The sequence below is a fragment of the Streptosporangium sp. NPDC000095 genome (assembly GCF_042899335.1).
In the GTDB taxonomy this organism is placed as follows: domain Bacteria; phylum Actinomycetota; class Actinomycetes; order Streptosporangiales; family Streptosporangiaceae; genus Streptosporangium.
The window spans coordinates 510,258-567,684 of record NZ_JBIAZS010000002.1 but is presented as its reverse complement, the minus strand read 5'-3'; the positions used below and the strand labels follow the sequence as shown (position 1 = coordinate 567,684).

Annotated in this window: 49 protein-coding genes (1 of these 49 running past the window's edge); 26 read left to right on the top strand and 23 right to left on the bottom strand. The window is 69.5% G+C overall.

Features of this window, described 5'->3' with window-relative positions; all coding sequences use genetic code 11:
* Positions 1-251 carry the 3' portion of a multicopper oxidase domain-containing protein gene (locus ACFY3V_RS07950; protein WP_389771103.1) on the top strand. The gene continues 97 nt to the left of window position 1, outside the view, so the window shows 251 of its 348 coding nt (coding positions 98-348); its start codon lies off the left edge, out of view; its stop codon occupies positions 249-251.
* A gap of 10 nt (positions 252-261) precedes the next feature.
* Positions 262-1,554, top strand: a complete 1,293-nt coding sequence (locus ACFY3V_RS07945) for a mannosyltransferase family protein (protein ID WP_389771100.1) — start codon at positions 262-264, stop codon at positions 1,552-1,554.
* A 224-nt stretch (positions 1,555-1,778) separates the two neighbouring features.
* Here ACFY3V_RS07945 and ACFY3V_RS07940 read toward each other — a convergent pair whose 3' ends face one another.
* Complete coding sequence (locus tag ACFY3V_RS07940) at positions 1,779-2,396, bottom strand: signal protein (RefSeq protein WP_362903475.1); 618 nt, start codon at positions 2,394-2,396, stop codon at positions 1,779-1,781.
* A 109-nt stretch (positions 2,397-2,505) separates the two neighbouring features.
* Positions 2,506-3,276: a phosphotransferase gene (locus ACFY3V_RS07935; RefSeq protein WP_389771095.1), complete on the bottom strand. Its 771-nt coding sequence runs from the start codon at positions 3,274-3,276 to the stop codon at positions 2,506-2,508.
* 224 nt (positions 3,277-3,500) lie between these two features.
* Here ACFY3V_RS07935 and ACFY3V_RS07930 point away from each other — a divergent pair, with 224 nt between their 5' ends.
* Complete coding sequence (locus ACFY3V_RS07930) at positions 3,501-4,067, top strand: NADAR family protein (RefSeq protein WP_389771092.1); 567 nt, start codon at positions 3,501-3,503, stop codon at positions 4,065-4,067.
* Positions 4,068-4,127: 60 nt separating this feature from the next.
* On the opposite strand, the gene ACFY3V_RS07925 is transcribed toward ACFY3V_RS07930, so the two are convergent.
* Entirely contained in the window at positions 4,128-4,691 is a 564-nt protein-coding gene (locus ACFY3V_RS07925; RefSeq protein ID WP_389771089.1) for a hypothetical protein, read from the bottom strand.
* A gap of 326 nt (positions 4,692-5,017) precedes the next feature.
* Between ACFY3V_RS07925 and ACFY3V_RS07920 the strand changes: the two genes are divergently transcribed.
* The gene (locus tag ACFY3V_RS07920; protein WP_389771086.1) at positions 5,018-6,562 is read left to right on the top strand and encodes an MDR family MFS transporter; all 1,545 of its coding nucleotides are present in this window, start codon (positions 5,018-5,020) and stop codon (positions 6,560-6,562) included.
* 45 nt (positions 6,563-6,607) lie between these two features.
* Here the strand turns inward: ACFY3V_RS07920 and abc-f are convergent, their stop codons facing one another.
* On the bottom strand, positions 6,608-8,242 hold the full coding sequence (gene abc-f, locus ACFY3V_RS07915; protein WP_389771083.1) for a ribosomal protection-like ABC-F family protein: 1,635 nt from the start codon (positions 8,240-8,242) through the stop codon (positions 6,608-6,610).
* A 485-nt stretch (positions 8,243-8,727) separates the two neighbouring features.
* On the opposite strand from abc-f, the gene ACFY3V_RS07910 reads away from it, so the two are divergent.
* A complete protein-coding gene (locus ACFY3V_RS07910; protein ID WP_350942265.1) occupies positions 8,728-9,522 on the top strand; it encodes an IclR family transcriptional regulator C-terminal domain-containing protein in 795 nt (264 codons plus the stop codon).
* Positions 9,523-9,757: 235 nt separating this feature from the next.
* On the opposite strand, the gene ACFY3V_RS07905 is transcribed toward ACFY3V_RS07910, so the two are convergent.
* From ACFY3V_RS07905 to ACFY3V_RS07885, 5 genes are all read right to left on the bottom strand, one after another.
* A complete protein-coding gene (locus ACFY3V_RS07905) occupies positions 9,758-10,711 on the bottom strand; it encodes a zinc-binding alcohol dehydrogenase family protein (protein WP_389771080.1) in 954 nt (317 codons plus the stop codon).
* A gap of 4 nt (positions 10,712-10,715) precedes the next feature.
* Positions 10,716-11,078: a hypothetical protein gene (locus ACFY3V_RS07900; protein ID WP_350942267.1), complete on the bottom strand. Its 363-nt coding sequence runs from the start codon at positions 11,076-11,078 to the stop codon at positions 10,716-10,718.
* Positions 11,075-11,938 carry an extradiol ring-cleavage dioxygenase gene (locus ACFY3V_RS07895; RefSeq protein WP_350942268.1) on the bottom strand — a complete coding sequence of 288 codons (864 nt, stop codon included), beginning with the start codon at positions 11,936-11,938 and terminating at the stop codon, positions 11,075-11,077. The genes ACFY3V_RS07900 and ACFY3V_RS07895 overlap by 4 nt, the downstream gene beginning before the upstream one ends.
* Positions 11,939-11,969: 31 nt before the next feature.
* On the bottom strand, positions 11,970-12,794 hold the full coding sequence (locus ACFY3V_RS07890; RefSeq protein ID WP_389771076.1) for a citryl-CoA lyase: 825 nt from the start codon (positions 12,792-12,794) through the stop codon (positions 11,970-11,972).
* A gap of 102 nt (positions 12,795-12,896) precedes the next feature.
* Entirely contained in the window at positions 12,897-14,108 is a 1,212-nt protein-coding gene (locus ACFY3V_RS07885) for a CaiB/BaiF CoA transferase family protein (RefSeq protein ID WP_389771073.1), read from the bottom strand.
* A 213-nt stretch (positions 14,109-14,321) separates the two neighbouring features.
* On the opposite strand from ACFY3V_RS07885, the gene ACFY3V_RS07880 reads away from it, so the two are divergent.
* Positions 14,322-15,782 carry an amidohydrolase family protein gene (locus ACFY3V_RS07880; RefSeq protein WP_389771070.1) on the top strand — a complete coding sequence of 487 codons (1,461 nt, stop codon included), beginning with the start codon at positions 14,322-14,324 and terminating at the stop codon, positions 15,780-15,782.
* Positions 15,783-15,951: 169 nt separating this feature from the next.
* Here ACFY3V_RS07880 and ACFY3V_RS07875 read toward each other — a convergent pair whose 3' ends face one another.
* On the bottom strand, positions 15,952-16,530 hold the full coding sequence (locus ACFY3V_RS07875; protein ID WP_362903494.1) for a YdeI/OmpD-associated family protein: 579 nt from the start codon (positions 16,528-16,530) through the stop codon (positions 15,952-15,954).
* Between the two features lie 80 nt (positions 16,531-16,610).
* Here ACFY3V_RS07875 and ACFY3V_RS07870 point away from each other — a divergent pair, with 80 nt between their 5' ends.
* Positions 16,611-17,492: a TIGR01777 family oxidoreductase gene (locus tag ACFY3V_RS07870; protein ID WP_362903496.1), complete on the top strand. Its 882-nt coding sequence runs from the start codon at positions 16,611-16,613 to the stop codon at positions 17,490-17,492.
* A gap of 149 nt (positions 17,493-17,641) precedes the next feature.
* On the opposite strand, the gene ACFY3V_RS07865 is transcribed toward ACFY3V_RS07870, so the two are convergent.
* Entirely contained in the window at positions 17,642-18,169 is a 528-nt protein-coding gene (locus ACFY3V_RS07865) for a pyridoxamine 5'-phosphate oxidase family protein (RefSeq protein ID WP_350942276.1), read from the bottom strand.
* Positions 18,170-18,591: 422 nt separating this feature from the next.
* Here ACFY3V_RS07865 and ACFY3V_RS07860 point away from each other — a divergent pair, with 422 nt between their 5' ends.
* Positions 18,592-20,487 carry an NAD(P)-binding domain-containing protein gene (locus ACFY3V_RS07860; RefSeq protein ID WP_389771064.1) on the top strand — a complete coding sequence of 632 codons (1,896 nt, stop codon included), beginning with the start codon at positions 18,592-18,594 and terminating at the stop codon, positions 20,485-20,487.
* On the top strand, positions 20,484-21,074 hold the full coding sequence (locus tag ACFY3V_RS07855) for a YdeI family protein (protein WP_389771061.1): 591 nt from the start codon (positions 20,484-20,486) through the stop codon (positions 21,072-21,074). Before ACFY3V_RS07860 ends, ACFY3V_RS07855 begins: the two co-directional genes overlap by 4 nt.
* 121 nt (positions 21,075-21,195) lie before the next feature.
* Here the strand turns inward: ACFY3V_RS07855 and ACFY3V_RS07850 are convergent, their stop codons facing one another.
* Both ACFY3V_RS07850 and ACFY3V_RS07845 read right to left on the bottom strand, forming a co-directional pair.
* Complete coding sequence (locus ACFY3V_RS07850; RefSeq protein ID WP_389771058.1) at positions 21,196-21,741, bottom strand: AAA family ATPase; 546 nt, start codon at positions 21,739-21,741, stop codon at positions 21,196-21,198.
* A gap of 73 nt (positions 21,742-21,814) precedes the next feature.
* Complete coding sequence (locus ACFY3V_RS07845; protein ID WP_350942283.1) at positions 21,815-22,012, bottom strand: DUF397 domain-containing protein; 198 nt, start codon at positions 22,010-22,012, stop codon at positions 21,815-21,817.
* 413 nt (positions 22,013-22,425) lie between these two features.
* Between ACFY3V_RS07845 and ACFY3V_RS07840 the strand changes: the two genes are divergently transcribed.
* From ACFY3V_RS07840 to ACFY3V_RS07830, 3 genes are all read left to right on the top strand, one after another.
* Positions 22,426-22,914, top strand: a complete 489-nt coding sequence (locus tag ACFY3V_RS07840) for a SigE family RNA polymerase sigma factor (RefSeq protein ID WP_389771054.1) — start codon at positions 22,426-22,428, stop codon at positions 22,912-22,914.
* Positions 22,911-23,960, top strand: a complete 1,050-nt coding sequence (locus tag ACFY3V_RS07835) for a hypothetical protein (protein WP_389771052.1) — start codon at positions 22,911-22,913, stop codon at positions 23,958-23,960. Before ACFY3V_RS07840 ends, ACFY3V_RS07835 begins: the two co-directional genes overlap by 4 nt.
* A 315-nt stretch (positions 23,961-24,275) precedes the next feature.
* Positions 24,276-25,439, top strand: coding sequence for an acyltransferase (locus ACFY3V_RS07830; RefSeq protein WP_362903949.1), 1,164 nt, complete (start codon positions 24,276-24,278; stop codon positions 25,437-25,439).
* A 1-nt stretch (position 25,440) separates the two neighbouring features.
* On the opposite strand, the gene ACFY3V_RS07825 is transcribed toward ACFY3V_RS07830, so the two are convergent.
* Entirely contained in the window at positions 25,441-25,857 is a 417-nt protein-coding gene (locus ACFY3V_RS07825) for a VOC family protein (RefSeq protein ID WP_362903947.1), read from the bottom strand.
* 80 nt (positions 25,858-25,937) lie between these two features.
* Between ACFY3V_RS07825 and ACFY3V_RS07820 the strand changes: the two genes are divergently transcribed.
* Positions 25,938-26,522: a TetR/AcrR family transcriptional regulator gene (locus ACFY3V_RS07820; protein ID WP_362903945.1), complete on the top strand. Its 585-nt coding sequence runs from the start codon at positions 25,938-25,940 to the stop codon at positions 26,520-26,522.
* Between the two features lie 196 nt (positions 26,523-26,718).
* On the opposite strand, the gene ACFY3V_RS07815 is transcribed toward ACFY3V_RS07820, so the two are convergent.
* The 4 genes from ACFY3V_RS07815 to ACFY3V_RS07800 all read right to left on the bottom strand — a co-directional run bounded on the left by ACFY3V_RS07815 (position 26,719) and on the right by ACFY3V_RS07800 (position 37,202).
* A complete protein-coding gene (locus ACFY3V_RS07815) occupies positions 26,719-29,448 on the bottom strand; it encodes a beta-L-arabinofuranosidase domain-containing protein (protein ID WP_389771046.1) in 2,730 nt (909 codons plus the stop codon).
* Positions 29,449-29,860: 412 nt separating this feature from the next.
* Positions 29,861-32,110: a DEAD/DEAH box helicase gene (locus ACFY3V_RS07810; protein WP_389771043.1), complete on the bottom strand. Its 2,250-nt coding sequence runs from the start codon at positions 32,108-32,110 to the stop codon at positions 29,861-29,863.
* Positions 32,111-32,303: 193 nt separating this feature from the next.
* The gene (locus ACFY3V_RS07805) at positions 32,304-35,684 is read right to left on the bottom strand and encodes a BTAD domain-containing putative transcriptional regulator (RefSeq protein WP_389771040.1); all 3,381 of its coding nucleotides are present in this window, start codon (positions 35,682-35,684) and stop codon (positions 32,304-32,306) included.
* A gap of 63 nt (positions 35,685-35,747) precedes the next feature.
* Complete coding sequence (locus tag ACFY3V_RS07800; RefSeq protein ID WP_389771037.1) at positions 35,748-37,202, bottom strand: MFS transporter; 1,455 nt, start codon at positions 37,200-37,202, stop codon at positions 35,748-35,750.
* An 82-nt stretch (positions 37,203-37,284) separates the two neighbouring features.
* Here ACFY3V_RS07800 and ACFY3V_RS07795 point away from each other — a divergent pair, with 82 nt between their 5' ends.
* The 3 genes from ACFY3V_RS07795 to ACFY3V_RS07785 all read left to right on the top strand — a co-directional run bounded on the left by ACFY3V_RS07795 (position 37,285) and on the right by ACFY3V_RS07785 (position 43,189).
* On the top strand, positions 37,285-37,974 hold the full coding sequence (locus ACFY3V_RS07795; RefSeq protein WP_389771034.1) for a winged helix-turn-helix transcriptional regulator: 690 nt from the start codon (positions 37,285-37,287) through the stop codon (positions 37,972-37,974).
* Between the two features lie 247 nt (positions 37,975-38,221).
* Positions 38,222-38,746 (top strand): hypothetical protein, encoded by a 525-nt coding sequence (locus ACFY3V_RS07790; RefSeq protein ID WP_362903933.1) that lies wholly within the window; start codon positions 38,222-38,224, stop codon positions 38,744-38,746.
* Between the two features lie 693 nt (positions 38,747-39,439).
* Positions 39,440-43,189, top strand: a complete 3,750-nt coding sequence (locus tag ACFY3V_RS07785) for a hypothetical protein (protein WP_389771030.1) — start codon at positions 39,440-39,442, stop codon at positions 43,187-43,189.
* A 164-nt stretch (positions 43,190-43,353) separates the two neighbouring features.
* On the opposite strand, the gene ACFY3V_RS07780 is transcribed toward ACFY3V_RS07785, so the two are convergent.
* The 4 genes from ACFY3V_RS07780 to ACFY3V_RS07765 form a co-directional block, all read right to left on the bottom strand.
* The gene (locus tag ACFY3V_RS07780; protein ID WP_389771027.1) at positions 43,354-45,765 is read right to left on the bottom strand and encodes a GH1 family beta-glucosidase; all 2,412 of its coding nucleotides are present in this window, start codon (positions 45,763-45,765) and stop codon (positions 43,354-43,356) included.
* 355 nt (positions 45,766-46,120) lie between these two features.
* Entirely contained in the window at positions 46,121-46,924 is an 804-nt protein-coding gene (locus ACFY3V_RS07775; RefSeq protein ID WP_362903927.1) for a hypothetical protein, read from the bottom strand.
* Positions 46,925-46,928: 4 nt separating this feature from the next.
* The gene (locus tag ACFY3V_RS07770) at positions 46,929-47,570 is read right to left on the bottom strand and encodes a response regulator transcription factor (protein ID WP_350942321.1); all 642 of its coding nucleotides are present in this window, start codon (positions 47,568-47,570) and stop codon (positions 46,929-46,931) included.
* On the bottom strand, positions 47,561-48,799 hold the full coding sequence (locus ACFY3V_RS07765; RefSeq protein ID WP_362903924.1) for a histidine kinase: 1,239 nt from the start codon (positions 48,797-48,799) through the stop codon (positions 47,561-47,563). The genes ACFY3V_RS07770 and ACFY3V_RS07765 overlap by 10 nt, the downstream gene beginning before the upstream one ends.
* Before the next feature lie 390 nt (positions 48,800-49,189).
* On the opposite strand from ACFY3V_RS07765, the gene ACFY3V_RS07760 reads away from it, so the two are divergent.
* The gene (locus ACFY3V_RS07760) at positions 49,190-50,152 is read left to right on the top strand and encodes an asparaginase (RefSeq protein ID WP_389771286.1); all 963 of its coding nucleotides are present in this window, start codon (positions 49,190-49,192) and stop codon (positions 50,150-50,152) included.
* 159 nt (positions 50,153-50,311) lie between these two features.
* Here ACFY3V_RS07760 and ACFY3V_RS07755 read toward each other — a convergent pair whose 3' ends face one another.
* Positions 50,312-50,821 (bottom strand): VOC family protein, encoded by a 510-nt coding sequence (locus ACFY3V_RS07755; protein WP_350942325.1) that lies wholly within the window; start codon positions 50,819-50,821, stop codon positions 50,312-50,314.
* 72 nt (positions 50,822-50,893) lie between these two features.
* Here ACFY3V_RS07755 and ACFY3V_RS07750 point away from each other — a divergent pair, with 72 nt between their 5' ends.
* The 9 genes from ACFY3V_RS07750 to ACFY3V_RS07710 all read left to right on the top strand — a co-directional run bounded on the left by ACFY3V_RS07750 (position 50,894) and on the right by ACFY3V_RS07710 (position 57,219).
* Positions 50,894-51,346, top strand: coding sequence for a MarR family winged helix-turn-helix transcriptional regulator (locus ACFY3V_RS07750; RefSeq protein ID WP_389771022.1), 453 nt, complete (start codon positions 50,894-50,896; stop codon positions 51,344-51,346).
* 237 nt (positions 51,347-51,583) lie between these two features.
* On the top strand, positions 51,584-51,778 hold the full coding sequence (locus tag ACFY3V_RS07745) for a DUF5999 family protein (RefSeq protein ID WP_350942327.1): 195 nt from the start codon (positions 51,584-51,586) through the stop codon (positions 51,776-51,778).
* A complete protein-coding gene (locus tag ACFY3V_RS07740; RefSeq protein ID WP_362903919.1) occupies positions 51,762-52,325 on the top strand; it encodes an ATP-binding protein in 564 nt (187 codons plus the stop codon). Before ACFY3V_RS07745 ends, ACFY3V_RS07740 begins: the two co-directional genes overlap by 17 nt.
* A 339-nt stretch (positions 52,326-52,664) precedes the next feature.
* A complete protein-coding gene (locus ACFY3V_RS07735) occupies positions 52,665-52,895 on the top strand; it encodes a hypothetical protein (RefSeq protein ID WP_362903917.1) in 231 nt (76 codons plus the stop codon).
* Positions 52,892-53,314, top strand: coding sequence for a PIN domain-containing protein (locus tag ACFY3V_RS07730; RefSeq protein WP_362903915.1), 423 nt, complete (start codon positions 52,892-52,894; stop codon positions 53,312-53,314). Before ACFY3V_RS07735 ends, ACFY3V_RS07730 begins: the two co-directional genes overlap by 4 nt.
* Positions 53,315-53,761: 447 nt before the next feature.
* On the top strand, positions 53,762-54,265 hold the full coding sequence (locus tag ACFY3V_RS07725; protein ID WP_389771015.1) for a MerR family transcriptional regulator: 504 nt from the start codon (positions 53,762-53,764) through the stop codon (positions 54,263-54,265).
* Between the two features lie 847 nt (positions 54,266-55,112).
* Positions 55,113-55,580 carry a hypothetical protein gene (locus ACFY3V_RS07720; protein WP_350942330.1) on the top strand — a complete coding sequence of 156 codons (468 nt, stop codon included), beginning with the start codon at positions 55,113-55,115 and terminating at the stop codon, positions 55,578-55,580.
* Between the two features lie 626 nt (positions 55,581-56,206).
* Positions 56,207-56,662: an excisionase family DNA-binding protein gene (locus tag ACFY3V_RS07715; RefSeq protein WP_362519972.1), complete on the top strand. Its 456-nt coding sequence runs from the start codon at positions 56,207-56,209 to the stop codon at positions 56,660-56,662.
* A 2-nt stretch (positions 56,663-56,664) separates the two neighbouring features.
* The gene (locus tag ACFY3V_RS07710) at positions 56,665-57,219 is read left to right on the top strand and encodes a PIN domain-containing protein (RefSeq protein WP_362903909.1); all 555 of its coding nucleotides are present in this window, start codon (positions 56,665-56,667) and stop codon (positions 57,217-57,219) included.
* The last annotated feature ends 208 nt before the right edge of the window (positions 57,220-57,427 follow it).

Genomic DNA, 57,427 nt, shown 5'->3' with positions numbered 1-57,427 from the left:
GCGTGTGGATGAGCCACTGCCACAACCTCGCGCACGCCGGCCAGAGGATGGCCCTGCATCTGCGGTACGAGGGCGTGACATCCCCCTTCCACGGCGGGCACGGCGGCCGGCACCGCGTGGAAGTTTCACGGCGGGGCGGAGCGTCCCGCCACCGGGCGGAAGTGGGTCTTCGCAGGAGACGAGCGGGGATGGGCCGGAACGGAAGGATCATGCCGTGGGCAACTGGTTGCCCGGATTTTGCGGCTATATAAGGATTCTCGCGTGACTGATCGCGCGCCCGCCGGACCGGTGGAGATCACGGAGCCGGAACCGGCCGATGCGGAACCCGGCGCGGGTCCCGGCGAGACGACCGCCGAGACTTCCAGCGAGACGACCGGCGAAACTTCTGGTGAGACGACCGCCGAGACGACCGGCGAGTCAACCGACGAGGTGGCCGGGCGGCGGTGGGTGCCCAGGTTCCTGACCGACCCCGGTGACCGACTGGCCCTGCTCCTCTGGGCGCTGTCGCACGTCGGTGTGCTGATCTACGCCTACCTGGCCGGCCCCGGCCGGACCACCGACCCCTTCCTCAACCGGTTCACCCGCTGGGACGCCGAGAACTTCATCGCCATCGCCCAGTTCGGCTACGACGGCCCTCCGGGCATGCAGGACGCCGAGAAGCTGCCGGCGTTCTTCCCCGGCATGGCGATACTGATCAGGATGATGCGGCCGGTCGTCGAGGACGGCCGGCTGGCCACGATGATCATCTCGCTGGTGGCCAGCGCGGTGCTCGCGGTGATGCTGTCGCGGCTCGCCGAGACGTACGCGGCAGGAAGCGGCCGGTACACGGTGGCGGCGCTGTTCCTCAGCCCGTTCGCCGTGTTCCTGTACTCCGGCTACTCGGAGGCGCTGTTCCTCGCCCTGGCCGTCTCGGCGTGGCTGTTCGCCAGGAACGGCCGCTGGGAGGACGCCGCGCTGTTGGCCACCGGAGCGGCCACGGTGCGCATCTCCGGCCTGTTCCTGGCCTTCGGGCTGCTCGTCATGTTCCTGGTGGCGGAGAACGGCCGCAAACGCCCGGGCGGGTGGCGCCTGCTGCCCTGGCTCGCGCTCCCCGGTGTGCCGCTCGCGCTGTACAGCTTTTACCAGTGGACCCGCACCGGCGACTGGCTGGCCTACAACTCGGTGCAGGACCGGTTCTGGGGCCGGCACGCCGTCTGGCCGTGGGAGGCGCTCGCCAACACCTGGAGCATGTCCGACGACGTCGCCTCGCTCACCACGTCCTACTACGAGGAGATCATCTCAGCCGCGGTGCTGCTGGTGCTGGCCATCTGCCTCGCGGTACGGCGCAGGTGGCCGGAGCTCGCGTACATCGCCCCCCAGGTGCTGTCCTTCCTCACCCTGTCGTCGTTCTACATGTCGATCGGCCGGGGCTCGCTGACCTGGTTTCCCCTGTGGATCGCCATCGGCGTCGCGGGGGTGCGAAGACCCTGGGTGTGGCTGGTGAGCATGGCCATCATGATCCCGGTCATGGCGATCAACACCGGGAACTTCACCACCGGCGCGTGGATCGGCTGACACCGCCCTCCGGGCCGGGGCTTTTTCAAGTGCCGGCCACCATCGGAGAGCTGATCCGCATCTTGCGGCGCGGGTAGTGAGAACGCATCCCCTCCGTCGGCGGCCTCATCCAAGAATTCGGCATCGCCCTCCAGCCCGCACAATGCGGGCCGCGTTTCCCCGGTCGCAGACGAGATGACGGTCGCTGGGCTTCATCGACCATTCGTTGAAATCTCAGACTGCGCTCATGCTCGTGGCTCGGCCTCGACGACGAGTGTGTAATCAACGCCTGTGTGGAAGTCGCCGGAGGATCCGCGAATGGTCAGTGTGTGACGGCCGGGCCGCAGCGGCTGGAGCCGCGCCCAGAGGCCGGAAGCGTAGGATCTGGTCCTTCCCTCCTCGCCCGTCAGAGGGTTGCCCGCCACACCGGTCACGACAACGTCGTCGTCTTCCATCCGTTCAAGCGTGACCGGCTCGCCGTCGAGGGTGGCTCTGCCTTCCGCGATGGCCAGGAACTCCTTGCATTCCGCCTCGGAGCAGAGCTGATTCACCAGTGGGAACACTATCGGTCGCCCCGCGGGCACCCTGCATGTCCGCTGCGAGGTACCGCCGAAGGTTCCGGCGAGGAACCATACGTCCTCTGGCTGGTTTCGGTCGCAGAATTCCCCGGTCGTATCCATCACGGGGTTCGTGCTCTCGCCTTCCGAGGCCGCCCAGGTCCACCAACGCCCCTGGATCGTTTCCGCCGACGAGGTCACCGGTTTCGGAGAGGCAATTCTGCCCGCGCTGTTCTCTTGAACCACCCCACAGCCGACGAGAAGACCAGCGGCCAGAAGAAACGGCAGGACGGCTCTAAAAGACACCCGGGAATCATAGCCCTGAAGCCTTCATGCGGATCAGGCGGGCAGGTGCTGCAGAGCCGTCCCAGGGTTCGTAGGAACCGATGGTGTTCGGGTAGGGCATACGGCACCGTCACTCGTCGTCGAAGGCACCGAGCAGGGTGTCGCGGTTCACGTCGAGATAGCGGATGTCGGCCTCGTACAGGTCGGCGTGGCCGTCTTCGATGTGGGACCGGAACGCCTCGTGGCCTTGTTCCGCCTGGTCATGCATGAGGTCGATGAGAGCGCGCAACCGGTCGGCGACGGCATCGAGGAGTGTCGTGTCGGCGGGAATGCCGTAGACGCGGCAGAAGCGGGCGGCGCGACGCCCCTGCTCCATGGGGCCGCCGTAGCCGTCGGGGTTGCCCGGTGCGTGCAGGGGGGCGAACCGGTAGACCGCGTACGCCACGTCCCAGAGGCGCGGGCCCGGGTGCGCGGCGTCGAAGTCGATGAGGCCCACGGCCAGGCCGTCGCGCACCACGCAGTTGTAGGGTGCGACGTCGCCGTGGCAGACGACCTCGACGGGAGAGCGGGCGGGAAGCCACCACCGGTCGCCGGGAGCGGTCGCGAACGTGGCGCCGGCGTCGTGATAGCGGCGCAGCAGCGTGGCCGCCGAGTCGAGGAGTTCGAGGGTACGCAGTTCGGGCGGGAGCGCCTCGTGTACCTCCCCGTGCAGGAAGGTCAGCGTCTCCGCGCCGTCGGCGTCGAAGCCCAGCGGCTGGGGGGCGCCGTCGAAGCCCTGCGCGCGTACGTGCCGCAGCAGCCGGTGGATCGTCGGTGATGCCGTCGAGGCCGGTCGGTGGACGACATCGCCGTGCCGGCGCACCACGTTCACGCCGCCGCGCAACTCTTTTCTCTCGGTCATCTCGCACGACCTATGACGAACACGTGGCCTTCCCGGCGCGTCCGGAGGCTGCCGCTCGACGTTTCAACGCCGGGTACGCAGACATTTGGGCAGGCTAGCACTCGTTATCACTTCCCATGGGCCGCGTCGGATCAGGGCGGCGCGCATCCCTGCCGCGGTCACCGGAGGGCTTCACCTTGGAAAGTGGTTGGCGCGGGGCACGGGGGGTTTGGGAGGGTGCGTGCATGGCGAAGGCGGTGGAGGCGCGTGATGTGGCGGGGTTGGCCGAGGCGGCCCGGGGCGGTGAGCGGATCAAGTATCTGATGTTCTGGGGGCATCGGCCGCCGCGTTCCGGAGGGGTAGGGGCCGGGTGCCTGTCGCAGTGGTGGCCGGCGGACTTCGTGGTGGACGGCGTGGTCTACCGTACGGCGGAGCACTTCATGATGGCGGGCAAGGCCCGGCTGTTCGGTGACGAGGAGAGCGCGGCGGCGATCGTGGCGGCCGATCACCCCGGGCAGGTCAAGGATCTCGGGCGGAGGGTGCGGGGCTTCGACGAGGAGAAGTGGACGGCGGCCCGCTTCGACCTGGTGGTCCGCGGCAACTTCGCGAAGTTCGGCCGGCATGCCGATCTGCGGGAGTTCCTGCTGGGCACCGGTGAGCGGGTGCTGGTGGAGGCGAGCCCCGTCGATCGTGTCTGGGGGATCGGACTGGCGGCCGATGACGAACGAGCCGAGAAGCCGGAGCTGTGGCCGGGGCTGAACCTGCTGGGGTTCGCCCTGATGGAGGTGAGGCACGCCCTTCGGCGATCGTGACGGTGGTGACGTGATCGATGCCTACGGTGTCGCTCATGCGGTGGGGAGCGCCGGCCGCCCTCACATGTTCGAAGGAGCCATCCTGGCGGCTCGTTTCGCCATGGAAGGTTGCACCTTCAACACGAGCCGGTAGATGCCTCGCATTCGAGGCGGGTGCTCCTGCCAGTACGTGAGGGCCCGATGGAGCATCTCTTTTCCACAGACCGCCGCCACCCTGCGGTCCAGTGCGTAGATCTGCTGTCTCATTATGATCGGCATTCCGATCATGATGAGACATATCAGCACCGTCACGGTGGCGGGGATGGGCGAGCTGGACGGGGGGATCGACTGGGATGTAACGAGGCCGGCCGCGACGCCGAAGCCGAGCAAGGCCGTAGTCGAGACCCCTTCCTTACGGACGCGCGTGCGGTCGGATGCCGCGACGGCCCACGCGAGATCTGCGTCCTGTACCTGCCTGGGCAGAGTGTCGAAGCTGGCTCCGATGACGATCAGGGAGTTCTTGCCGCGTCTTTTCAGGATGCAGTCCGCTCCTTGGGGCGGTTCGCCGTGGACCACGTCAGGTGGGTTGATCCCGAACCGCTGGGACAACTCCTCAACGCGAAGACGCAGTTCATCCATGCTCACGGGGCCAGCTTCGCGTAAGGAGATCACATCTCAGTTGCGATCGACACGTCATCTGCGGGGCGTTGTTCGCCGACGAAAATCGGATGACATGTCGCACTGTTCGCGGGAATGCTGGGGGCGACCGATGAGTTTTGTCGGTGGTGTGCGTCAAACTCTGCATGACCGCAACGTCTTGCGAGACCTGAGGCTGGGACGCCAGCCATGACCGCGTCGTGTTCGACGCCACCGATCTCATCTTCGACAACCCCGATTGAGGAGCCGTGTCCAGCCTCCAGCTCGATTCACCAGCCAAGTCCGCGACCGCTGGTTCAGGTCGCACCCCGCCCGTGATCCGGCTGTTGGTGCTCGCCACGTTCGTGGTCATCCTCAACGAAACGATCATGATTAACGCGATCCCGCAGTTGATGGACGCGTTGCACATCAACGAGCAGACCGCGCAGTGGCTCTCGACCGCCTTCATGCTGACCATGGCCGCGGTCATCCCGATCACCGGGTGGTTCCTGCAGCGGGTGTCCACCCGCAGCGCCTACACCGTCGCGATGGGCCTGTTCCTGCTCGGTACGGCGTTGGCCGCCGTCGCGCCGTCGTTCGAGGTGCTGCTGGGCGCCCGCATCGTCCAGGCGTCGGGGACGGCCGTGATGATGCCGCTGCTGATGACCACGTTGATGCAGGTGGTGCCCAGGTCGGAGCGGGGCCGGGTGATGGGCAACGTCAGCCTCGCCATCTCGGTCGCGCCGGCCATGGGTCCGGCGGTCTCGGGAGTGATCCTCAATTTCGGGTCCTGGCGGCTGCTGTTCGCCGTGGTGCTCCCCATCGCCGCCTTGATCACGTGGGGTGGCCTGAGGCAGCTCAAGAACGTCGGGGAGCCCGAGGTCAGCACCATCGACTGGTTGAGCGTGGTGACCGCGGCCGCCGGTTTCGGCGGCCTGGTCTACGGGCTCAGCAGGTTCGAGGGCGGTGACGTCGCCGTCGCCGTCACGACCGTGGCGGCGGGTCTGCTCGCCATTCTCGTCTTCGTCCTCCGCCAGGTGTCGCTGCAGAAGCGCGACATACCGCTGCTGGACCTGCGCACCCTGCGATACCGCACCTATACGGTCGCGCTGATCCTGATGTCGGTGTCCTTCATGGCGATGCTCGGCTCGATGATCCTGCTGCCGCTGTACCTCCAGAACGTCCGTGGGCTCAGCGCCCTGCAGACCGGGCTCCTCGTGATGCCGGGTGGTCTCGCGATGGGTCTGCTCGGTCCGGTCGTCGGCCGTCTGTTCGACCGGTTCGGCGGTCGGGTGCTGGTCGTCCCCGGCGCGATCGGGATCACGCTCGCGCTCACCGGCTTCACCCAGATCACGATGACGATGCCGTTCTGGCAGCTCCTCGGTCTGCACGCGCTGCTGATGGTGAGTCTGGCCCTGGCCTTCACGCCGGTGTTCACCCTCGGGCTCGGGGCCGTTCCGCCGCCGCTCTACTCCCACGCCAGCTCGATTCTGAGCACGTTGCAGCAGGTCGCCGCTGCGATGGGTACCGCGCTTGTGATCACCGTGATGAGCGCGCGAGCCGGTGCCCTGAGATCCGAGGGAGCCACGGAGGTGCTCGCCACCCTCGGCGGTATGCGGTTGGCCTTCATCATCGGTGCGGCGCTGTCCGTGATCGTGATCATCACCGCCCTGCTCCTGCCCGCCCGAGCGGACGGCCCCGCTCACGCGGACGACCACGCGGACGGTCCTGCTCACGCGGACGGTCCCGCTCAGGAGGGCACCTCCGCCGATGGGAACGGCTCCGCACAGGAGGACGTTCCCGCCGGGGTGGGCGGCGCCGCCCGAGCGGGCGGCACCGCCGACGAGGTCGAGAAGGTCCGGTCGACGGAGCCGGTGTGACGATGTGGGGCAAGGGACGTGGGGGCATGTGCGGGCAGGGACCGTTCAGTCCGTCGGGGGTCCCGTCTCCAGCAGCCGGCCCTCGGAGAGCCGCAGCCAGCGGTCGATCCTGATCTCGGCGAGGAAGCGTTCGTCGTGGCTGACCACGACGAACGCGCCCTCGTAGGCGCTGAGCGCGCTTTCCAGTTGGCCGACGCTGACCAGGTCGAGGTTGTTGGTCGGTTCGTCCAGCAGCAGTAGCTGCGGTGCCGGTTCCGCGTACAGCACGCAGGCCAGGGTGGCGCGCAGGCGCTCACCGCCGGACAGCACCCCGACCGGCAGGTGAGCGCGGGCGCCACGGAACAGGAAGCGGGCGAGCAGGTTCATCCGCTGGTCCTGCGGCATCACGGGGGCGAACGCGGCGAAGTTCTCCGCCACGGTGCGGCCGGGATCGAGCAGGTCCAGCCGTTGGGACAGGTAGGCGACCTGGCCGTCGGCCCGCCTGGCCTGACCGCCCTCCGGTTCGAGGTCACCGTTGATCAGACGCAGCAGGGTGGACTTGCCGGTGCCGTTGGAGCCGGTCAGCGCGATCCGCTCGGGTCCCCGGATCGTCAGGTCGGCGCCCTCTCCCGCGAACACCTCCCGCTCACCGTAGTGGACCCGCATCCCCCTCCCGAGAAAGACCGTGCGTCCCGCGGGGACGTTGGTGCCGGGCAGTTCCAGCGTGATCTTCTGCTCGTCGCGCAGTGCCCGGCCCGCCTCGTCGAGCCGGGCCTTGGCGTCGTTGACCCGCGCCGCGTGGGTCTCGTTCGCCTTTCCCGCCGACTCCTGGGCGTCGCGTTTCATCGTTCCCGCGAAGATCTTCGGCAGGCCGGCGTCCTTGAGGTTGCGGGCGGCGTTGCTCGCCCGGCGGGCCGCCCGCTCGCGGGCCTGCTGCATCTCCCGTTTCTCCCGCTTGACCTCCTGCTCGGCGTTGCGGACGTTCTTCTCCGCGACCTCCCTGGCGGCCCGGACGGACTCCTCGTAGGCGGTGAAGTCACCGCCGTAGGAGCGGACCTCGCCCCGGTCGAGTTCGGCGATGCGGTCCATGCGGTCCAGCAGCGCCCGGTCGTGACTGACGAGCAGCAGGCAGCCGTTCCAGTCTTCCAGCACGTCGTAGAGCTTGCGGCGCGCGTCCAGGTCGAGGTTGTTGGTCGGTTCGTCCAGCAGAAGGACGTCGGGCCGCTTCAGCAGCTGTGCCGCCAGGCCAAGAGAGATGATCTGGCCACCGCTGAGGGTGCGCAGGTGCCGGGTGAAGGAGATCTCCCCGAGGCCGAGCCGGTCCAGCTGGGCACGGGTGCGCTCCTCGATGTCCCAGTCGTCGCCGATCGTGGTGAAGTGCTCCTCGTCGGTGTCTCCGGACTCGATGGCGTCCAGGGCCCTGATCACCGGAGCGATCTCCAGGACTTCGGCCACGGTGAGGTCGCCGGTGAGCGGCAGGGTCTGCGGGAGGTAGCCGAGCACGCCCTCGACGGACACGCTTCCGCCGCCGGGCCGGTACTCCCCGGCGATCAGCTTGAGCAGGGTGCTCTTCCCCGCGCCGTTCGGTGCGACGAGGCCGGTACGGCCGGCACCCACGGTGAAGGACAGATCCTGGAAGACCGGGGTGTCGTCGGGCCAGGAGAAGGAAAGGTTCGAGCAGATGATGAACGCATCGGACATGCGAGAGACCTCGTGTGGGACGCGGGCGCGCGTCGGAGCCGCCCGGCGGGGATCGATGGGCTGACGACAGAGATGGCCACGGCGTCGGCGCTCCTACGCGCCCGCCGGTGGCCGATCACTTCCGGTATCACCCGGAGATGTCGTCGTCGCCTATCACGTCTGGTCTCCCTGATTCCCTGTCACTCGTAGCCCAGCATATTGGACGTGAAAGGGTGCGGGCGCGATGCCGTCACCCCGGGTCCCGCGGTCGACGGACGCGCCGGAGAATGGCTACTTGTCCGCCCAGCGAGCGAAGAGGGATGCGGTCGTCGACCGCCGGTCGGGTCGAGGTCACGATACGGCGGGAAGTCGTCTTCGCGGTGCCGCGCTACGTGGACATATAAGCTGGGTGGCGAATATGCCAGGCACTCACATAAATTGTCCGTATGCCGGTCCCCCTGCAGGGTGGATCGTCCGGTAACCACCCCATCGTGAGGAGTCCGTCAATGCCGCGGGAAGGCGTCGGACCGGATTTCATCGAGGCACTGGCCCGGGGGTTGGAGGTCGTCACCGCCTTCCAGCCCAACCGGCCGGTGATGTCACTGACCCAGGTGGCCACGGCGACCGGTCTGGCCAGGCCGACCACCCGCCGCATCCTGCTCACCCTCCAGGAGCTGGGTTATGTGCGTTCGTGCGAGGGAGGGTTCGCGCTCACCCCTCGGGTGCTGGACCTGGGGGTGGCCTACGTGCGTTCGATGGGGTTGTGGGACGTCGCCCGCCCGCACCTGGAAAGGCTCGTCGCCCGTACGGGTGAGTCGTGCTCGATCGCCCAGCTCGACGGCTCCGACATCGTCTACGTGGCACGGGTCGCGGTTCCCAAGATCGTGGGCCTGGCCGTGCAGATCGGCACCCGGTTTCCGGCGCAGGCGACGTCGCTGGGCAAGGTCTGCCTGGCCGCGCTCACCCCCGAGGAGGTGGAGCGCGTGCTGGCCGAGCCGTCCCGTTCCGGCATCGAACCGCGGCGGATCGGCCGCGAGGAGCTGGCCGCCGAGCTGCGCGAGGTCCGCGCGCGCGGCTGGGCGTTCACCGACGAGCAGCTCGCGCCGGGGATCCGTTCGGTCGCCGCGCCGCTGCGTGACGGGTCAGGACGCGTGATCGCCGGGATCAACGTGAACAGCCACGCCGCGGAGACCTCGCTGGAACGGCTCCTGGAGGAGCACCTTCCTCCGCTGCTCCAGACCGCCGGTGAGATCAGCGCGGACTTCGCCCGGCTGGAGACGGTGCCTCACGTGACCCGGTGACCCGGTGGTGCCCTGAGTGGCCCGGACCCGGATCCGGATCCGGATCCGGATCCGGATCCGGATTCGGATTCGGATTCGGATTCGGAACCCGGTGGTGCCCCGGGTTATCCAGGGCCGAACCCGGACCCGGACGATCGTGTCCTGACCGTTCGTCCGGGGTTGTCGGGTCGATCAGGGCGTTCCGAGTCGTCCGGGCTGTCTTGACCGTCCGGGCCGTCTGGGGCGTCCGGGCCGTTCAAGGGATGAGGACGATGCGGCCGGTCGCGCTGCCCTCGCGTTGGCGCCGCCACGCCTCCTCCGCCTCCCGCAGCGGCAGGCTTTCGTGGGTGACGGACAGGTTGCCGAGCAGGGCCTGTTCGGAGATGAGCGCGAGCGAGGCGGCGCGCTGCTCCGGGGTCAGCTCGTTGTTGGTGTAGCCGAGCAGGCGCAGTGATTTTCCGCGGAGGGTGGCCGAGTCGATCGGGCAGGTCTCGCTCGCCGAGCTGCCGAGGTTGACCAGCCTGCCGCCGGGACGCAGGGTGCGCGCGGCGGCCGCGGCCGGTACGCCGAACAACGGGTCGAGCACCAGGTCGATTGGTCCGTCGGCGACGGCGGCGAAGCGCGCGGCCAGTTCGGCGACGTCCTCGGTGTCGAGCGTGACGACGGCGTCGGCACCGGCCAGCTCGGCCCGTTCCCTGGCGGCGGCGGACCGCGCGCCCGCGACGACCCTGCGGGCACCGGCGAGGCGGGCGAGCTGGACGGCCGCCTGGCCGACCACGCCACCGGCGCCGAGCACCAGGACCTGTTCTCCGGCGACCAGCTCACCGCGCCAGGTCAGGGCCTGGTGCGCGGCGATGGCCGACAGTCCCAGGGCGGCGATCGCCACCGGGTCGACTCCCGAGGGAAGTCTCACCAGACTGCCCTCGGGGACGCGGGCGACCTCGGCCATGCTCCCGTCCCCGGGGGCCATCCCCGCCGAGGTCGCGAACCACACCGGTTCGCCCTCGACGGTCCCGACCCCCTGCACACCCGGCACGTACGGGGTCCGTGGCCTGCCGAAGTAGGACGTGCCGCTCGCGCACAGCAGGTCGAGCGGGGTGACGGGGGCGGCCGTCACCTTGATCAGCGTCTCGCCCCGGACGGCCTCGGGCGCGTCCCGCTCGACCGGCACCGGGGGCCGGCCGGGTTCTTGGATCTCTATGGCGCGCATGGGCTCAGGTGGCGATGTCGGGATAGGGGAGCGCGAAGTGCGCGAGCCGTTGGGCGTACTGGAGCTGGAAACCGAGTGGCTCGTCGTGGTCGCGTTCGAACATCGCGATGAAGAGGGTGAGGGTGAGGAACGGGTGCGCCCCGAGTTCGAACAGCTTGGTGTAGTCGTGTTCGGTGAGCGCGGCGCGTTCGGTGTCGTCGAAGGAGAGCCAGGTGCTCGACTCGCCGTCGATGCAGTTGAGGATGCGGTTGGCCTGTTCTCTCTCCCACCACTCCACGGTGCCCCGGGGGTCCTCGCGGTAGCGTTCGACGAGTTCGGGGTCGCGGTCGACGGTGTAGAGGAACTTGTTCAGCAGGTACTTGCTCACTGGCCGACTCCGTTCGGGTACCAGGTGAAGTATGCCTCCATGGTGTGGAACAGGTCATAGGTGTCGACGTAGTCGGCCTTCTTGCCCTCGCCCGCGACGCCCATCATCAGCATGAAGTCCATGAAGCCGTGAGTGGCGTTGCCCGGCGCGTGCAGGCTGTCCAGCGTCACCTCCGACAGGCAGCCCTCAAGGTCACCGGTCGAGATCCATTCCACGGCGCGCCGGTCGAACTCCGGGTCGGGGCCGTGGGGGCCGAACTGCCGGGGGCCGCCCAGCTCCAGCGAGAGGTGCCCGGTGCCGATCACGGCGACCCTCATGTCCTGCGGCCAGGACTCCACCAGCTCGCGGATCGTCTTCCCGAGCTGTACGAAGCGCTTGGGCCTCGGCAGCGGCGGGGCGAAGATGTTGGTGTAGATCGGCACGATCGGCAGGTCGTTCTGCGGGCGCAGCGTGATGATCGGGCACGTGATCGAGTGGTCGATCCGCAGCTCGTTGGAGAACGCGAGGTCGAATCCCGCGTCCATACCCTCGCGCAGCAGGTAGGCCGAGAGGTCCTCCTGGCCTCTGAACAGCATGCGCGGCAGCCCGAACTCGCGTTCCTCGTTGTAGAAGTTGGCGTCGTAGAACGGTGCCTTGCCGATGAGGAACTGCGGCATGTTGTCCAGCCACAGCTGGTGGAAGTGGTCGGAGCCCACCATCACCAGCACGTCGGGACGCGCCTTGGTCAGGGTCTCGCGGAACGCCTCGACCTTGCGTACCCACTCGTCGGCGAACTCCGGGCGGTCGGCACCCGTCGCGGTGCTCGCCCGGTAGTAGAACGGGTGGTGCGTGGACGCGATCACCGCGACCAGCTCGGCCATGGGAACTCCTTGTCGTGCGGGGTGGGGGAGGTCAGGAAAGATCTTCTGGGGTGTACGGCACGGGCTCGACGGGCCGGTTGTTGAGGTCCACCGAGAGGAAGATGTCGTTGCCGACCGGGTTGCGTATCTCCTCGGCGAGCTGTCCGATCAGCCCGGCGGTCCTGGCGAGCAGGGCGAACCCGCGCAGCAGCTCCAGCGGCAGGCCCAGGTCGGCGAGCGCGGCGCCGCACACCCCGGCCCCGTTCAGCGGCAGCGTCCGGCCGAGCACCTGCGGATGCATCCGGCCGATCGCGGCGAACAGCGACAGGTGCGGCCCGAACAGATCCTCCTCGGTGGCGATCTCCATCAGCCGGGGGGTGCGCGGGTCGCCCTCCTTGTGGACGTGATGGCCGAGCCCGGGGACGAACTTCCCGGCGGCGCGCCGCTCCTGGACGGTCTTCAGGGCGAGGGCGTCCCAGCCGTCGTCGCCCTCCGGGAGGTCGCCGTCGACCGAGGTCAGCACGTCGTGCAGGAAGCGGCCGGTGTCCTCGGTGACGCCGAGGAACCTCGACCCGCCGCCCAGCAGGCCCGCCGCGAGCGCGCCCTGCACCGAGTCAGGTGCGGACAGGTAGGTGAGGCGGGTGACGATCGCGGTCGGGGTGAAGCCGTGGTCGGCGAGTGCGGCCAGGACGGCCTCGAACACCCGCACCTCGCCGCGCTCCGGCCGCCGCTGGGTCGCCAGCCAGAAGGCCAGCTCGCCGAATCCGACCTCGCCCATGACGTCGGCCGCCAGGTCGTGGCCGAGCAGGGTGATCTTCTTGAGGCTGGAGGCGCCGAGCGCGGTCGGGTACTCGGGACGGTCGATCCGTTCGGTCACGGTCGTTCTCCTTGGCGGGCGTCTCGCGTGGTTCGGTGCCGTGCTCGTCCGGTGCGGTCACGGTCGTCCTCCGTCGAGAACGTCTCGCGCGACTCGTCGGGCTCAGTCACGGTCGTTCTCCTTCGCGAGCCATTCACGCAGCTCAGCGCCGTGCTCGTCCAGTTCGGGCGGCGGCAGCCGGTAGCCGGCCGGGGTCCGCGAGAACCTTATGGGATGCCGCGTCGTCGGCACCGCCCGATCGTCCTCGCCGACCTCCACGATCGGGTCGAGCCCGAAGCGCTCGGCCATCGCGAACCCGCCGTCGATGGTGTTGATCGGGCCGCTGGGCACCCCGGCCTCCACCAGCAGGTCGAACCACTCGACCGCGCCCCGCGCGGCGAGTCGCTCGACGAGGATCGGACGTAGTTCGTCACGGCGTTCGGTGCGGTCGGCGTTGCGGGCGAACCGGGGGTCGTCGGCGATCTCCGGGATGCCCAGGACCTCGCACAGCCTGCGGAACTGGCCGTCGTTGGCGGCGGTGACGATCAGGTCGTTGTCGGCGGTCGGCAGCGGCTCGTACGGGAACACGCTGGGGTGGGCGTTGCCCATCCTGAAGGGGATCTCCCCGCCGGCGACGTAGGCGGAGCTGTGGTTGACCAGCCCGGTCAGCGCCGACGACAGGAGGTTCACCTCGACGTGCTGTCCCTGGCCGGTCGCGTCCCGGTGGCGCAGCGCGGCGAGGATGCCGATCACCGCGTGGTTGCCGGCCATCACGTCGAACACGGAGATCCCCGCGCGGTAGGGCGGCCCGTCCGGGTCCCCGGTGAGGCTCATCAGGCCGGAGATCGCCTGCACCATCAGGTCGTATCCGGGCACGTGGCGTCCCTCGCCGGAGCCGAAGCCGCTGATCGAGCCGTAGATCACGCCCGGGTTGGCCGCGCGGACGCTGTCGTAGTCGAGGCCGTACTTGGCGAGCCCGCCGGGCTTGAAGTTCTCCACCACCACGTCCGCCCTGCGGGCCAGCTCGCGGGCGAGCCCGGCGTCGGTCTCGTCGCGCAGGTTCAGTGCGATCGAACGTTTGCCGCGGTTCACGCCCAGGTAGTAGGTGGACACGTCACCGCGTACCGGTGGCGTCCACGAGCGCGTGTCGTCGCCACCGGGGCCCTCGACCTTCACCACCTCGGCGCCCAGGTCGGCGAGCAGCATGGTGGCGTACGGCCCGGCCAGCACCCGCGAGAAGTCCGCGACCAGCACCCCCGACAGCGGACCCGACGGCGCCGCCGACGGTGTCTCCGACGGCCCGCCGGTGCTCTCGTCCGGCGACGCAGCGCTCACTGACACCCAACCCCTCTCGTTGGTCCGCTCAATGGACATATGTCCGCTAACTCGATTCTGGCCAATTTACGTCATCCGTCAAGCGAGCCGCGCACGGAAACGATCTGTTGACAGCCGCAGCGTGAGGTACGACAGTACGGAGAAACATATTGACCGTAAGACGGACACACGTCCGGTCAGGTGATCTGGTATGTGCGGTAAGGAGTTCTGGTCATGAGCGAGCGGATTCGGTTCGAGCCAGGCCGGCCGGTGGTGCTGCGCGGAGGCACGGTGCTGCCGATGGACGACGGGCGCCGGGTTCTCACCGGCACCGACGTCCTCGTCGTCGGCGACCGGATCGCGGCCGTCGGGCCCGAGCTGTCCGTCCCCGAGGGCACCGCCGAGATCGACGCGACCGACGGCATCGTGATGCCCGGAATGATCGACACCCACCGGCACATGTGGCAGACCGCGATGCGCGGCTACGGCGCCGACTGGACCCTGACCCAGTACTTCATCTGGTACTACCTCGAACACGGCAAACTCTTCAGGCCCGAGGACGTCCACGCCGGCAACGTGCTGGCCGCGATCGAGGCGATCGACGCGGGCGTCACGACCGTCGTCGACTGGTCACACGGCCTGCAGACGGTGGACCACGCCGACGCCGCCGTGGACGCGCTGCGCTCGGTGCCCGGCCGGTTCGTCCTGGCGTACGGCAACATCCAGCAGGCGCCGGCCGAATGGACCGCCGCGCCGGAGTTCCGGGACTTCGTCCGGCGGCGGATCACCGGAGACGACATGCTCGGCTTCCAGCTCGCCTTCGACGTCACCGGCGACCCGTCCTTCCCCGAGCGGCCCGCCTTCGAGGTCGCCCGCGAACTCGGCGTCGCGGTCACCACCCACGCCGGCGTGTGGGGCGCCACCAGCGACGACGGCATCCGGCTCATGTACGACCACGGCTTCATGGGGGCCGAGACGGTGTACGTCCACGCCGCCTCGCTCTCCGCGGACTCCTACCACCGCATCGCGGCCACCGGCGGCTCCATCTCGATCTCCACCGAGAGCGAGCAGAGCGCGGGCCAGGGCTATCCGCCCACCTGGGCCATCCGGGCGCACGGCATCCCGGTCTCGCTCTCGATGGACACCAGCGTCTGGTGGAGCGGCGATCTCTTCTCCGCGATGCGCACCACGCTCGGCGCCGACCGTTCCCGCGAGCACATGGAGGCCCACGCCAAGGGGGACACCGTCACGCACTGCAACCTGCGTGCCGACCAGGTCGTGGACTGGGCCACCCGAGGCGGTGCGCGCGCCCTCGGCCGCGACGACGAGCTCGGTGCCCTGGAGGTGGGCCGCAAGGCCGACATCGTCCTGATCAAGAACGAGCACTCACCGGTCTCGTTCCCGATGCTCAACCCCTACGGCCACATCGCGTTCCAGGCGCAGCGCGGCGACGTGCACACCGTCCTCGTCGACGGCCGCGTCGTGAAGCACGAGCACCGCCTGCTCGGCATCGACCTGGCCGCCGCCCGCCGGCAGGTCGAGCGGACCGTCGACCACCTGCGGACGACGATGGGAGAGGAGGCGTGGCGGCAGGGCATGAACCCCGACGTCCCCCAGACCACCCTCCTCGACAATCCGTACACCTACACCGACTACCACAGCGACGTGACCCACTCCCTGCGGGAGTCCGAGTAGCGCCACCGCGATCCGGTCGGGTCACCGCGGGGTCCGGGAGTGACAGAGGGGGTCACTCCCGGAGGGGGCGTGTCGCTCAAGGGCGGGACGGATCCGGTGATTTCCCGCTCCCCGAATATCGGCGAGAGGTGAACGGATTCGGACGGCGACCAGGGGCGATAACGATTATTTATCGCGATTTTTCGCTCTTTGCGAGAGTTTCGAGGATTTTGTCGAGACGGACCTTCCTGTTCTCCGGTGTGAGCGCCTGGAGCAACGGCAGGATCACCAGGTAACGCCCGGTCTTGTCGAGCGCCTCGAACGCCTTCCTGGCATCCGGATCCGCGTCCAGCGCCGCCGCGAGATCGGGGGGCACCGTCGCGGTCTTCTGTGACTCGTACGCCACCGCCCACCGCCCGTCCTCCTGCGCCTTGCGCACCTCGGCGAGGCCGGGCTCGCGCATCCGTCCCTCGGCGGTCAGCATCGCGACCTTGTCGACGTTCACCTGCGACCACAGGCTCCTGGGGCGGCGCGGCACGTACTTCTGCAGGTAGTACCGCTCGTCGAGAGACAGTCGCTGCCCGGATATCCAGCCGTAGCACAATCCGACATCGACCAGCTCGTCGGAAGTGACCGTTGGAATACCCGTTTTCTTCTTGGCCAATTTGACCCACAGGCCCTCGTGGCGTGTGTGATTCTCGGCAAGCCAGCTCTCGAACGCCTCGGCGTCCGAGAAGGCGATGATTTCCACTCCGTCGCGCTCATCCATATGGATCAGGTTATCGCCCCAGCTGTCGGTCTCGGTGCCGTATTGACGCGCGACAATGCGGGCGAAGTAATGTGGTTCATATGCTGATCGTCGTCGCGGGATCAACCGGTCTTATCGGCAGGGCAATCGTTTCCGAGCTTCGCGAAGCGGGCCACAAGGTGCGCAGACTCGTACGACGCGAACCAGCGGCGCAGGACGAGCACCGATGGGATCCACCGTCCGGCACGATTCCGCGAGACGCGTTCGACGGCGTCGACGCCGTGATCAACCTGTGTGGCTCGTCGGTCCAGGGGCGCTGGAACGCGGAGCGGAAGCGACGCATCCGTGCCAGCCGCATCGAGCCTGCCAGGACGCTCGCCGAAGCCGTCGCCGAGTACGGCATCCCCACCCTGCTCAACGCGTCCAGCCTGAGCTTCTACGGCAACACCGGGGACGACGTCGCCGACGAGACGTCGGGCCTGGGCCGCGGCTTCCTCGCCGAGATGGTCGTCGACTGGGAGGCCGCGACCACGGTGGCGCGCGACGCGGGCAGCCGGGTCGTGCTGCTGCGCACCGGCCTCGTACTGTCGTCCGACGGCGGCCTGCTCAGCCTGCTCAGGCCGCCGATCCGGCTCGGAGTGGGCGGGCGACTCGGCGACGGCAGGCAGTACGTGGCGTGGATCAGCCTGCCGGACGAGGTCGCCGCCATCCGCTTCCTCCTGGAGAACCCGGACATCTCTGGACCGGTCAATCTGTGCGCGCCGGAACCCGTGACCAACGGCGAGTTCACCAAGGCGCTGGGCCGGGCACTCCATCGGCCCGTGTATCTGCCGGTACCGAAGGCGGTGGTGCGTGCCGTGCTCGGGGAATCGGCCGACGAGCTGGCGCTCATCAGCCTGCGCGCGGTTCCGCGGGTCCTGTGCGAGGCGGGCTTCACGTTCCGGCACGTCGATTTCGACGCCGCGCTCGCGGACGTCCTGTGAGACGCGGGGCGTCCGGCCTCCGGTGAGACACCGGGTGTGTCGGCCTCCCGTGAGATGCCGGGCTTGCCGGCCTCCGGTGCTCGCCGACGTTCTGTGAGAGGCCGGGATCACGCCGTGGGCGCCGGCGTTCGGACGCGTAGCGGTCGCCGTCAGGCCGGGGAGACGGTGAAGCGGTAGCCGGTCTGCGCGTGCGGTTCCTTTCCGAACGCGAGCACCTTGGCCGGCTCGACGCGGAACACGATCGCGGGGTGGCCCGCGACCTGGGCGACATCGTCGATGAGCTCCAGGCTCCAGCTGTTGTGCGCGCCGTACTTCGCGTCGAAGGCGTCGACGATCCCCGGCAGAGCCTCGGGGGCGGTGATCTCGGTGGCCGTGCCCTCGACGACGATGTCGAGTCCCTTGGTCCAGAGGTTGTTCCCCGTCGTCAGCGCGACCTTTCCGCTGTGCTCAAGGTTGCGCATCTTCTGCTCGATCGAAGCGGTGGTGAAGTACATGGCGTCGTCGTGCCACACCGCGACCACCGGGGTCACGTGGGGGCGGCCGTCGACGCGGACGGTCGTCAGCCAGAAAAGCTCGGCCGTCTCCAGCACGCCCAGGGTCTCCTGCCACGACGTGGGCTCCACCCCCGGCTCGCTGTAACGCACGTCCAGTTTCGCCTCGGGATAAGTGACGGACATCGTTTTTCCTTTCTGCGACGCAGGGGCCGTCTCGATGAGGGGAGATTTTCCCGGCGCCGGATAGGTGATGGATGATGTTCCGATCACGAGGCTACGTCCGCGGTCGCGGGCGGGCAATGACGTCGTAATAAGGGGTCTCTCTCGCATCGATCAGGCTCCGTGGTGACCTTAATTCGCCACCCGTGATGAGCAGGGGCGTCGCGAGTCCAATAAGAGGTTGTTCCGTTATTCAATAAGCAACCCTTATGGGGTGTCCGTTGTCCGAAAGGTGTTACCGGCATAACCTGATCGCAGGTAAACGTAAACGCCGTGGACGGTTGAGTGAAAGGGTGACGCGAAATCCGGGGATATGGCCTCGTGTTTCGCAGCGGCACGGTGAGGTGGGTGCGACCGGGAAACCGATCCCAAGAAGGAAGGGAATCATGGAGGACGTCTGTATTATCGGAGCGGGATCATCAGGTATCGCCACCTGTCAGGTCCTGCACGAGCGCGGTATCGCCTTCGACTGTTACGAGGCCGGCTCCGAAATCGGGGGCAACTGGCGCTATCTCAACGACAACGGCCTGTCCTCGGGCTACCGGTCGCTGCACATCAACACCTCCCGACACCTGACGGAGTACCGCAGCTACCCCATGCCGGACCACTATCCGGCCTATCCCACCCACTACCAGATGGCGCGCTACTTCGACGACTTCGTCGACCACTTCGGCTTCCGTGACGCGATCATCTTCCGTACCGAGGTCACCCGCGTCGAACCGGCCGAGGGCGGCGGCTGGCACGTGACCGCGCGCAACCGCGACACCGGCGCCGAGACCACCCGCCACTACCGGGCGGTGGTGGTGGCGAACGGACACCACTCGACCCCCCGCTACCCCGAGCCGGCCTTCCCCGGCGCGGACACCTTCACGGGCATCCAGACCCATTCGCACTACTACAAGGTCCCCGACGAGTACGCCGGCAAGCGGGTGCTCGTGCTCGGCCTCGGCAACTCGGCGTCGGACATCGCGGTGGAGACCTCCACCGTCTCCGAGCGCACCTTCATGGCGATGCGCCGCGGGGGATACGTCTTCCCCAAGTTCATGTTCGGCAAGCCCAGCGACGACCTCATCAGCCCCTTCCTCACCACGGTGCTGCCGAGGGAGATGCAGCGGTGGATCATGGCGGGCCTGCTGCGCCTCACGGTCGGCAAGGTCACCGACTACGGGCTGCCGGAGCCGGGCCACAAGCTGTTCAACTCCCACCCGACCGTCTCCGAGTCCCTGCTGCCCCGCCTCGGCCACGGCGACATCACCGTGAAGCCGAACATCGCCCGTTTCGACGGTGACACGGTGCACTTCGTCGACGGCAGCAGCGAGGTGATCGACGCGGTCATCTACAGCACCGGGTACAAGATCAACTTCCCGTTCCTGGACGAGAGCGTGATCGCCCCCACCGACAACGACGTCTCCCTGTTCCACCGCGTGGTCGACCCCAACCACCCCGGCCTGTACTTCATCGGCCTCTTCCAGCCCCTGGGCGCGACCACGGTGCTGTCCGAGGCGCAGTCCCACTGGGTGGCCGACCTGCTGGACGGCAGCGCCGCGCTGCCCTCGCCCGAGCGGATGCGCCGGGAGATCGACCAGTACAAGGAGAGGCTCGCCAAGCGCTACGTGACGTCCAAGCGGCACACCATGCAGGTGGACCACTATCCCTACCTGGCCGAACTGCGCCGCGCCCGGCGCGACGGGGCCCGGCGCGCACCGGCGGCGGCCAAGGCCGAGGCCAGGCTCAAGGCGAAGGCCGCCGCGAACGGGCTTCCCGAGGGCTACGAGCCCGAGGAGGTGTCGATCTGGATCGACGCCGATCCGCACGTGGTGTGGGACCTCATCAGCGACGTGACGCGGATGGGACAGTGGAGTCCCGAATGCCGTCGATGCTTCTGGATCGGCGGCAGGCGCGGGGTCGGCGCACGCTTCGTCGGGATCAACCGCCGCGGCTGGGTCACCTGGGTCACCACCAACGAGGTCGAGCAGGCGGAGCCGGGCAAGTCCTTCGCGTTCCGTACCGCCACCAACGGCGTGCGCTGGAGCTACCGGCTGGAGCAGGACGGCGGCGGCACCCTTCTCACCGAGCGGTGGGACGTCTCCGGGCAGAGCACAGGGCAGCGCAAGCGCACCGCCTCCTTCGCCAACCTGGCGCTCGGCGGCTACGAGGGGCACACCGAGGAGCTGCGCGACGGCATCCACAAGACCCTGGAGCGGGTCAAGGCCGCCGCCGAACAGCGGAGCCGGTCCGCCGAGGTCAAGGCCGGAGGTCTGCACGTCGAGGGTGTTCGATGACGGACGAGAACCTGCGCTTCGCCTCGGTCGAGGAGTTCGCCGCCTGGTTGGAGGCGAACCACCGGACCGCGGACGAGGTCTGGGTCGCCCTGCCGAAGAAGGGGACGCCGGTGCCCTCGGTCACCAGGTCCCAGGCCCTGGACGTGGCTCTGTGCTACGGCTGGATCGACGGCAAGGCATTCTCCGGAAACTCGCCGGACGGCTGGTGGGCCCAGCGCTTCTCCCCGCGCAGGGCCCGCAGCTCGTGGTCGAAGATCAACTGTGCCAAGGTCGAGAAGCTCGTCGCGGCGGGCCGGATGCGAGCGGCCGGGCTCGAACAGATCGAGCTCGCCAAGGCCGACGGCCGCTGGGCCGCGGCCTACGCCCCGGCGAGCACGGCCGAGGTCCCACCCGACCTGCGGGCGGCGCTCGACGCCTCTCCCACCGCGGCGGCCGCCTTCGCCGCCCTCAGCAGAAGCAACGGCTACCAGATCCTGCTCACCGTCGAGAAAGCGAGGAAGGCCGAGACCAGGGCACGCAGGATCGCCGACTACGTCGAACGCCTCGAAGCCGGGGAGCCACTCCACGGCCCCCGAAGAAAACCGTGACGCCTCCCCACGTCGCGACCTTGCGGGTGGAGCGTCCGACCGACCGCCGTGGGTGGAGGGTCCGCCCGATCACCGTGGGGGGAACGTCTGACCGACCACCGTGGGTGGAGCGTCTGACCGATCACCCAACCTCGGCCTCGGCCCCCGCCCGTTCGACGATCTCGTCCACGGTCTCCTCGGGGGTCTGGTCGGAGGTGTCGAGCCAGAGACCGAGGCGGGGGGTCGTGGTACGCAGGCCCTCGTCGAGGAGGTCGATGGTCCACCGGTCGTAGGCCTCCTTGCCCCGGGCCGCCTCGCGGGCGGCGACGGCCTCGGGGCGCGGGGCGAGCACGACGACGAACAACGGCCGCCGCCGGATGAGTCCGGTCATCTCGGCGAGGTGGTCGCCGAGGACGACATCCTGGGCGACCACCGTGAACCCGTCCTCGGCGTACGCGTCGCAGGTGGCCGCCGTCAGCCGGTACCGCAACCGCAGTTGCCGCACCGCCTCGGCGGACGGGTCGGGCGTCATGTCGGCCCGGCCGTTGACCACCATGCGGCGGAACAGGTCGCCCCGGACGTGCACCGAACGCGGCAACCGCTCAGCCAGCATCTGCGCGACGGTCGACTTCCCTGCGGCCTGGATCCCGGTGACGAGAACGACGGCCTGCGGGGGTATGGGGCTCATGAATGTCCTTTGTCGCGCTGTGGTGGTAGAAAACCTCGTACGTCTGCGGTCGTGTCCGCCGTACGGGGGCGAGTCAGAAATCGCCGTCGCGGACGCCCGCGAGGAAGTCGCGCCATGCCTTCGGGGTGAAGGTGAGCGCGGGGCCGGACGGGTCCTTGCTGTCGCGGACGGCGACAAGGCCCGGCAGGTTCGTCGCCACCTCGACGCATGCGTCGCCGCTGTTGCTGTAGCTGGACTTGCGGAACTCAGCGCCGAGCAGATCAGAGGACATGGCTACTCCTTCATGGCCGCGGCGATCATCGCTTGCGATGCGTCAGGGGCGAGCGCTGCATTGCAAATGCGCTTAAAAGACATTTTATAGAGCGTTGCGTGCTCCGGATTCTCGACGTACACAGATGACGGCATGCAGCCCAGGCCGGTTCGGTCTTCCAAGCAGTGTCTTTCGCGCCATCCTGGCCCTCACACGGCGATATACCTGCTCTGCGTCACCGTTTCCGAGCCCGTGCGCAGTGGGTCGGTTCCGAAAATCAAAGGTTTTCATCCCGGATCGGCCCTCAACGCCATCAGCGGCTCGAGAGCTGCGGGCAACCCGGCCCGGGCGCCGATGCGTCACTACAGGCAATAGGCCGGAAGAAGGCCTCTGGACGACCCGGTCGGTGGACGCCGACGGACAAGGGGAAGCGCGTGGCGGATCGGGCACTTTATCAGGACTTCGTGTTGGCGAGGTCTGACCGGCTGTTACGCACGGCCTACCTGCTGACCCACGATTGGAGCCTGGCAGAAGACCTGCTGCAGGAGTCCCTGGCCAAAGCCTGGTTCGCCTGGCCGACCGTGGAAGAGCCCGAGGCGTACGTGCGCAAGGTACTGGTGAACACCTACACCTCGTGGTGGCGCAGGCGGTGGCGGAGAGAGGTGCCCCGTGACGACTTTCCCGACGCGCCCACCGCGGAGGGCCTCAGTGGCCTCGTCGAGCGCGAGGCACTCTGGCAGGCCGTGAGACGGCTGCCCGCCAGGCAGCGGGCCGTGGTGGTGCTGCGCTTCTACGAGGACCTGTCGGTGGCCGAGGTGGCCCGACTGCTGGGCTGCGAGCTCGGCACCGTCAAGAGTCAGACCGCCAAAGCGCTGGCCAAACTGCGGGTGGATGAGTCGATTGCGAAGGAGTTGCAGCGTTGACCATACAAAAACTTCAGGATGTCCTGCGCTCCCAGGGCGAGGGCCCTGTCCCGGCCAATCCCGCCAGAAACGAGCAGGTCCAGGCGCGCATTCGCAAGATGCGCCGACGCAGGCATGCGACCGCAGCGGGCGCGGTGGTGAGCGCGGCGGCGGTGCTGGGCTTCGTTTTCCTGCCGGGCCAGGTTCAGCCGGGTCCTAATGCGGTGGCCGTCGTCCAACCGCCGGGCCGGGGAGCTACCCAGGGGTCCGGCCCTGAGGGGCGATCGGAATTTCCCAAGGCGTTCACCTCCGCGGACGGCACCGAGTACCGGCGCTTGGCCGTGACCGCCATCACGAAGACCGACTCCAAGAAGGCCACCGTGACGGTGCCGGTCACGGGCAAGCCGCTGGAGGTCGCGGCCCTCTGCTCCGGGGGCCACAGGTCAAGCATGGGCGCGAGGATCCGCATCGATGGTGAGCCGGCGTCACCCTGGCAGCCCCTGGCGTGCGAGAAGGACAGAAAGTTCGTGCCGCTGGTTGTGCCCGCAGGTGCCGGTGAGCGGATCACGGTCACCTTCGACCTGGTCAAGCGTCTGTCGGGGTGCGTGATTGCGGAGGGTGCCTGCGTGCCACCGGACAACGAGCGGATCTCCTGGGCACTGGCCGTGTACGAGTGGACACCACCTGAGCGCCCGATAGAGCCGCAGGCGCCGCAGGCTCTGCCCGAGCGCCTGAGGGGCTACCGGTTGGCCGACTCTCGGACCGGCACCTGGCCGCGTGACAGGTCACTCACATTCGACGTACTCGGCGACGGGAAACCGCTCGGCATCGGTGAAATCTGTACCGGTGACGTGGCCTCGCGGCTGTTGTTCGAGGTCGAAGTGAACGGCCGCCTTGGCACACGCGGCGGATGCGGCGTGGGGACGAGCGAACCGTTCCTGATGACGCTGGCCGAGTTGAAGGTGCCGAAGGGCAAGAAGGCGACCATCACGGTGAAGTTCAGCATGCGGCCCGAGGCGCCGAACCGCCCGGTCCGGTGGTCGGTCGGCCTCTGGCGTCGCCCGTAAGGGGCAACCCATATAGGCCCAAAACCCATATTGAAATGATTTTGAAGTGGGAAGCGATGGCCGTTCACGCCGTGAGGGCAGCCGGAGTACGCCCAAAAACACCACGGGGCAAGACGGTGTACCGGATAAGGAACCATCATCACCTACATCGCCGACGTCATTGCGCCGTTGACCGGCAGCGCGTACTACACCGCACGCAACGCCGATACCGCGCGGTGGACTTCGGTCCGTCCGAGTCCGGAGGCAGACGGGGTCGGTGACATCGTGGATTGGACAATAGCGTGGAAAGTATGCCTATCGCCTACAGTCGGGTGAATGGCCTCGATCCCCTCACGGCTGGCCTGGTTGGACGCCCTGCGGGGGCCTGCCGCGCTCGCCGTCGCGCTGCACCACTCCGGCTGGACCTTCATCCCGGACCTCTGGGCCGAGGTGGATCGCAGGATCGACGTCGGCACCTGGGGCGTCTTCGTGTTCTTCCTGGTCAGCGGCTATATCATCCCCGCCTCCCTGGAACGGCGCGGTGACCTGCGGGTCTTCTGGATCGGCCGGGCCTTCCGCCTGCTGCCCCTGCTGCTCGTCGCGCTCGGCCTGGCCCTCCTGCTCGCCTACGCCGGGACGTTCGCCCTGCACCCCGGCCTGAGCACGCGTCCCCTTCCCCTCGTTGTCCTCGGGAACGTGACGATGCTGCAGGAGTTGCTCGGCGTGCCCGCCGTCATCGGCGTGATGTGGACGCTCTCGTACGAGATGGCGTTCTACCTGATGGCGGCCGGGCTGTTCAGCGCGGGGCGGGCGCACCGGTCGGCCGCGACCGCGATCGCCTTGGCGATCTCGGCGGTCCTCCTGGGGCTGCTGCTGCCTGGCCCGGTGATCGGTGGCCGCGCCGACCTGGTCGCGGCGGTTCTCGGGGTCGCGACGGTCGCGGTCATCGTGGTGTCGGCGCGGGCGGCGGGCGGTGTGCGTACGGCCGCCGCGGTGGCCGGTGGTCTCCTCGGGGTGGTGCTGGTGGTGCTGGGCAGCCGGATCGGCGCGTGGCAGGGCCTGATCGTGCTGGCCATGATGTTCGCCGGTACGGCCGTTCATCGCGCGGAACAGGGGGCGATCCGGTGGCGTACCGCCATCGTGACCGTGCTGACGGTGCTGGCCTGCGGGGTCCTCGCGAAGGACGACCCCGGCTGGGCGCCGGCGCTCCTGCTGGCGGCGGGCTTCTTCGCGGCCGCGTTCGCGCTGCGGCGCAGGTCGTTCCCCCGCTGGCTCGCCCACCTCGGAGTGATCAGCTTCTCCCTCTATCTGCTGCACCCGCTCCTGCTGGGGGTGAGCCCGAATCTTCCGCTGTTCTTCCTCGCCCTGGTGCCGCTCTGCTACCTGACCCACCGCCTGATCGAGGCCCCCGCTCAACGTCTCGGCAGGCGGTTGGCCAGGTCTTCCCCGAGGGAACCCGCGAGGGAGCCGACGGGGGAGTCCGCACCGGGCACGTCCTAGATCAGGGAAGGGCGTACTGCTCCGCGTAGGCGGCGGACGGCTCGGTCGGGGTGATCACGTCGATGAGCACGCCGTCGGGCGCGGCCACGATGAAGTGCCGCTGGCCGAACTCCTCGGTGCGCAGCGTCAGTTCCACCGGGAGCCCCGCCTGCCGTACGAGCCTGTCGTGCTCGGCGTCGACGTCGGTCACCTCGAAGTTGAGGATCAGCCCTCGCACCGCGGAACGGTATTTCTCCGGCACCGTCGGGTGGGCGCGGTCGACGAGCGCGAGCTCGTAGTGCGGCGGTTCCGGCCGCCGCATGCTCACGTACCAGTCGGCCTCGAACGTCGTCTCGAAGCCGAGAAACCGCCGGTAGAAGTCGTGAGACTCGGCGATCCGGTCGGTGCAGACGACCGGGTAGAAGCTCGTGAGGGTCATGCCGTTCCCTTCGGTCCATTTCGCATACCAACGGTATGTGAAGCTAACATACCATTGGTACGTCAACAAGGGAGGCCACGGTGAACCGGGCACGGCAACGGCTGGAGACCAGGCGGGCGCTGGTGACCGAGGCGAGGGCGCTGTTCGCGCGGCACGGGTACGCCGCGGTGAGCCTGGCGCAGATCGTCGGGGCGGCGGCCGTGACGAAGGGCGCGCTCTACCACCACTTCGAGAGCAAGGCCGACCTCTTCCACGCGGTCGTCGAGCAGGTGCAGCAGGAGGTGGGCGAGCGGGTCGCCGCGGCGGCCGACGCGTACGACGACCCCTGGGAGCAACTGGTCGCGGGGTGCCGGGCCTTCCTCGCGGTGAGCCGCGACCCGGACGTGCAACGGATCATGCTCGTCGACGGTCCCGCCGTGCTCGGCTGGAACGAGTGGCGGGCGATGGACGAGGCGTCCTCGGCGCGGCACCTCACCGAGGCGCTCGTCACGCTGATCGAGGCGGGGGTCATCGCCCGCAGGCCCGTGGAGCCGCTCGCCCACCTCCTGTCCGGCGCGATGAACGAGGCGGCCCTGTGGCTGGCCCGCTCGACCGACCCCGACGACCTCCCCGCCGTCACCGAGGAGTTGACGCGCCTCCTGGAATCCCTGCGCGAGCACCGGTGACCGAAAACCTCGCGCGACCCCCGGTGGTCGGAGTCCTCGCCCGACCATCGGTGATTGGAATCCTCGCGCGGTCCTCGGTGATCGGAGTCCCCGCGCGGTCCTCGGTGCGGCGATCGGGCGAAGCCTCGGTTCCGATCATCGAGGCTTCGCCCGGCGGGAATTCACTTACCTCCCGCTTGCCGGTCGAACACGTGCTTTACAGGAACCTCCAGAGGTTGTTGTTCGAGCCGTTGTCGTCGGCGAGTACGACCTGCGCGCCCTGGGCCGTGCCGGAGAGGCCGAGGACCCGGCCGCCGTTGGCGCACTGGATGCGGAAGGCGGCGTTGGAGCCGTAGCGCAGCCGCCAGCGGTGGTCGCTTGCGCCGTTGTCGGCCCACTGCAGGACGCGGGATCCGGCGGCGGTGGCGGCGTTCTCCACGCCCAGCACCTTGTTGCTGTTGGAGTTGCGCAGGCGCAGGTAGCCGCCGGTGTCCACGACCGCCGTCCACAGGTGGTCGGCGGTGCCGGTGTCGCCCCACTGCACGACCAGCGCGCCGTCGGCGGTCGACATGTTGGTGACGCCGAGCACCATGCCGGTGCCCACGTTCTGGATGCGGCGCGCGCCGTTGGGCACGAAGCGCCACTGGTTGTCGGCGGTGCCGTTGTCGGAGTCCTGTACCGCCTGGGCGCCGTTGGCGGTGGAGTTGTTCTGGATACCCAGCAGCTTGGAGCTGTTGGCGTTACGGATCTTGACCGAGCCGTCGCCGACGTCGACGATCGCCCAGCGGTGGTCGGCGGTGCCGGTGTCGCCCCACTGGAGCACCCGGGCGTTGTCGGCGGTCGACATGTTCTCGACGCCGAGCACCTTGCCGCTGTTGACGTTTCGGAAGCGCAGGTTCCCCCCGTCCACCACCGGCACCCAGTCGTGGTCGGCGGTGCCGTTGTCGGTCCACTGCAGGGCGAGACCGCCGTCGGCGGTCGACATGTTCTGGATGCCCAGCGCCAGTCCGCTGGCCACGTTGATCAGCCGGAAGCTCGCCGTACCGCCGCCGCTGGAGGAGCCGGTGGCGTTCCAGTAGACGACGTAGTTGTGGTTGTGGGCGTCGTAGAACGGGCCCAGGTTCACCGATGCCCCGTTGGCCGTGGCGGTGAAGGCGAGCGACGAGGTGCTCGTCCGGGTGATCGACGAAGGGGTGAGCGTCGGCGCCGACGACAGGGAGGTGTTGCCGTAGTTGCCCGACAACACGACCGGGCCGTAGGTGACGGCCTGGAGGTTCGGGTTGTCGTTGGCGGGCTTCAGGACGACCCGCATCGGCAGCTGCACGGTCACCGTGTCGCCCGAGGTCCACGACCGGTTCAGGTCGGCGTAGGAGCCGGGGGTGGTGACGATGTTCTGTTGCACCCCGTTGACGCTGATCGTCGCGCCCTGGGTCCAGGCTGGGATGCGGATCCGCATCGACCACGTCCCGCTCACGTTCCCGGTGACCTGCAACGACGTGGTGTCGCTCACCGGGAAGGAGGTGGTCTGGGTGACCGTGATGCCGCGCTGTGACCAGTTCAGGGTGGAGGGCGCGAACAGGTTCACGAAGAGTGTGTTGCCGTTGTGGAAGTAGATCGAGTCCATCAGCTTGGTGTGGATCTCGATGCCGGTGCCCTGGCAGCACCACATGCTGTTGTAGTCGGTGCTCCAGGTGCCGCCGCCCCAGGCCGGGCCCACACCTCGGCGGCCACCGGGGTTGAGCGGCGTGAAGTAGGTGACGTGCCCGCGGCTGTCGGCCGGGTTCTGCTGGCCGAGGAGGTGGTTCAGCAGGGCGTTCTCGAAGTAGTCGAAGTAGTCGGCCCTGGTCGGCGCGAGCGTCCACAGCTCCCGGGTCAGCTTCAGCATGTTGTACGTGTTGCACGCCTCCCCGGTGTCCCTGGCCAGGTAGCCCGCGATGGCGTTCGGCGCGCGGAAGTGCTCGGCCTGGCTGTTCGAGCCGTTCACGTACGTGTGTGCGCCGACCGTGATGGCCCAGGCGTTGGTCGCGATGTCCCGGTAGCGGGTCGTGCCGGTGGCCTTGTACTCGCGGGCCGCCCCGATCCACTTGGGCACCTGCGTGTTGGCGTGCAGCCCGTTGAGCTGGTCCTGGTTGGAGGCGAGCGGGTTGAACACCGCGGCGTGGTCGAATCGCTGGGCCGTGGTCAGCCAGCGTGAGTCACCGGTCATCTGGTAGATGTCGGTCAGCACGGCGTTCATGCCGCCGAACTCGGTGCCCAGCATCGACTGCATCTGGCTGGAGCTGAGCCGGGAGGTACGCGTGTCCACCCAGCCGGCCAGGGCGAGCAGCACCGTCCTGGCCTGGGTGTTGCCGATGTGCCGCCACACGTCCAGCAGCCCGGCGAGGGTCTTGTGGATGCAGTAGTAGGGCACGTTGCCGTTGTTGAGCGTGCGGTTCTCCACGGCGGTGATGTCGGACTCGGGGAAACCCGACAGGTAGCCGGCGGTGAACCCGGCCGCGCCGTTGTTCGCCTGGCACTTGGCCAGCTCGGCGACCATGAGCTCGGCCTTGCTCCGGAAGGTGGTGTCACCGGTCACCATGTACGCCTGGGTCCACGCGGTCAGGAAGTGGCCCTGCATGTGGGAGCGGAACGGGAAGTTGGGAGCGTCCCAGCCGCCGTTGGCGGTCGCGCCGTTGGTGGACAGGCGGTGGTTGGCGCGGAAGACGTACAGCAACCGCTCGACGTCGACGAAGCGCAGGTAGGCCAGGGTGCGGTTCTGGTTGTCCAGCCAGCGGCCGGAGGTCAGGCGGACCTGGCCGAGGTCGAACTCGTAGGCGGACACGCCGATGTCGGCGCGCGCCCACGGGAGGGCGGCCCAGGCGGCGGACGTGCCCACCACCTGACTCGCGGCCGAGATCGCGACGGTGGCGCCCGCGGCCTGGAAGAGCTGACGGCGACTCAAGGACATTGGGGGGTGCTCCTTTGAGAGAAGGGGGGATGTGACCTGCCGCGATCGCCGCGGTCGGCCACCGACTTTCAGCCGGTGAGCTGCCCTACGAAATTGTTAGCGCTAACATTTAACGTGGCAATTCTGTACGGACTCCTTTGGTGAGTGCTTTGCCGCGAAGTACATCCGACGACCCGATCCGGCGTCAACGAGTCACGACTCTCGCTGACGTGGCGTTGTCAGGGCGGCTGCCCCTGCCTGGAGGCTCGTCCGAAAACGGGTCGCGCCGCCCTGCCCGCGCCTGTGAAAGTTTCACAGAAGTTACCGCTTTGCAACAGGGGGGTTTGCGCGATTTAACGCGAACCTGCCGCACCGTGTCGCGGTCGGCTCCCCGCTCCTCGCGTCGACCGCCAAAGGGCGGCGAGCGCCCCTCTCAGTCTTGCGACGGCCGCGTCGTCGCGAGGCGTCGCTGTTCCTCCTCGACGATCTGGCGGGCGAGTGCCTGTTCCGAGATGTCGACCGCGTCGGGGGTGGAGTCGGCCAGGTCGCTGCGGCGGGCGTAGGTGTCGAAGAGCCCGGCCTTGCCACGCAGGATGTCCAGCATGCGCTGGTCGACGCTGTCGGCCGTGAGGATGCGGTGCACCTGGACCTTGCGTACCTGTCCCATGCGGTGGGCGCGGGCCACGGCCTGGCTCTCCATGGTCGGCTTGACCTGCGGCTCGCAGATGATCACCACGGAGGCGGCCTGCAGGTTGAGGCCGACCCCGCCCGCCTGGATCTGGCTGAGCAGTACGGCGTGTCCCTGGGCCGCGGTGAACTCGTCGACGACCTGCTGACGGCGGTCGGCGCCGAGATCGCCCGAGATCGGCCCGTGCACCCGGCCGCCGGGGTCCCCGGGGGCCTGGGGGGTGCCGGGGCCGCCGAGGGCCTGGTGGACGGCGGCCATGACGTCGCGGAAGTAGGAGAAGACCACGACCTTGAGACCGTTGCCCGCCGCCTCGTCGACGAGTTCCAGCAGCCTCTGGAGCTTGGCCGACGTCTCCGGTACGGCGTAGGCGGCCCGGCGCATCGCCATGAAGTTCCCGTCGGCGACGGCCTTCCGGTAGGCGGTGAGGTCCGCCTCGCCGAACTCCTCCCACTCGTCCACGTGGACGAGGTCGGGCAACTCGGTGAGCACGTCCTCCTGGTTGCGGCGCAGGTAGACCGGTGCCACGGCCCTGCGGAAGGACCGCGCCCCCGCCGCTCCCGCCGCCCCGGCGGCTCCCGCCGTCGCGTCGCCGTTCCGGAGGGCGGGGATCAGATCGGGCCTGAGATAGCCGACGAGATTGCGGAACTCCTCGACGCGGTTCTCCATCGGCGTCCCGGTCATGAAGAGCACCCGCTCGGTACGGTCGCACCACCGGGCGACGGCCTGGGAACGCCTCGCGGCCGGGTTCTTCACGTAGTGGGCCTCGTCGACCACGAGCATCCCGAGCGCGACGTCGTCGGGAATCTCCAGCCGGTGCAGGGTGTCGACGGTGGTCACGGCGACGCCGCCGGTGCGCACCCATTCCGCCAGGGCCGCGGCCCGGTCACCGCCGCGCAGGGAGTAGGCCCGCAGCGTGCTGCGGGTCTCGACCTCGCGCACCCAGTTGATCAGGACGCTGGCCGGGCAGGCCACCAGGAAGTGGCTCTCGCCGCGCGCCCGGAGGTGCGCCAGGACGGCGATGGCCTCGATGGTCTTGCCCAGGCCCATCTCGTCCCCCAGGATCACCCGGCGCTGGGCGAGGGCGAAGCGGGCGCCGAACGACTGGTAGCCGCGCAGGGAGACCCTGCGGTGGGTGTCGTCGAGGTTCTGGGCCTTCACCCGCGAGGAGATGTCGTCGGGCAGGAAACCCTCGGAGGCGACCCTGTCGGGTTCCGTCGCCGCGATCTCGGCGAGCAGGTTGTAGTACTCGGACGCGCGGAACTCGAAGTCGACCCACGCCTCAAGGCCGGAGACCGGCGGGCGCAGCAGGTCCACGGAGACCTGGCCGAAGAGCAGCGCCGTGTCGGACGCGTTCGCCTCCGCGATCACGTCCTCGATCCGCGCGACGGCCTCCCGCGCCCGGCGACGGCCCTCCCGGCCCGCGAGCAGCATCCGCAACCACCCGCGAGCGGGTTGCGCGGCGGGCAGGAGCGAGGCGAGCCGCTCCGCGATCCTGCGCGCGGCGGCGCCCGCGCGCGGCAGGTCGGGGCCCGCGTTCACCAGTCGGTTCAGTGCGATCAGCAGGGCCGTGGTCTCGTCGTCCTGCCGGTCGACGTCGATCCGCAGCGCCACCGTCTCCTCCACCGCCTTGGCGATCTGCCCGGCGGCGGCGTGCGCCTGTCTCGCGTTCCACGCCCCGACCCCGGGGAGCAGTTGGAGCGCGTACGGCGTGGTGTCCAGGATGTCGAGGACCGTCTGGTGACCGGCCTGTTCCAGGGCGCTGACCCGGAGCCGTCCCACGGTGACGTCCTTCAGACGTGCCAGGGGAATGGACCCGAGTTCCTCACGTGCCAGGCGCGTACGCACCAGGGAGAGCGCCCGCTGGACGTCGGCGCGCGCCTCGGCGTCGTCGGCGAGCAGGGTGCGCGCGTGGGACCCCAGGCGCCCCGCCCTCTGCAGGAGGGCCCTGACCTGCCCGGGGGTGGGTGCCGGATCTTCTCGCTCGACGTCGCCCAAGCCCTCGTCCCTCCCCTCACGGCCCGATCACGGCAGTTCACCGTCGCCAACGTCCGGTCGGTTGTCAACGACCGGCGACGCGGGACACGGCATCACAGCCCTTTGCCCGGTAACGAGCCGTTCATGAGTTCCGGAACGAACCTGATCGGCCGGGGCCTCGGTCCCGCCGCTCGCCGGGTCCGTACCGCCGCCTTCATGGCCGGACGGCGAGCGATCCGGCCTCGTCGAGTGTCAGGCCGCCGCCGCGTTCGAACCGGGACGCGAAGCCGTCCTCGCCCAGTGCGGCGCGCGTTCTCGCCGTGATCCTGTCGATGTCGCCGCGCTCGGCGGGTGCCGGTGGCATCGCCGTCGACAGGCGGGCCGAGGCCGCCGCTCCCAGCAGCCGGGCGGCACGGTCGTGGTCCCCGGCGAGGGAGAGCGCCCCGGCCAGGCCCTCCAGGGCACGCATCACGTCACGGACGGCGTCGAGTTCGCGGGCGATCGCGAGGCTCTCCAGGTGCATGGTCCGCGCCGTCGCGGCGTCGCCGCGCTCCTCGAAGACGAAACCGAGCTCGACCAGGATCATCGGTAGGTGTACGAGATTGTCCGTCACCCCCTCCTGCCTCGGAGTCCACCTCAGGACGGTGCGCAGGTGTGTCTCCGCGGCGTCCAGCCTCCCCTCCCTCCTGGAGGCGTAGGCGAGCACCGTCTCCGCGAAGATCTGCCCGCCCTGGTGGCTCTGCTCGGCGGCGAGCCGTGCCGCCCGCTCGCCGGACTCCCGCGCCCGGGTGTGGTCGCCGCGCTGGAGGGCGATCCAGCCGACCCAGGCGAGCCGTACGGCGACCTCGGGCCAGAGCCCGAGCTCCTCGGCCATGTGCAGCCCGTCCCGGTGCAGCCGGTCGGCCCGCGCGTAGTCGCCGGTCATCTCCGCCAGCCCGCCGAGCCACTCCGTCGCCTGCAGCCGGCCCCAGCGGTCGCCGAGCTCGCCGAAGAGTTCCGCTCCCCGCTCGCTGTCGCGTTCGAGCGTGGCCACGTCGCTCCGGACGTGCGCGTGTTTGGCCCGGGTGACGAGAGCCGCGGCCGTGCCCCACCGGTCGCCGAGGACGCCGAAGGCGGTCAGCGCCTCGTCCAGCAGTTTCTCGCCGGCCGACAGGTCGCCGGTGCCCATTCCGGTGAAGGCGAGGAACCACTGGGCTCTGGCGCGCTCACCCGGGTCGTCGATGTCCTCGTACAGACGCATGGTCGCCTGATCGGCCACCTCGCCGTGCATGAACGCGATGCCCGCCTGCCAGGCGAGGGCTCTGGCACGGAGCGCGGGGATCCGCGCGGCGTCTGGCGTGTCAGCGGTGACGCCCGACGTGTGAGTGGTGACGCCTGGCGTCTCGGCGGTGACGTCCGGGGCCTCGACGGCGAAATCCGGCGTCTCGGCCGTGGACTCCGGCGTTTCAGCCGTGGAGCCCGGCTCCTCGGTGACGGAGTCCGGCGTCTCGGTGGCGATGGCCAGCGCCGAGGCGAGGGAGCGCCGGGCTTCCGCCAGCCTGCCGCGCAGGAACCAGTACCAGGTCATCGCGTTCACCAGTCGCAGCCCGGCCTCCCTGTCCCGGCCGGTCACCGCGCCGTCGAGTGCGGTGCGCAGGTTGGCGGTCTCCGCGTCGAGGCGGCGCAGCCACAGCCTCTGGTCGTGCCCGTACAGGTGCCGTCCGGCCTCCTCGGCGAGATCGACGTAGTGGCGCCGGTGGCGCCGCCGCAGGGACTCGAACTCGCCCGCCTCGTGGACGCGTTCGACGCAGTAGGCGGCCACCGACTCCAGGAGACGGTAGCGGGGGCCGTCGGCGGTGTGGGTGACGGTGACCAGGGAGCGGTCGACCAGGCGCACCAGGAGATCGAGCACGTCGGAGGCCGGAAGGTCGTCGGCGCCGCAGACGGCCTCGGCGGCGGGCAGCGTACAGCCGCCGGTGTGCACGGCCAGACGGCGCAGGGTGAGGCGCTCCGGGTCGGTGAGGAGGTCCCAGCTCCAGCTGATCATCGTGTGCAGCGTCCGCTGGCGGGGCGGGGCACCGCGATACCCGGTGGACAGGAGACGGAAGCGGTCGTCGAGGCGGGCGACGAGACCGTGCACGCTCAGCGCGCGGACCCTGGTGGCGGCCAGTTCCAGAGCGAGCGGGATGCCGTCCAGGCGGCGGCAGAGCGTGGCGACCGCCGGTGCGGTGTCCGCGTCGAGGGTGAATCCGGGGGCCGTCGCGCGGGCGCGGGCGACGAACAGCCGTACCGAACCGGTTCGCTCCAGCGCGTCGAGGTCGGCGGTGGCGTCCGGCGTCTCCAGGGGCGGTACGTTCCAGACCACCTCGCCGGTGAGGGCGAGGGGTTCCTGGCTGGTGGCGAGGACGCGCAGGCCGGGAACGGCTCGCAACAGGAGTTCCGTCAGCTCGGCGACGGGCTCGACGAGATGCTCGCAGTTGTCGAGCACCAGCAGCAGCCGCCGGGGGCGGAGCGCGCCGACGAGCCGGTCCAGGGGATCTCCTGAACCGGCGCTGTCATGGATGTCCAGCGCCGTGGTGACCGCGTCGATCAGCGAGCCCGCCGTCTCCAGGGCGCCGGGCCGGTCGAGCGCGGCCAGCTCGACCAGCCACACGCCGTCGGGGAAGGCGTCCGTCAGCCCACGGGCGGTTTCGACGGCGAGACGGGTCTTGCCCACCCCGCCGGGACCGGTGAGGGTGACCAGGCGGCCGGTGCGCAGCAGGGCGCCGATCTCGGCGGTCGCCTCGCCCCTGCCGATCAGGTCGGTGAGGGGCGCGGGCAGGTTCGTGGCGGGCCCGGCCGGGGGAGAGTCCGGTGGTGCGGGTGGGTCGAGTGCCGGATCCCGGGCGAGGATCGCCCGGTGCAGGGCGATCAGCTCGGCGCTCGGATCGAGACCGAGTTCGTCGGCGAGGTGGGCGCGGAGCTCCTCGTAGCTGTGGAGCGCCTCGGTCTGCCGTCCCGAACGGTAGAGGGCGCGCATGTGGGCGGCGCGCAGCCTATCCCTGAGGGGGTGCCGGGTCAGCAGGTCGCCCAGCTCCGCCGCGAGCCCGGTGTGCTCGCCGAGGGCGAGGCGGGCCTCGGCGTGGTCCTCGTGGGCGGTGAGCCGTTGCTCGTGCAGACGGGCGATCACCGGCTGGGTGAAGGGCTCGTCGGTGAAGTCGGCCAGCGCGGGGCCGCGCCACAGGGCGAGCGCGTCGGCGAGCAGCGCCGCCCTGGCCCGGGGGTCGTCGGTCCGCGTCGCCTCCGCGGTGAGGGACAGGAACCGCCACGCGTCGACCGCGTCGGCGTCGACGCGCAGCACGTATCCCGGAGGTGGCGACACCACCAGCTTCCTGGCGCCGGGCTCCGCGTCCTCCAGTACCCGCCGCAGCTGCGAGACCTTGGCCGACAGGGCCCCCGCCGGATTGCCCGGCAGATCCTCGCCCCACAGGTCGTCGACCAGCCGGTCGGCGGGCACCGGGCGGCCCTCGTGGACGAGCAGGTCGGCGAGGAGGGCGCGGACCTTCAGCCCGGGGACGGCGACGGGCCGGCCGTCCGCCGTCCACACCGCCAACGGCCCAAGCACCCCGAATTTCATGAACGTCACCATAACGCGCACGATCTCGCGGGCCGGGCCGTCCGCGAACCCCGCGCGCGGGACCTACCGCGACTCGACGGTCACCGGGGTCTCCCGGCGAATTCCGATGCCGGCCCTGCCGCGCCCACGCAGGCCGAACGCGACGACGGCCGCCGCGGCGAAGGCCATCGCGAACGGGATGACCAGGGCGGTGCGGAAGCCGTCGAGCTGGGTGAGGAGGGAGCCGCCGGAGCCGGTGGCGGCGATGTTCACGGCGGTCACCGCCGACAGGCCGAGCGCCGCGCCGAACTGGAAGGAGGTGTACAGCAGGCCGCCGGCGAGTCCCTGCTCCTCCTCGGCCACGCCGTCGGTCGCGGCGATGGTGAGCGGTCCGTACGCCAGGGCGAAGCCGAGACCAAGAATGATCATGGTCGGGAACATCGCCGCGTACGTCCAGTCGAGACCGACCGGCAGGAACAGCGCGTAGGCCACCGCGGCGAGGCACAGCCCGCCGAAGATCACCCGGACGTTGCCGAAGCGGTTCACCAGCAGCGGGGTGAGAGTCGGCGCGAGGATGGCGTCGATGCTGACCGCCAGCAGGGCGAGGGCCGCCTGCAACGACGACCAGCCGCGCAGTTCCTGCAGGTAGAGCACGACGAGAAACTGGAACCCGAAGAAGGAGCCCCCGAACAGCAGCGCGCCGAGGTTGGCGCGCACCAGGGGGCCCGAGCGGAGGATGCCGAGGCGCACCAGCGGCGCCGCCGACCGCCGCTCGATCGCCACGAAGGCGACGATCAGCGCGACTCCGACGGCGAGCGATCCGGCCGTCCAGGCCCATCCCCCGGCGGGGTCCTCCAGTCGGACGACCGCGAACACCAGCGTCATCATCGCCGCGGTCACGGTGACCGCTCCGGCCAGGTCGAAGCCCCGCGTGTGACGGTACGGACGCTCGCCGCCCGGGATGAGGAGAAGCGCGGCGACGAGGACCGCGGAGGCCATGATCACCGGGGCGAAGAACACCCACCGCCAGCTGATCTCGGCGAGCAGGCCGCCGACGACGAGGCCGAGCGAGAAGCCGGCCGCCGCCGTACCCGCGTAGACCAGCAGTGCCCGGTTGCGCTGCGGGCCCTCGGCGAAGTTCGTCGTGATGATGGACAGACCGGCGGGCGCCATGAACGCGGAGGCCACTCCCGTCACGAAACGGGCGACGATGAGGATCCATCCCTCGGTCGCGAACCCGCCCAGGCCGGAGAAGACGATGAACACGCCGAGCCAGGCCAGGAACATCCGCCGCCGGCCGAGCAGGTCGGCGGCCCGCCCACCCAGCAGCATGAAACCGCCGTAGCCGAGCACGTACGAGCTCATCACCCAGCTCAGCGAGCCCGTGCTCAGGTCCAGGTCGGAGCGGATCGACGGCAGGGCCACGTTCAGCATCGCCACGTCGATCCCCTCCAGGAAGATCGCACCGCACAGCACGAGCAGCATGCCCCAGGCACGCCCGCTCATCCGGTCCGAGGGTGGGGACAGTGGTGTGGACACGAGACGACTCCTCGAAGAGGCGCGGGAACCGTGATCGGTTCTCTCTTGTAAGTAGTCGCATCATGAGACACCATCGATGACCATGGAAGAAGGCACTTCGAAGTCACCGAGTCGCTGCCCCGATACCGACGGCGCCTACGGCGCCCACAGCGCCCACGATGCCTACGACGCCCGTCAGTGGGACACCCGGGAAGACTGCGAGGTCCGCCAGATCCTCGACCGGGTCGCGGACAAGTGGTCCCTGCTCGTCATCGCGCTCCTCGACAGCCGCACCCTGCGTTTCACCGAGCTGAGCCGCGAGATCGACGGCGTCAGCCAGCGCATGCTCACCGTCACCCTGCGCCATCTGGAGCGGGACGGCCTGGTGCGCCGCACCGTGCACCCCGTCGTGCCGCCCCGGGTGGACTACGAGCTCACCCCCCTCGGCGTGACCCTGCACGACACCATCCAGTCGCTCGTCACCTGGACGGAGCGGCACCAGAACGAGATCGCCGCCGCCCGCGCGGCCTACGACGCCCGCGCGGACACCGCGCCGGCCGCGACACCGTTACGTAACGAAACTCACCCCCCGGTATCGTTACGTAACGAAACTCGGGCCGTGGAGGCACCGCGCGAGGAGAGCGTTCGCGGCGAGGCCCGCTCACGGTGCGAGGTGTGCGGCGAACCGATCCACGCCGCGCGCACGGGCCGCCCCGCCCGGTTCTGCAACGCGGCGTGCCGCCAGAAGGCGCACCGCCGCCGCTCGCGCGCGGCCCTGCGGACCTCCGGCTGACCTTGCCCCCCTGGCCGTTCCCACGCGGCCCCGCGGCTGACCTCGCACCCCTCCATTCCCCGCAGCCCCCGTGGCCTTCGCCTTTCCCCGCGTTTCGCACATGACCTCGGCGAGAGGCAGGGCGTGGGACGGATCTCGCAAGGGCGGGCAAAGGATTGCCAAGGGGGTCCGTGTCGCGCCCTCCAGTCGGGGTCGCAGCGTGTCTCCTGTCCAGGAGTAATGGCACTGCTTGCCTGGAGGGACGGAGATGAGGAAGTTACTTCATGCCGGCGTGCTCGCGCTCGGCGTGTTCACCGCGGGGTGCGGCGGCGCCGGCGACGGGAGTGCGACCGAGCCGATCGTCGCGGACCAGGTCAAAGCGTCACCCACCTCGCCGGAACCCTCCGACTCGCTCTCGCCCTCGGAGGCGACCAGGGCCAAGGTCGAACTGGGTGAGACGAAGATCGGAAAGGTTCTGGTCGGCGAGGAGGGACGCACGCTCTACCTCTTCGACAAGGACAAGGACGGGAAGTCGTCGTGTTCCGACGCCTGCGCGCGGGCGTGGCCGCCGTACGTCACGGACGGGACGCCGGAGGCGGGTGAGGGCGTCAAGGAGGACCTGCTCGGCACCACCGAGCGGGAGGACGGTACGACGCAGGTGACCTACAACGGCCATCCCCTCTACTACTTCGCCAAGGACACCGAGGCCGGCGAGATCAAGGGACATGACGTCGACGGCTTCGGCGGCGAGTGGTACGCGGTCAACGCCAAGGGGAAGAAGGCTCACGACTGAGCCGACTCGGGAGGGGTACGGCCGAGCCGACCTGACAAAGGCGCGACCGGGCCGACTCGACGGAGACGCCACCGAGCCGACAGAGGCATGACCGAGCCGATCCGGGCGGGGCGGCCGAGCCCGCCCGCGAGGCGGAGGACTCGCCCCGCCCGGGCCGTCGCACGCCCGCCGGGACGCTCATCGGGCCCGGACCGTCTCGCCCTGCGGGTACACGTTGTTTGTCTAGTTCGCGAGATCTGTGCTGGACAAAGCCGGAAGCGCTAGAACAGGGGGAGTACGGCCCGGCCGCCGTGAGCGGCCCGTGATGGGGAACGTGCCAGGGCGACGCGCGTCACTCCTCAGAACCACCTGATTCCGCCCGGGGTGGCTCCGGTCCGCAGGCCGGAACCACCCCGGACGGTGCTCGGACGCCGAGCCTCCACGGGGAACGAAGAGGCCGGCGTTTCGCCGTCGGATCGCGCGCGTGAGCGATACCGAAAGGACGGCACGAGAACCCCCGCATCGTTTTCTCTGGGGCCGGTGCGGGGGTGTGCCTCCCGGCGGTGCCCCTCGGCGACGTCGTTTTCGACGGGCGCCGATCCGGCGATTCGGCCCAACCCCTGGACCCGTGAGGCCGGGCATGGTTGCATCTCGACTTGTCCAGAATTGATCTGCTGGAGAAGACAACGACGATCGCATGCCGGCGGGGGCTGAATGGGGCGACCCGAAAGGGCACTCGATCCCGACGCGAGCCCACTTCAGCGGTTCGCGTCAGAACTACGGCAGTTGCGGGAGGCAGCGGGAAAGCCGAGCTACCGGGAGTTGTCCCGGCGCGCGCACTACTCGGTGACGGCACTGTCGGAGGCGGCCGGAGGGGAGATCTTCCCCACGCTCGCGGTCACCCTCGCCTATGTCGAGGCGTGCGGCGGCGACCCCGCGGCCTGGGAGAGGCGATGGCGGACGCTGGCCGCGGAGTTCGCCTCGGCGGACGCCGCCGAGCGGGCCAAGGAGGGCGAGGACGCCCCGTACCTGGGGCTGGTGACCTTCGACCCCGGTGACGCCGACCGGTTCTTCGGCAGGAAGGACCTGGTCGCCGAGCTGTGCGCGCGGCTGGAGAACACCTCCCTGCTGGCGGTCTTCGGCCCGTCGGGGAGCGGGAAGTCGTCGCTGCTGCGTGCGGGGCTCCTGCCGACGCTGTGGGGCGGAGCGCTGCCGGGGAGCGAGGCGTGGCCGACGCTGCTGCTGACCCCGGGCGAGCATCCGCTGGAGGAGCTCGCGATCGGCCTGGCGAACGCGATGAGTGTGAGCGCCTCCTCACTCCACGCGGGGCTGACGGCAGGGCACGCGAACGCCCGCCTCGACGTCGGGCAGCTGCTGGAGGGACGGCCGAGGTCGGCGCGTGCCGTGATCGTGGTCGACCAGTTCGAGGAGGTCTTCACGCTCTGCGGCGACGAGCGGGAACGGGTGGCCTTCCTCGACTGGCTGCTCGCCGCGGCGGACGGCGGCGACCGGGCGCGGGTGGTGCTGGGGGTTCGCGCGGACTTCTACGCCAGGTGCGCGGAACATCCGCCGCTGGTGGCCGCGCTGCGCGACCGGCAGCTGCTGATCGGGCCCATGGACGACGACGATCTGCGGCAGGTGGTCACCGGACCGGCGACCCGCGCCGGGCTCAGGGTCGACCGGGCGCTCGTCGAGGCCATTCTCGGCGACTGCCGTACGGAGCCTGGGGCGTTGCCGCTGCTCTCGCACGCGCTGTTGGAGACGTGGAAGCGGCGCAAGGGCGACGCGATGACGCTCACCGGGTACCGCGCGGCCGGGGGCATCCAGGGGGCCATCGCGCAGAGCGCCGAGCGGGTCTACGGCGAGTTCGGCGACGGGGAGCGCCACCTGGTCAAGAACGTGTTCCTGCGCCTGACGGCGCTCGGCGAGGGCACCGAGGACACCCGCCGCCGCGTCGCCCCCGACGAGCTGCTCTCCGGCCCGAACGGTACGGCGGTGGCGACCGTGCTGAGCAGGCTCACCGAGGCCCGGTTGCTCACCGTCGACGAGGACAGCGTCCAGGTGGCGCACGAGGCGGTCATCCGCTCCTGGCCCAGGCTGCGGGGCTGGCTCGCCGAGGACCGGGAGTTCGTCCGTCTTCACCGGCGGCTCACCGAGGCCGCCGCGGAGTGGGGGCAGCACGGGCGCGAGGACGAGCTTCTCTACCGGGGGATGCGCCTGACCGCCTGGGAGGGCCGCGAACTCGACCGGCTCAACGACCTGGAGCGCGCCTTCCTGGAGGCCGCGCGGGCACGCGAGGCCCGTGAGCGCGCCGCGAGCGGCAGGCGGGTCCGGCTGGCGCTGATCGGCACGACGGTGGTCGGAGTGGTGGTCTGCGCGCTCGCCGTGATGGCCTTCGTCCTGGCGGACCGGGCACAGCGCGGGCAGGAGCTCGCCTACTCCCGCCAGCTCGCCGCCGACGCCCGCGGCAGGCTCCAGCTCGATCCCCAGCTCGGCCTGCTGCTCGCCCGGCGGGCGTACGAGGTCAGCCCCACCGTCGAGGCCGCCTCGGTCCTCAGGCAGGCCGTCGTCGACTCCCGGGTGGGTTTCGTCCTGCCCATCGCCGGCGGCAAGGTCTGCGGTGCCTCCTTCTCCCCTGACGGGCGCCTCCTGGTCACGGGCAGCGGCGACGGGACCGTACGGGTGTGGAAGGTGAACGGTCGGGGCCTGTCACTGGACGATCCGGTCGTGCTGCGGGGACACGACGGCGAGGCGTGGAACCCGGTGTTCAGCCCCGACGGGCGCTACGTGGCCGCCGGGGGCGTCGACGGGACGGTGCGGGTGTGGGACCTGACGGGTGTGGAGGCGCCCGAGGTTCTGCGAGGACACGAGGGAGCGGTGTGGAACGTGTCCTTCAGCCCCGACGGGCGGCGCCTGGCCGACGCCGGCAACGACGGCACGGTGCGGGTGTGGGACCTCGCCGACGGCGGGGCGCCGAAGGTCCTGCGCGGGCACGAGGGGCGGGTCCTGGGGGTGGCGTTCAGCCCTGACGGCAGGCGCCTGGTCACCGGGGGCGGCGACGGCACGGTACGGCTGTGGGACCCGGAGGGCGAAAAGCGGCCCACGGTGCTGCGCGGACACGAGAACTCGGTGGAGAGCGTGGCGTTCAGCTCGGACGGCGACCGCCTGGCGAGCGCGAGCACCGACGGCACCGTGCGGACGTGGGAGGTGCCCGGTGCGGGCGCGGGCGGGCACGACGGCACCTCCAAGGTCCTGCGCGGGCACGACGGCACCGTCGAGGGGGTGGCGTTCGGCCGTGACGGGCGGATCGCGAGCGTCGGCAACGACGGCACGGTCCACGTCTGGGGCGCGGGCGGCTCCATCGCCCCCCTGGTGCTGAGCGGTCACCGGGGCACCGTGTGGAGCGCCGCGTTCAGCCCGGACGGCCGCACGCTCGCGAGCGCGAGCGACGACGGCACCGTACGGATGTGGGACGTGACGGCGGCGGGTGACGCCGCGATCGTGCGCGGTCACACCGGGGAGGTGTGGAGCGCCGATCTCAGCTCCGACGGGCGGCGGGTGGCGAGCGCCGGCAGCGACGGTACGGTCCGCGTCGGGAACGTCACCGGCGAGGGCGACGCGGTCGTGCTGCGTCCGAAGGGCGGGGAGGTCCTCGACGTCGCGTTCGGCTCGGACGGGCGGCGGGTGGCGGGCGCGCTGGAGGACGGCGTGGTCCGCGTCTGGGACGCCTCGGGGCGCGGGGAGCCCGTGCTCCTTCGCGGTCACCTCGGGATGGTGTGGAGCGTCGCGTTCAGCCCGGACGGGCGGCGGGTCGTCAGCGGCGGCAACGACGGCACGGCCCGCGTCTGGGACGCCTCGGGAGCAGGGGAGCCGCTCGTGCTCCGCGGCCACCGGGGAGTGGTCAGGTACGTCGCGTTCAGTCCGGACGGGCGGCGGGTCGCGAGCGCGGGTGAGGACGGCACGGTCCGGGTGTGGGACGTCTCGGGACACGATGAGCCGGTGGTGTTGCGCGGGCATCAGGGTCTGGTGTGGAGCGTGTCCTTCAGTCCCGACGGGCTGCACGTGGCGAGCGGCGGCAACGACGGCACGGTCCGGGTGTGGGACGTCTCGGGACGCGGCGAGCCGGTGGTGTTGCGCGGGCATCAGGGTCTGGTGTGGAGCGTGTCCTTCAGCCCCGATGGGCTGCACGTGGCGAGCAGTGGCAACGACAACACCGTCAGGATCTGGACGGCCGCGGGCCGAGGCGAGCCCGTGGTCTTCCAGGGGTACGGCGCCTCCGTCGAGAGCGTGGGGTTCGGGCGCGACGGCCGCCACCTGGTCACCACGCACGGCGACGCCACCGTCCGGGTCTGGCGGTGCGACGTGTGCGGCCCGATGGAGGAGGTTCTGAAGCTCGCCCGCGACCGCACCGTACGCGAGCTCACCGCGGACGAGCGCAAGGTCCTCCTCCAGACCCCCGGCTGACCGTCGGGCCTCCCGCCCGCGTCCCTGCGCCCCCGGTCCGCGAGGCGCCCCCGGTCCGCGAGGCGCGGCCGGGGCGCGTCCGGTCCGCGAGGCGCGGCCGGGGCGCGGGCCGCCGGACGCGGCTCGCGGTCAGCGCGTCGGGTACGTCCAGCGTCTCGAACAGCTCAGGTGGACTCCCGGACGACCAGCTCCGTGGGCAGGATCGTCGACGACATGGGCCCGCCGTCGATCTGGCGGAGAAGCAGGCGCACCGCCACCCGTGTCTGGTCCTTCGTGGGCACGCGCACCGTGGTGAGCGCGGGCACGGTGTAGGAGGCGGCCTCGATGTCGTCGAACCCCACGATCGCGACGTCGTGCGGCACCCGCCGTCCCGACTCGCTCAGCACCCGCAGGGCGCCGATCGCCATCAGGTCGCCCACCGCGAAGACCGCGTCGAGGGCCGGATCGTCGCGCAGGAGCTGGCGCATCGCCTCCGCGCCCGAGGCGAGGGTGAGGTCGCCGACGGCGATGATCGACCGGTACCCGGTGTCGCGCAGCGCCTTGCGGTATCCCTCAAGCCGCTCCCCCGCGCCGATCGCGTCCGGGGGCCCGGAGATCGCGGCGATCCGCCGCCGTCCCCGGTCGAGGAGGTGCCTCACCGCCGAGGCGGCACCGCCCACGTTGTCGATGTCGGCGTACGAGATCCGCGTCTCCATCGCGGACCTGCCCAGTGACACGACGGGGACGCCCGTGCGGGCCAGCGCGGCGGGCAGCGGGTCGCTGCCCCGGGTGGACACGAGCACCACCCCGTCGACGTGCCCCGAGGCGGCGTACCGCTCCACCCGGAGCCGACCGGCCGACGAGTCGGCGAGCATGAGGGTGACGCGCTTGCCCGACTCCTCCAGTTCCCCGGTGACCGAGCGGACGATCGCGGAGAACAGCGGGTCGTCGGCCCTGACCGAGGCGGGGGAGCCGGAGACGACGAGCGCGATCGAGTCGGTGCGCCGGGTCACCAGGCTGCGGGCCGCCGAGTTGGGGACGTAGCCCAGTTCGTTCACGGCGTTCATCACGATGGCGCGGAACTCGTCGCTGACCGTGCCCTCACCGTTGATCACCCGGGAGACGGTCGACCTCGACACGCCCGCGCGGGCCGCGACCGCCTCCAGGGTGGGACGTTTGGCGCGCTCGCGGTGCAGCCCGTTGTGCCGGATCACCTCGCGGTACCACAGCGCGCTGTCCTTGGGCAGCCGACGCTGCGTCTCGAAGTCGACGTGCACGATCCCGAAGCGCTTGTGGTAGCCCTCGGCCCACTCGAAGTTGTCCATCAGCGACCAGACCAGGAAACCGCGCAGGTCGGCGCCTGCCTCGATCGCGGCGTGCGCCGCTCTCAGATGGCTCTCGAAGAACGCGGTCCTGTCGGCGTCGTGCACGCGGTCGTCCTCCACCACGTCGTCGAAGGCGGCGCCGTTCTCGGTGACGAGCAGGCCGACCTCGGGGTAGTCGCGCGAGAGCCGGGTGAGCAGCTGGGAGAGACCGGTCGGCACGATCGCCCAGCCCATCGCCGTCGTCGGGGCGTGGGCGCCGCTGAACAGGATGTCCTCGCTGCCGGGGTAGGCGGCGTTGGCGGGCTCGCCCGGCCGGGACCGTACGACGCAGGGGGTGTAGTAGTTGATCCCGAGCAGGTCGACGGGCTGGTTGATCGTTTCGAGGTCGCCGTCGCGGATGTGGTCGATCCCGCCCATGCGTTCCATGATGGCGAGCGCCGGGTCGGGATACTTCCCGCGCAGGGCGGGGTCGAGGAACTGCCGGTTGATGAGGCAGTCGATCCGCTCCACCGCCTCGGCGTCCTCGGCGGAGGGGACGAGGTCGGGGTCGTTCACCTGGCCGGGCGTCATCACCGGCGTGAGGTTCAGGGTGAGGGCGATCTCGCGGGCGCCCGCCTCGCGCAGCACCTGGGCGCCCAGCCCGTGGGCGAGCAGGAGGTGGTGGGAGGCGCGGAACGCCTCCGCCGCCGACGCGCGGCCCGGCGCGTGGATGCCGATGCCGTACCCCAGCACCGCCGACACCCACGGCTCGTTCACCGTCATCCACGTCCCGACGCGGTCACCGAGCCGGTCGTGCATGATGCGCGCGAAGTCGGCGAAGCGGTAGGCGGTGTCGCGGTCGGTCCACCCACCCCGATCCTCCAGCGCCTGGGGGAGGTCCCAGTGGTAGAGCGTCACGTAGGGCGCGATGTCGGCCGCGAGCAGCTCGTCCACCAGCCGGTCGTAGAAGTCGAGCCCGTCGGCGACGGCGGGCCCGGAGCCCGACGGCTGGATCCTGGGCCACGCGACCGAGAACCGGTAGGCGCCGAGGCCCAGCTCCGCCATCATCCGGACGTCGTCGGTGTAACGGTGGTAGTGGTCGCAGGCCACGTCGCCGGTGTGGCCGTCGGCGATCCTTCCGGGCGTGCGGGAGAACGTGTCCCAGATCGACGGGCCGCGCCCGCCCTCTCGCACGGCGCCCTCGATCTGGTAGGCGGCGGTCGCCGCCCCCCAGACGAAGCCCTGGGGAAAGGCCAGGGTCTCGCCCCGGGCCGAGATGGTCGTTGCGGTCATGCTTCGAAAACCCCCCGTCGGTTCTCGCGACTGCCGGAACGCGCGGGGTGGCGGGTCGCCGTCGTCCCGGTCGGTGGAAGCGTTCCACCGCCATCATGAGCACGGTCGCGGCCCGGCGTCGAGAGGTTCCCTCAATGCGTGGGAACGCTCCCACTCTAGGGGGAGAGGGTGGACCAGGACGGGAAGGGAGTACGGTTCGTCCCCTTCCGGCCAGGGGGGTGGATCGGAAGGGGAAGATGTGTGGCTCGTCCCCGCCGGTCAGGGGGATGGGACAGAAGGGGAGGATGCGTGGCTCGCCCCTACCCGTCAGGGCGGGAGGATGTGCGGTTCGTCCTTTTCCGGCCAGGGGGATGGGTCAGAACGGGAAGATGTGCAGCGCACCGCTCCCGGTCAGAGCGGTGATCCGACGAGGTGCGGCCGGGTCGCGCCGCACCTCGACGACCGCGTGCCCCGGGCCGGTCCGCACGTCGTAGCCCTCCCGGTACTCCTCTCCGTCCGGCACCCTCACCCTCACGTCGCCGGTCGTCCTCGCCACGGCGCCGACGTCGCCGGGCGGGACCGTGAACCCCAGGTCGACGTCTCCCGTACCGGTCTCGACGTCGGCCTTCGTGGACCCGAGGTCGATGCCGATCACGTCCCCCGTCCGCGTCCGTGCCCACAGATCGCCCTTCGTACCGTCCACGATCACGTCGCCCACGGTGGTGGAGAGGCGCAGGTCACCGTCGATGTCGCTCGCCATGAGGGTCCCGAAGCGGCGGGACTTCACCTCGACGTCGGTGGCGGCGGGTACGCGCAGGATGTAGTCGGCCTGGCAGGCGGGGTCGCCGGGACGGTCGACGCCGGGGCAGCGGACGTCGAGCCTGAGCGTCCGCCCGTCCCACTCCTCGGTGACCACGGGCCGGTCCCCGGCCCAGGAGAGCATCCGCTCCAGGTCCAGCCGCTTCACCGCTCCAGGCGCGACCGAGATGTTGACGTGACTCGCGCTCTCCACGACGATCCCCGGCGCGGTGAGCGCCCAGGACCGCGCTGTGGTCTCGGTGGTCCGGCGGGGCGCCGTGATCTCGGCCCACGCCCCTATGGCGGTGAGGGCGACGGCGAGCGCGGTGAGCGCACCGCCCGCGACCAGCCAGGCGATCCGCACGTTGTTTCGTATCGGCATGCTTTCAAACCCTCAGAAATCGCAGGACGGCGAGTACCCGGCGGTGGTCCTTGTCGGCGCCGGAGAGATCGAGCTTGGTGAAGATGTTGTTGATGTGCTTGCCGACCGCGCTCTCCGAGACCACCAGGGCCTCGGCGATCCCGGTGTTGGAGCGGCCCTCCGCGATCAGTGAGAGCACCTCGTGCTCCCTGCGGGTGAGCCGGTCCAGCGGGTCGCTGTGCCTGCGCAGCAGCAGCTGGGCGACCACCTCGGGGTCGAGGGCGGTGCCTCCGGCGGCGACCCGGCGCAGCGCGTCGAGGAACTCCTCGACGTCGGCCACCCGGTCCTTGAGCAGATAGCCGATCCCGCTGGTCGCGGTGGACAGCAGCTGGGTGGCGTAGCGCTCCTCGACGTACTGGGAGAGCACGAGGATCGCGAGCGTCGGCCGCTGGCGGCGCAGCACGAGCGCCGCGCGCAGACCCTCGTCGGTGTGCGAGGGCGGCATCCGCACGTCGGTGACGACGAGGTCGGGGACATGCTCGTCCACGGCGCGCAGCAGCCCTTCGGCGTCGGACACCGCGGCCACGACCTCGATGCCCGCCGAGCCGAGCAGGCGGACGAGCCCCTCCCTCAGCAGTACCGAGTCCTCGGCGAGCACTACGCGCACGGCAGCTCCACTCTGATCGTCGTCGGCCCGCCGAGCGGGCTGTCGACGTACAGGATGCCGTCCACCGAGCCGACCCGGCGGGCGAGGCCGCGCAGGCCGGTCCCGGCGTCGGGGTCCGCGCCGCCGTGGCCGTCGTCGCCGACGGCGACGTGGAGGCGGTCACCGACGCGTTCGACGACGACCTCGGCGCAGGACGCCCCCGCGTGCTTGGTGATGTTGGTGAGCGACTCGGACACGACGAAGAACGCCACCGCCTCGACCGTGGGAGAGACCCGTTCGGCGATGTCGACGCTCAGCCGTACGGGGAACGGCGCCCGCACCGCGAGGCCGGACAACGCCGCGTCCAGGCCCTGGTCGTTGAGCACGGCCGGGTGCAGCCCCCGGACGAAGTCGCGCAGCTCCTTGAGGGCCTGCTTCGCCTCCTCGTGCGCCTGCACGATCACCTCGCGTGCGGGTTCCGGCAGGTCGGTCAGGGTGGCGCGGGCCATGCCCAGGTTCATCGCGAGCGAGACCAGCCGCTGCTGGGTGCCGTCGTGCAGATCCCGCTCGATGCGGCGGCGCTCGGCGTCCGCGGCGTCGACCACCTCGGCCCGGCTCTCCTGCAACGTCTCGACCCGCTGGACGAGCTGGTCGCTCAGGCTGGGCCCGAGCAGGGCCTCGGCGGCGATCACGTCCAGCAGCGCGAACCCGCGGGCCACCCACGGCGCCGCGACGAACAGGGTCCCCGAGACGAGGACGAACGCCACGCTCCGCCAGCTCTCCTCCAGTGCCCAGTACCGCACGGCGAGCGCGGCGGTGACCAGGCCGCCCGCCCACGCCCCGACGACGGAGAAGGCGCCGATGCCGCTGATCAGCGGGGCGAGCAGGTGGTATCCGAGCCGGCGCCAGGCGCTCAGCGTCCTCGCCTCCTGAACCAGCCGCCTGAACGGGTTCATGCTCAGGGGGCGGCGCGCGACCGGGAGGATGTCGACGTCGAGGAAGGCGGCGAACCGGGACCGCTGCACCCGGGTGAGCAGCCGGACGACCACGAAGGACAGCAGCAGCGCGACCACGGGGACCACCACGGTCCACACCAGCAGCACCGACGCCGCCACCAGCGCCAGGATCGTCCACGCGCCCAGCAGGGCGATCGGTGCCCCCACCACCAGGTGCGCGGTGCGGAGCCAGGTCCGTGCGGACCAGTGGGCGCTGATCCTCTCCCAGGGGGTGGTCATCTCGATGGCGGTCATACGACCACGGTAGAGATCGGGACGGCCGGGACACAGGGGCGAGGTATCCCAGAAAAAGGTAGGGCAAACCCCACCTTCGGCGCGGCCCCTTCCGGTGCGGCTCCCTCGGCGGTTCTCTTGGCGGCCCCTTCCGGCGCGGCCCCCTCGGCGGTCCCTTCCGGTGCCGCTCCTTCAGCGGTCCCTTCCGGTGCGGCCCCTTGACGGTTTCCCGCACCGGTCTTTCTGGCGGCCCTCGTACGCCTCCGCGTCCAGCCGCCCCGAAGGCATCCGCCCCCGACGACCTCTCCTGACATCGCATGACCCCGAAGATAACCCCAATGGGGGTAGTCCTGGGTTATAAATGGAGGAGACCCGAACACGGCCCATCGAAGGGACCGCGCCTTGAAGCGTGTGCTGCTGCTGGCGACCGGCGATCTCATCGCCTACTCCTACGCGCCCGGCCGCCCGGGGTTCTCGTCCGGGGCCGAGCTCCTGCGGGCACTCCCGCCCGGCGCGATCGCCGCGGACGTCGTGGTCGAGGACGTGATGGCGGAGCCCAGCTGGGACATGTCGACCTCGACCATGCTGGACCTGGCCCGCAGGGCACGCTCGGCCGTCCTGGAGCGCGGGTTCGACGGCGTCGTGATCACGCACGGCACCGACACGCTGGAGGAGACCGCCTATCTCGTGGACCTGCTCGCGGGCCGGGCGGCGGAGCGCGGAACCATCGCGCTGACCGGGGCCACGCGCTCCCTGGACGAGCTGTCCCCGGACGGGCCGCGCAACCTCGCCTCCTCCATCACGGCCGCCGCCGACGGCGCCTTGCGCGGTGCCGGGGCCGTCGTGTGCGTGAACGACGAGATCCACGCGGCCCGCTGGGTCACCAAGGTCGACGCCACGAGCGTCGCGGCGTTCTCGTCGGGCCCCTTTCCCGTGCTGGGCCGGGTGGTCGGCGGCCGGGTCGAGCCGCTGTCGGCCCCGCCGCCCCGGCCGCCCGCGTTCGTGGGGGACCCCGCGTCGGACGTGGCCCTGATCAAGACCTATCCGGGGATCGGTCCCGCGTCGCTCACCGCCGTCGTGGACGCGGGGGCACAGGGCGTCGTGCTGGAGGGGACCGGGCTGGGCAACGTACCGGTCGAGCTCTTCACGACGATCGCCGAGCTGACGGAGTGGGGGATCCCGGTGGTCGTCGCGTCGAGGTGCCGCACCCACGCGACCCCGTTCGACGAACTGCGCCCGGGTGCGGGGCTCGCCGCTCGCGTCGGGGCGATCGGCGCCCGCGGCCTGGCGCCCTCGAAGGCGCGGTACGCGCTGATGGTCGCGCTCGGGACCGGCGGGATCGACGCCGTACGCGACTGGTTCGGCAGGCTGTGACCCTCGGTGAGGGGATATACGGATAGGTAAAAAACACGAAAAAAGGGAGTATCGCCCGACTTTGCGGGCACGTCGGTGGATGCGAAGTCCGTGATCCGGTGAAGGGCTGGGGAGGCCTTCACCGGATCACCCTTCTCTTCCCCGCGCCACCAGGAGTGCTCAGGCGGGGATCGAGACCCCGAGGCCGCCACGCGTCTCGGCGCCGTACCGCTCCTTCTCCCTCGCGATGTCGAGGGGCTTGATGCGGGAGCGCCCGTTCAGCGTCTCCTCGGTGAGAAGATCGGCGGGAACGAGCCAGGAGACCTCGAACTCCAGCCCGTCGGGGTCCTTGGCGTACAGGGCCTTGGTGGTGGAGTGGTCGGAGGCGCCGACGAGGGCGTTGAGCTCGCCGAGTTTGAGGGCGATCCGCTCCAGTTCGGCGAGGGTGTCGACCTCCCAGGCGAGGTGATAGAGGCCGACCGTCGATCGCCCGGCCCCCGTGGGGCCCGCCTGCGCGCCGACCTCGAAGAGGCCGAGGTCGTGGTCGTTGCTGGATCCCGAGGCCTGAAGGAACGCGGCGCCCGGCATGCCCATGACCGTCCTGAAGCCGAGCGCCTCCTGGTAGAAGGCGACGCTGCGCTCCACGTCGCGGACGAAGAGAACGGCGTGGTTGAGTCGCTGGACCGGCATGGTTCCTCCCAAAAACTTGAACTCTCAAGTACATTACCTCCGTTTCATTGAGAGCTCAAGTAAGATGGTCCCGTGACGCGATGGCTGGACGACGACGAGCAGCGCACCTGGCGCGCCTACATGGCCGCCTCGCAGCTCGTCCTGGAGGAGCTGGACCGGCAGCTGCAGCGAGACTCGGGCATGCCACACGCCTACTACGCCGTGCTGGTGAAGCTCTCCGAGGCACCCGAGCGCATGATGCGGATGAGCGAGCTGGCGGCGGAGGTCAACTCCTCCCAGAGCCGCCTGTCCCACGCGGTGAAACGGCTGGAGGAACGCGGCTGGGTGCGACGCGAGCCGTGCGCCGCCGACAAGCGCGTGAGCTGGGCGATCCTCACCGACGAGGGCCTCGCCGCCCTCACCGCCGCCGCCCCGGGGCACGTCGAGGTCGTACGACAGACCCTCTTCGACCGCCTGACCCCCGACCAGCTCCGCCAACTACGAGAGATCTGCGCCGCGATCCTCCCCGCCCAGGACCCCTCGTAGCCGAATACGCCGACAGGGGTGGGGCTTTGCTTGGGCATTGCGGTTAGCAGGTATGCCAGGGGGGTCGTTGGCATGGGGCGGAAACGGGTGCTGCCAGCGCAGACAGCGGGCGGCGGGCGCGGCATCGTAGGGGGTGAAAGCAGCTCACCGGACCGGAAAAGCCGACGATGAACGTCAATCCGGAAGCGGTGGCTCCCGAAGACTCTCCCGCGAGAGTCAAGGATCGAGGTAACGGCCATGTGTCAGCACCAGCCTCAGTGCCCATCCGCGAACGCTCCTGACCACGACGCGGCCCGCCTGGTGGCCTTCCACCCCGAGCAGGGGTGGGGACTCCTCTGCAACGGTGTGGTGCTGTTCGAGGACAACGGCGAGCTTCTGCCCGACGGACGCAGCATCCCGGCTCACCGGGGTTCCTATGCCCAGGCGGCCTGAGCTCATGCGCCAGGGCTCCGCGACCAAGCAGACGGCACCCGGCCGGCCGGTCTCTCCGGCCCGACCGGGAAACGTCCGTCCGCCGGGATGGCGGCGCCTCCTGCGCGGGCTCGGCGAGCCGGTGATCCGAGCCGCCCGCGCGGCGCGCGTCCGGCGGGTCTCCTGGACGCTGTCGCCCGCCATCTCCTCGACGCCCCTGGCGCGGCGTCTCGTCCGAACCCAGCTCGACGACTGGGGATGCACGGGGGAGAGCGACATCGCGGAACTGCTCGTCAGCGAGCTGGTCACCAACGCCGTGCTCCACGGGCGGGGAGCACCGGTCGTCACCCTCTCCTGCCGGGAGGGCACGCTGCGCTGCGAGGTCGAGGACGAAGATCCATCCCTCCCCCAGGTGCGCGAGGAATCCGACGAGGGTGAGAACGGTCGCGGGCTGTTCCTCGTCGACACCCTGTCCCGGTCCTGGGGCACCGGCCGCACGCGCACGAGAAAGTACGGAAAGGCCGTCTGGTTCGAGCTGCCCGCCCACCAGGCGCGCCAGGCTTCCTGACCGTCCATCCGCGATGGGATGATCCCCCTCGCTTTGAGGTTCCCCATCTGTACAAGAACCCGGACAGCTACTGCGGCATCGGCGGCACCAACGTCAAGCTAGGTGACCCGTCCGAATGGGCCGCCTGCCGGACGGGCCTGGCCCCGACCGAGGAGTAGCGCCGACTTCACCGGCACGGCTCGCGCCCGGTTTCCGAGCGCGGGCTCGCTGTTGTCCCTTCGTCGATCCGGAGAGTCGACGAAGCCGATCGCTTCAGGCGACAGGACCTGAACGCATCGCTTCGGGGCAAGTGTGCTGGTAGATCGGTGCTTTCCGGCAGGGGTGGCGTAGACTCCGGCTATGACCGCTGCTCCTGAAGAGTACGAGGACATGCATCGGCTGGTCGATCGACTGACGCCGGACCAGCTCCATGAGGTGCGCGCGCATACCCTGCGTCTCGTCCACTCCGGTGAGGGTGAGCCGGGTCAGGAGTGGCCTCCTTCCTGGTTCGGATCGGTGACCACCGAGCGGGACGACATCGCCGAACGCACTGAGGATCTCCTGCGCCAGGGGTATGGTCACGAAGTGTGATCGTTGTTGACACCGGCCCCATCGTCGCCGCTGCCATCCGAAATGACCGCAGGCACGATGTCTGTGTAGAGGTGTTCAACCAGTTCCGCAGAGAACGACGCGAACTCCTCGTTCCGGCTTTCGTGGCAGGTGAGGTCTCCTACATGCTCGGCAAGATCGGCGGAGCCAAGGTGGAGGCCGGATTCCTACGCTCGCTGAGATCCGGAATCTTCGCCCTGGTCGATCTCACAGACGATGACCTCAACCGTATCGCCGACCTGGTGGAGCGCTATTCAGACCTTCCTCTCGGATCGGCGGACGCCTCGGTGGTCGCCGTCGCCGAGCGTCTTCGCATCGCCGAGGTGTTCACCCTGGACACCAGGGACTTCTCCGTGGTGCGGCCCGCGCATGTCACCGCCTTCACCCTGGTGCCCGGCTGACCGCTCCATGCCACCGGCTACATCGCGTTGGTAGGCACCAACGTCAAGCTAGGTGACCCATCCCAGTAGGGCGCCTGCCAGACGGGCCTTGAGCTACCACCGGCAAGACCTGTTCAGGTGCCGAACGGCTACTGCGACGCCGGTGGCACCAACGTCAAGCTAGTGGGCCGTCACACAACCTTGCTGGGGAAACCAGACCTGAAGAGAGCTGGTCACCCGGTCGTGATACCCGGTCAACGTTCGGAGACGGGCCACTAGGTGACCCGTCTTGCCGAAAGATCAAAGCCTGACTCCCGGTTTTGGGCCTGAAACAGGGAGTACCCTGAAGAGGGAAGGAGAACCATCCTCGTGACCGATGTCAGGCCTCGGAAGGCTTCAGCCGGAACGGCTAAGAAGCGAAAGCATCGGACGCTCCCGCCGCAGAGTGATTGTGAGACGGGTGCCACAGTGCAGGCTCCTCGCAGAAAAGAGATCGAGGAGCGGGCTGCGCTGCTCTTGTTCGAGCAGGCACAACGGCTGGACGAGGTGGCCGCCAGCACTCGTGAGACCGGCACCCGTGACACGGTCCGGGAGGTCGTCCAGGATCTGCTCGCTCACGCCGAGCCGGTGCGGGCGACGATCGCGTCGAAGATTCTCGGTGTTGACGAGAAGACGGTTCGCGCGTGGGCCAAGGAAGGGCTACTCGTCCCGGTCAGGGGAAGGCCCCGCCTGATGCTTGAAGCCGAGCGTCTGTACACCGTGGCAACGCTCGTCCAGGATCTACGCCAGGCCGGCCGCACCCGGAATCTGGTCGAGGCGGTCTGGCAGCGCCTGCAGGACCAGGAGCTTCTGGAGAACGATCAGCTGACCGACGGTCTTCGGCAGATGCAACAGGGCGAGGGCCGTCCGTGGCGAGAGATCAGGGCAGAGTGGAGTTCCAAGAATTCGGAGCTGACCGCCGGTGAAGACTGAGGTCTATCTCTCGGTTCTCGCGGAGAAGCACGCTGAGACCTTGCGCGGAGCAGATCTCAGGTCATTTGTCGCTTTTGTCGGTGATCTGGAAGTGCGCGGTTGCGCGGCCCTTGGATATCGGCTCACGGGGGAACTCCCGGTGAGTCGGCTGTGCGTCAAGCATCTGAGAGGCGCCATGCGCGTCGTGGTCGCCTTCAAAGAGCCGGGTCACGCATGGGTTCTAATGCTGGGACCCCATGATGAGCGCAACCGGACGCACGATGTCTATACCTCGTCTATACCTCGCTGTGGGAGGTGTGCGGGCTGGACGCGCCGCCGGTGGGTGAGCGTACCAAGCCCGCCTGTTGTGACGACGGCGGCGCGGATCCGAACCTGCCGGAAATAGATGATCTGGTGACTCGTTGCCGTGATCTCGCCAAGCCGCCTCGTCGGCGTAAGCGCCCAAGCTGACAAACTCCGGACTTAACGGCCGTTGCACGCCAAGCGGCACCAACGTCAAGCCAGGTGACCCATCCGAGTGGGGCGCCTGCCAGACAGACCTGGTCCCGACCGAGGAGTAACGCCGACTTCACTGGTACAGCTCGCGCCTGGCTCCTGGGAGCGGGCTGTGCCCGCTTGCGGGGCTCGCCTCTGACTTCCTGGTCGTGAGTCATGTCCGTCTGCGAGGCTTCGCCGTTGCTCCTTCATCGAGCTGGGAATGCTTTGGGGCTGCCGTACGATTCATGGCTGTTGTTCGCGCCGAGGGGCGTTTGGCGGCTCGGTCCGGTCTGCTTACCGACAGGCGATCGTGTGATGCTCCTTCTCCGGTTCACCGACTTCAGAATGTGTTCTGACTTACGATGGGAGGGTGAGCAGTAACGCCGACGCCGTCACCTTCTCGGACCTGTCGAGAAACCCCCGAGCCGTCGCCGAACGCGCCGCGCGCCTCGGACGAGTACGCGTCACTCACCGCGACGCCCCAGACTTCTACCTGACCGCCGTTGATCGTGAGGATCGGCGCGAGCAGACCCTGGCTACGGCATCCCGCCTGTTCCTCGCGCTCATCAAGCACGATCCGACCGCCCGCACACTGGTCATCGCCATGCCCGAAGTCTTCCCCTGGGTGCGCCACCTCACATCCACCGAACTGCGCGCCTTCACCCTCGAACTGGTGGAGGCGCTCTCCGACGCCGCCGAACTCGATGTCGATGTCACCACGCAGGAAGTCATCGCGGGCTGGCGGGCGACCGCTCGAATCAAAGCCGACCCCGCCCATTACGCCCAGGCTCGCAAGGCCACAAGCGGCGACTATGGAGCGGTAGAGGTCTCAGCGTGAGCCCAAAGCGGGGTGACCGGGTCACGGTCCCGCCTCCGGATGACGAATGGGACATCCGGTTCGGTACCGGTGACGCGGTCAGGGGTGGGAGGAGCTGTGCCGCCACGCCCTGGGCAACACACGCCGATGTTTCGAGGCGTTGCGCGCTGATCCGCGCTCACGTGCGGATCACGAGCGTCAACATCGCCTACGCGGTGACCTCGCGACTCATCGTCATAATGGCCAGGACCTGGAGCAGTGGGAGTTCGAGGTCACCAGTGGCGGGCGTGTCCGCTATGTCATCGATGACGCCACTCGCACCGTCTGGATCGTCTACGCCTCCCCCCGGCACCCGAAGGACACCGACGCCTGAAGCCTGAGGGCGGGGAGCCGATCAGGTGATCTCTTGTCCGGACCGCGACAGCCTCCCGAACCCTGGTGGCCGCTGCGGCATCGGCGGCACCAACGTCAAGCCAGGTGACCCGTCGGGGTGGGCGGCCTGCCAGACGGGCCTGGTTCCGACCGAGGAGTAGCTCCACAGCTCTCGCTGTACGGCTCGCGCTCAACTCTGAGCGCGAGCCGTATGCTGTAGGCGTCGCTTGCGTTTATTTCGTTTGTTGCGGATACTGCGAGAAGGAGGTACGGCGATGACAGATGTGCAGGCCAAGCGAGTGCAACCCGGAAGCATCGATGCTGAGATGGCCGGCCGTGCCGTACGCCGCATCAAGGACTACCTCATGCGATCTCACGAGCAGCCGGTCATCCGTGTCGTCGGCGAACATGGTGCGGAGGACCCGCTGATCTTGCCTCGGGAAGCCGTAAGTCTGCTCGCCTTCATTCTCGCCCAGGCGGCCGAAGGGCGGGGAGTGACAGTCATCCCCTCTCACGCCGAGCTGACGACACAGCAGGCGGCGGACATGCTGAATGTCTCACGTCCCTACCTGATCAAGCTACTGGAGGAGGGGGAGATTCCCTTCCGCCTGGTTGGTAAGCACAGGCGCGTCACATGCGAAGACCTTCAGGAGTACAAGCGCCGCGATGACGCCAGGCGTCGTACGGCTGCCGATCAACTTGCCGCGCTAGGCCAGGAGCTAGGCATCTGAGCATGAGCTTTGTGGTGGTCTATGACGCGAATGTGCTTTATGGCAACACGCTTCGCGACCTGCTCATCCGCCTGGCCATGACAGGACGGCTCCAGGCCAAGTGGACCAGCAGGATTCTCGACGAAATGCAGCGCAACCTTGCGGCCAATCGTCCAGACATTCCGGAGGAGAAGCTGGGCAAGCTTCGCCTGCTCATGAACTCCGCAGTCCGAGACTGCCTGGTCGAGGGGTACGAACCCCTTGTCGAAGGGCTGAAGCTACCCGACCCGGATGACCGGCATGTGCTTGCTGCGGCGATCAAAGTAGGAGCACAGGTCATCGTCACGTCAAATCTCAGGGACTTTCCTTCGGAACACTTGGCGCCCTGGGAGATCGAGGCCAAGTCTCCCGATGACTTCGTGCTGAACCAGATCGAGTTCGATGGACGAGTGATCTGGGCCTGTATTCAGCAGATCGCGGACTCGCGGGTGAACCCGCCGGAGGCCGTGGACGATGTGCTCGACGCTTTGGAGAAAGCAGGTCTGGTCGAGTCGGTCGCCGCCCTCCGAGCTGGTTAGCGGGTCGTCGAGGCTGAGGTGACAGTGAGAATGATTTGCTGCCTGAAGCGAACCGCTACCACCGGCAAGACCTGTTTCAGGTGCCGAACGGCTACTGCGACGCCGGTGGCGCCGGTGTGAGCTGCCCCGTCGGCTTGACCTCCGGTGAGGCCTGGCCCGGATTTCACCGGCCGCCGGACACTGATGACACACCGCCGGTGTCTGGGCT

Bases quoted from the DNA above. Each gene is read 5' to 3' on its own strand.
- ACFY3V_RS07775 (WP_362903927.1), bottom strand. From the start codon at position 46,924: ATGCCGATACGAAACAACGTGCGGATCGCCTGGCTGGTCGCGGGCGGT.
- ACFY3V_RS07780 (WP_389771027.1), bottom strand. From the start codon at position 45,765: ATGACCGCAACGACCATCTCGGCCCGGGGCGAGACCCTGGCCTTTCCC.
- abc-f (WP_389771083.1), bottom strand. From the start codon at position 8,242: ATGTCCGATGCGTTCATCATCTGCTCGAACCTTTCCTTCTCCTGGCCC.
- ACFY3V_RS07710 (WP_362903909.1), top strand. From the start codon at position 56,665: ATGAGCTTTGTGGTGGTCTATGACGCGAATGTGCTTTATGGCAACACG.
- ACFY3V_RS07865 (WP_350942276.1), bottom strand. From the start codon at position 18,169: ATGTCCGTCACTTATCCCGAGGCGAAACTGGACGTGCGTTACAGCGAG.
- ACFY3V_RS07825 (WP_362903947.1), bottom strand. From the start codon at position 25,857: ATGACCCTCACGAGCTTCTACCCGGTCGTCTGCACCGACCGGATCGCC.
- ACFY3V_RS07930 (WP_389771092.1), top strand. From the start codon at position 3,501: ATGGCGAAGGCGGTGGAGGCGCGTGATGTGGCGGGGTTGGCCGAGGCG.
- ACFY3V_RS07850 (WP_389771058.1), bottom strand. From the start codon at position 21,741: ATGAGCCCCATACCCCCGCAGGCCGTCGTTCTCGTCACCGGGATCCAG.
- ACFY3V_RS07785 (WP_389771030.1), top strand. From the start codon at position 39,440: ATGGGGCGACCCGAAAGGGCACTCGATCCCGACGCGAGCCCACTTCAG.
- ACFY3V_RS07860 (WP_389771064.1), top strand. From the start codon at position 18,592: ATGGAGGACGTCTGTATTATCGGAGCGGGATCATCAGGTATCGCCACC.
- ACFY3V_RS07875 (WP_362903494.1), bottom strand. From the start codon at position 16,530: ATGGATGAGCGCGACGGAGTGGAAATCATCGCCTTCTCGGACGCCGAG.
- ACFY3V_RS07845 (WP_350942283.1), bottom strand. From the start codon at position 22,012: ATGTCCTCTGATCTGCTCGGCGCTGAGTTCCGCAAGTCCAGCTACAGC.
- ACFY3V_RS07795 (WP_389771034.1), top strand. From the start codon at position 37,285: ATGGAAGAAGGCACTTCGAAGTCACCGAGTCGCTGCCCCGATACCGAC.
- ACFY3V_RS07895 (WP_350942268.1), bottom strand. From the start codon at position 11,938: ATGGCCGAGCTGGTCGCGGTGATCGCGTCCACGCACCACCCGTTCTAC.
- ACFY3V_RS07765 (WP_362903924.1), bottom strand. From the start codon at position 48,799: ATGACCGCCATCGAGATGACCACCCCCTGGGAGAGGATCAGCGCCCAC.
- ACFY3V_RS07880 (WP_389771070.1), top strand. From the start codon at position 14,322: ATGAGCGAGCGGATTCGGTTCGAGCCAGGCCGGCCGGTGGTGCTGCGC.
- ACFY3V_RS07755 (WP_350942325.1), bottom strand. From the start codon at position 50,821: ATGCCGGTCCAGCGACTCAACCACGCCGTTCTCTTCGTCCGCGACGTG.
- ACFY3V_RS07910 (WP_350942265.1), top strand. From the start codon at position 8,728: ATGCCGCGGGAAGGCGTCGGACCGGATTTCATCGAGGCACTGGCCCGG.
- ACFY3V_RS07855 (WP_389771061.1), top strand. From the start codon at position 20,484: ATGACGGACGAGAACCTGCGCTTCGCCTCGGTCGAGGAGTTCGCCGCC.
- ACFY3V_RS07805 (WP_389771040.1), bottom strand. From the start codon at position 35,684: ATGAAATTCGGGGTGCTTGGGCCGTTGGCGGTGTGGACGGCGGACGGC.
- ACFY3V_RS07740 (WP_362903919.1), top strand. From the start codon at position 51,762: ATGCCCAGGCGGCCTGAGCTCATGCGCCAGGGCTCCGCGACCAAGCAG.
- ACFY3V_RS07935 (WP_389771095.1), bottom strand. From the start codon at position 3,276: ATGACCGAGAGAAAAGAGTTGCGCGGCGGCGTGAACGTGGTGCGCCGG.
- ACFY3V_RS07905 (WP_389771080.1), bottom strand. From the start codon at position 10,711: ATGCGCGCCATAGAGATCCAAGAACCCGGCCGGCCCCCGGTGCCGGTC.
- ACFY3V_RS07735 (WP_362903917.1), top strand. From the start codon at position 52,665: ATGACCGCTGCTCCTGAAGAGTACGAGGACATGCATCGGCTGGTCGAT.
- ACFY3V_RS07830 (WP_362903949.1), top strand. From the start codon at position 24,276: ATGGCCTCGATCCCCTCACGGCTGGCCTGGTTGGACGCCCTGCGGGGG.
- ACFY3V_RS07815 (WP_389771046.1), bottom strand. From the start codon at position 29,448: ATGTCCTTGAGTCGCCGTCAGCTCTTCCAGGCCGCGGGCGCCACCGTC.
- ACFY3V_RS07745 (WP_350942327.1), top strand. From the start codon at position 51,584: ATGTGTCAGCACCAGCCTCAGTGCCCATCCGCGAACGCTCCTGACCAC.
- ACFY3V_RS07790 (WP_362903933.1), top strand. From the start codon at position 38,222: ATGAGGAAGTTACTTCATGCCGGCGTGCTCGCGCTCGGCGTGTTCACC.
- ACFY3V_RS07715 (WP_362519972.1), top strand. From the start codon at position 56,207: ATGACAGATGTGCAGGCCAAGCGAGTGCAACCCGGAAGCATCGATGCT.
- ACFY3V_RS07870 (WP_362903496.1), top strand. From the start codon at position 16,611: ATGCTGATCGTCGTCGCGGGATCAACCGGTCTTATCGGCAGGGCAATC.